The sequence below is a fragment of the Paraplanobispora takensis genome, from assembly GCF_016863195.1.
In the GTDB taxonomy this organism is placed as follows: Bacteria; Actinomycetota; Actinomycetes; order Streptosporangiales; family Streptosporangiaceae; genus Planobispora; species Planobispora takensis.
In genome coordinates this window covers 55,123-105,908 of sequence record NZ_BOOK01000046.1, presented here as the reverse complement: position 1 = coordinate 105,908, position 50,786 = coordinate 55,123, and the positions used below count along the sequence as shown (strand labels likewise).

The 50,786-nt window shown below is 71.4% G+C and carries 55 protein-coding genes and 1 pseudogene (1 of these 56 running past the window's edge); 35 read left to right on the top strand and 21 right to left on the bottom strand.

Annotation, left to right across the window (positions count from 1 at the left end):
* Positions 1-78: 78 nt before the first annotated feature.
* From Pta02_RS30300 to Pta02_RS30290, 3 genes are all read left to right on the top strand, one after another.
* The gene (locus tag Pta02_RS30300) at positions 79-375 is read left to right on the top strand and encodes a hypothetical protein (protein WP_203878386.1); all 297 of its coding nucleotides are present in this window, start codon (positions 79-81) and stop codon (positions 373-375) included.
* Between the two features lie 665 nt (positions 376-1,040).
* Complete coding sequence (locus Pta02_RS30295; protein WP_203878385.1) at positions 1,041-1,793, top strand: hypothetical protein; 753 nt, start codon at positions 1,041-1,043, stop codon at positions 1,791-1,793.
* A gap of 1 nt (position 1,794) precedes the next feature.
* Positions 1,795-1,977, top strand: a complete 183-nt coding sequence (locus Pta02_RS30290) for a hypothetical protein (RefSeq protein ID WP_203878384.1) — start codon at positions 1,795-1,797, stop codon at positions 1,975-1,977.
* Between the two features lie 183 nt (positions 1,978-2,160).
* On the opposite strand, the gene Pta02_RS30285 is transcribed toward Pta02_RS30290, so the two are convergent.
* Positions 2,161-3,171, bottom strand: coding sequence for a helix-turn-helix transcriptional regulator (locus Pta02_RS30285; protein ID WP_203878383.1), 1,011 nt, complete (start codon positions 3,169-3,171; stop codon positions 2,161-2,163).
* A 95-nt stretch (positions 3,172-3,266) separates the two neighbouring features.
* Here Pta02_RS30285 and Pta02_RS30280 point away from each other — a divergent pair, with 95 nt between their 5' ends.
* From Pta02_RS30280 to Pta02_RS42370, 3 genes are all read left to right on the top strand, one after another.
* Positions 3,267-3,692 carry a VOC family protein gene (locus Pta02_RS30280; protein WP_203878382.1) on the top strand — a complete coding sequence of 142 codons (426 nt, stop codon included), beginning with the start codon at positions 3,267-3,269 and terminating at the stop codon, positions 3,690-3,692.
* 1,025 nt (positions 3,693-4,717) lie between these two features.
* Complete coding sequence (locus Pta02_RS30275; RefSeq protein WP_203878381.1) at positions 4,718-5,044, top strand: hypothetical protein; 327 nt, start codon at positions 4,718-4,720, stop codon at positions 5,042-5,044.
* 92 nt (positions 5,045-5,136) lie between these two features.
* Positions 5,137-5,583 carry an FG-GAP repeat protein gene (locus tag Pta02_RS42370; RefSeq protein ID WP_373872423.1) on the top strand — a complete coding sequence of 149 codons (447 nt, stop codon included), beginning with the start codon at positions 5,137-5,139 and terminating at the stop codon, positions 5,581-5,583.
* Here the strand turns inward: Pta02_RS42370 and Pta02_RS30270 are convergent.
* Positions 5,464-6,387, bottom strand: a complete 924-nt coding sequence (locus tag Pta02_RS30270; RefSeq protein WP_203878380.1) for an AraC family transcriptional regulator — start codon at positions 6,385-6,387, stop codon at positions 5,464-5,466. The genes Pta02_RS42370 and Pta02_RS30270 overlap by 120 nt on opposite strands.
* Before the next feature lie 138 nt (positions 6,388-6,525).
* Here Pta02_RS30270 and Pta02_RS30265 point away from each other — a divergent pair, with 138 nt between their 5' ends.
* Positions 6,526-7,329, top strand: a complete 804-nt coding sequence (locus Pta02_RS30265) for an SDR family oxidoreductase (protein ID WP_203878379.1) — start codon at positions 6,526-6,528, stop codon at positions 7,327-7,329.
* Between the two features lie 347 nt (positions 7,330-7,676).
* Here Pta02_RS30265 and Pta02_RS42365 read toward each other — a convergent pair whose 3' ends face one another.
* Positions 7,677-8,033 (bottom strand): Crp/Fnr family transcriptional regulator, encoded by a 357-nt coding sequence (locus Pta02_RS42365; RefSeq protein ID WP_373872424.1) that lies wholly within the window; start codon positions 8,031-8,033, stop codon positions 7,677-7,679.
* Between the two features lie 691 nt (positions 8,034-8,724).
* Between Pta02_RS42365 and Pta02_RS30255 the strand changes: the two genes are divergently transcribed.
* Positions 8,725-9,846, top strand: coding sequence for a pectate lyase (locus Pta02_RS30255; protein WP_203878377.1), 1,122 nt, complete (start codon positions 8,725-8,727; stop codon positions 9,844-9,846).
* Between the two features lie 28 nt (positions 9,847-9,874).
* On the opposite strand, the gene Pta02_RS30250 is transcribed toward Pta02_RS30255, so the two are convergent.
* Both Pta02_RS30250 and Pta02_RS30245 read right to left on the bottom strand, forming a co-directional pair.
* On the bottom strand, positions 9,875-10,420 hold the full coding sequence (locus Pta02_RS30250; RefSeq protein ID WP_203878376.1) for a hypothetical protein: 546 nt from the start codon (positions 10,418-10,420) through the stop codon (positions 9,875-9,877).
* Positions 10,421-10,552: 132 nt separating this feature from the next.
* Positions 10,553-11,509, bottom strand: coding sequence for a GlxA family transcriptional regulator (locus Pta02_RS30245; RefSeq protein WP_203878375.1), 957 nt, complete (start codon positions 11,507-11,509; stop codon positions 10,553-10,555).
* 71 nt (positions 11,510-11,580) lie between these two features.
* Between Pta02_RS30245 and Pta02_RS30240 the strand changes: the two genes are divergently transcribed.
* The 3 genes from Pta02_RS30240 to Pta02_RS30230 all read left to right on the top strand — a co-directional run bounded on the left by Pta02_RS30240 (position 11,581) and on the right by Pta02_RS30230 (position 14,802).
* Positions 11,581-12,234, top strand: coding sequence for an HD domain-containing protein (locus Pta02_RS30240; protein WP_203878374.1), 654 nt, complete (start codon positions 11,581-11,583; stop codon positions 12,232-12,234).
* A 560-nt stretch (positions 12,235-12,794) separates the two neighbouring features.
* The gene (locus Pta02_RS30235; RefSeq protein ID WP_203878373.1) at positions 12,795-13,658 is read left to right on the top strand and encodes a hypothetical protein; all 864 of its coding nucleotides are present in this window, start codon (positions 12,795-12,797) and stop codon (positions 13,656-13,658) included.
* Positions 13,659-13,845: 187 nt separating this feature from the next.
* On the top strand, positions 13,846-14,802 hold the full coding sequence (locus tag Pta02_RS30230) for a cyclase family protein (RefSeq protein WP_203878372.1): 957 nt from the start codon (positions 13,846-13,848) through the stop codon (positions 14,800-14,802).
* A 54-nt stretch (positions 14,803-14,856) separates the two neighbouring features.
* Here the strand turns inward: Pta02_RS30230 and Pta02_RS30225 are convergent, their stop codons facing one another.
* The 7 genes from Pta02_RS30225 to Pta02_RS30195 form a co-directional block, all read right to left on the bottom strand.
* Positions 14,857-16,071 (bottom strand): asparagine synthase-related protein, encoded by a 1,215-nt coding sequence (locus Pta02_RS30225; RefSeq protein ID WP_203878371.1) that lies wholly within the window; start codon positions 16,069-16,071, stop codon positions 14,857-14,859.
* Between the two features lie 95 nt (positions 16,072-16,166).
* A complete protein-coding gene (locus tag Pta02_RS30220) occupies positions 16,167-16,316 on the bottom strand; it encodes a hypothetical protein (protein WP_203878370.1) in 150 nt (49 codons plus the stop codon).
* 9 nt (positions 16,317-16,325) lie between these two features.
* The gene (locus Pta02_RS30215) at positions 16,326-18,188 is read right to left on the bottom strand and encodes a DUF4910 domain-containing protein (protein ID WP_203878369.1); all 1,863 of its coding nucleotides are present in this window, start codon (positions 18,186-18,188) and stop codon (positions 16,326-16,328) included.
* A gap of 105 nt (positions 18,189-18,293) precedes the next feature.
* Positions 18,294-19,481, bottom strand: coding sequence for an MFS transporter (locus Pta02_RS30210; RefSeq protein WP_203878368.1), 1,188 nt, complete (start codon positions 19,479-19,481; stop codon positions 18,294-18,296).
* Positions 19,478-20,518, bottom strand: coding sequence for a GNAT family N-acetyltransferase (locus tag Pta02_RS30205; protein WP_203878367.1), 1,041 nt, complete (start codon positions 20,516-20,518; stop codon positions 19,478-19,480). The genes Pta02_RS30210 and Pta02_RS30205 overlap by 4 nt, the downstream gene beginning before the upstream one ends.
* A gap of 49 nt (positions 20,519-20,567) precedes the next feature.
* Positions 20,568-21,938, bottom strand: coding sequence for an aminotransferase class I/II-fold pyridoxal phosphate-dependent enzyme (locus tag Pta02_RS30200; RefSeq protein WP_203878366.1), 1,371 nt, complete (start codon positions 21,936-21,938; stop codon positions 20,568-20,570).
* A gap of 1 nt (position 21,939) precedes the next feature.
* Complete coding sequence (locus Pta02_RS30195) at positions 21,940-23,046, bottom strand: alkaline phosphatase family protein (protein WP_203878365.1); 1,107 nt, start codon at positions 23,044-23,046, stop codon at positions 21,940-21,942.
* A gap of 125 nt (positions 23,047-23,171) precedes the next feature.
* On the opposite strand from Pta02_RS30195, the gene Pta02_RS30190 reads away from it, so the two are divergent.
* From Pta02_RS30190 to Pta02_RS30180, 3 genes are all read left to right on the top strand, one after another.
* Positions 23,172-23,555 (top strand): DUF4440 domain-containing protein, encoded by a 384-nt coding sequence (locus tag Pta02_RS30190; protein ID WP_203878364.1) that lies wholly within the window; start codon positions 23,172-23,174, stop codon positions 23,553-23,555.
* A gap of 98 nt (positions 23,556-23,653) precedes the next feature.
* On the top strand, positions 23,654-24,250 hold the full coding sequence (locus Pta02_RS30185; RefSeq protein WP_203878363.1) for an SRPBCC family protein: 597 nt from the start codon (positions 23,654-23,656) through the stop codon (positions 24,248-24,250).
* A gap of 76 nt (positions 24,251-24,326) precedes the next feature.
* Positions 24,327-24,923: a SecDF P1 head subdomain-containing protein gene (locus tag Pta02_RS30180; RefSeq protein ID WP_203878362.1), complete on the top strand. Its 597-nt coding sequence runs from the start codon at positions 24,327-24,329 to the stop codon at positions 24,921-24,923.
* A 53-nt stretch (positions 24,924-24,976) separates the two neighbouring features.
* On the opposite strand, the pseudogene Pta02_RS30175 reads toward Pta02_RS30180, so the two are convergent.
* Positions 24,977-25,297, bottom strand: a pseudogene (locus Pta02_RS30175) (CAP domain-containing protein); the annotation flags it as partial.
* Between the two features lie 20 nt (positions 25,298-25,317).
* A complete protein-coding gene (locus Pta02_RS30170; RefSeq protein ID WP_239131339.1) occupies positions 25,318-26,406 on the bottom strand; it encodes a cytochrome P450 in 1,089 nt (362 codons plus the stop codon).
* A 442-nt stretch (positions 26,407-26,848) separates the two neighbouring features.
* Here Pta02_RS30170 and Pta02_RS30165 point away from each other — a divergent pair, with 442 nt between their 5' ends.
* Positions 26,849-28,276 carry a hypothetical protein gene (locus tag Pta02_RS30165; RefSeq protein ID WP_203878361.1) on the top strand — a complete coding sequence of 476 codons (1,428 nt, stop codon included), beginning with the start codon at positions 26,849-26,851 and terminating at the stop codon, positions 28,274-28,276.
* A gap of 230 nt (positions 28,277-28,506) precedes the next feature.
* Here Pta02_RS30165 and rox read toward each other — a convergent pair whose 3' ends face one another.
* Positions 28,507-29,928: a rifampin monooxygenase gene (rox, locus tag Pta02_RS30160; protein ID WP_203878396.1), complete on the bottom strand. Its 1,422-nt coding sequence runs from the start codon at positions 29,926-29,928 to the stop codon at positions 28,507-28,509.
* A 371-nt stretch (positions 29,929-30,299) separates the two neighbouring features.
* On the opposite strand from rox, the gene Pta02_RS30155 reads away from it, so the two are divergent.
* From Pta02_RS30155 to Pta02_RS30130, 6 genes are all read left to right on the top strand, one after another.
* Positions 30,300-30,491 carry a hypothetical protein gene (locus tag Pta02_RS30155; RefSeq protein WP_203878360.1) on the top strand — a complete coding sequence of 64 codons (192 nt, stop codon included), beginning with the start codon at positions 30,300-30,302 and terminating at the stop codon, positions 30,489-30,491.
* Between the two features lie 195 nt (positions 30,492-30,686).
* Entirely contained in the window at positions 30,687-31,946 is a 1,260-nt protein-coding gene (locus Pta02_RS30150; protein WP_203878359.1) for a GAF domain-containing sensor histidine kinase, read from the top strand.
* 84 nt (positions 31,947-32,030) lie between these two features.
* On the top strand, positions 32,031-32,246 hold the full coding sequence (locus Pta02_RS30145) for a hypothetical protein (protein ID WP_203878358.1): 216 nt from the start codon (positions 32,031-32,033) through the stop codon (positions 32,244-32,246).
* A 94-nt stretch (positions 32,247-32,340) separates the two neighbouring features.
* Complete coding sequence (locus tag Pta02_RS30140) at positions 32,341-33,747, top strand: FG-GAP repeat domain-containing protein (protein ID WP_203878357.1); 1,407 nt, start codon at positions 32,341-32,343, stop codon at positions 33,745-33,747.
* Positions 33,748-34,277: 530 nt separating this feature from the next.
* Positions 34,278-34,754 (top strand): GyrI-like domain-containing protein, encoded by a 477-nt coding sequence (locus Pta02_RS30135; RefSeq protein ID WP_203878356.1) that lies wholly within the window; start codon positions 34,278-34,280, stop codon positions 34,752-34,754.
* A gap of 138 nt (positions 34,755-34,892) precedes the next feature.
* Positions 34,893-36,449: a choice-of-anchor I family protein gene (locus tag Pta02_RS30130; RefSeq protein ID WP_203878355.1), complete on the top strand. Its 1,557-nt coding sequence runs from the start codon at positions 34,893-34,895 to the stop codon at positions 36,447-36,449.
* Between the two features lie 60 nt (positions 36,450-36,509).
* On the opposite strand, the gene Pta02_RS30125 is transcribed toward Pta02_RS30130, so the two are convergent.
* Complete coding sequence (locus Pta02_RS30125) at positions 36,510-36,950, bottom strand: nuclear transport factor 2 family protein (RefSeq protein WP_203878354.1); 441 nt, start codon at positions 36,948-36,950, stop codon at positions 36,510-36,512.
* A gap of 104 nt (positions 36,951-37,054) precedes the next feature.
* Positions 37,055-37,621, bottom strand: a complete 567-nt coding sequence (locus tag Pta02_RS30120; protein WP_203878353.1) for a TetR/AcrR family transcriptional regulator — start codon at positions 37,619-37,621, stop codon at positions 37,055-37,057.
* A 90-nt stretch (positions 37,622-37,711) separates the two neighbouring features.
* Here Pta02_RS30120 and Pta02_RS30115 point away from each other — a divergent pair, with 90 nt between their 5' ends.
* From Pta02_RS30115 to Pta02_RS30105, 3 genes are read left to right on the top strand one after another with little or no spacing between them, the layout of a single operon-like run.
* On the top strand, positions 37,712-39,643 hold the full coding sequence (locus Pta02_RS30115) for a fumarylacetoacetate hydrolase family protein (protein WP_203878352.1): 1,932 nt from the start codon (positions 37,712-37,714) through the stop codon (positions 39,641-39,643).
* Entirely contained in the window at positions 39,640-40,257 is a 618-nt protein-coding gene (locus tag Pta02_RS30110) for a DUF2867 domain-containing protein (RefSeq protein WP_203878351.1), read from the top strand. Before Pta02_RS30115 ends, Pta02_RS30110 begins: the two co-directional genes overlap by 4 nt.
* A complete protein-coding gene (locus Pta02_RS30105; protein WP_203878350.1) occupies positions 40,254-40,700 on the top strand; it encodes a DUF6463 family protein in 447 nt (148 codons plus the stop codon). The genes Pta02_RS30110 and Pta02_RS30105 overlap by 4 nt, the downstream gene beginning before the upstream one ends.
* 36 nt (positions 40,701-40,736) lie before the next feature.
* Here Pta02_RS30105 and Pta02_RS30100 read toward each other — a convergent pair whose 3' ends face one another.
* A complete protein-coding gene (locus Pta02_RS30100) occupies positions 40,737-41,450 on the bottom strand; it encodes a LysR family substrate-binding domain-containing protein (RefSeq protein WP_239131338.1) in 714 nt (237 codons plus the stop codon).
* Between the two features lie 54 nt (positions 41,451-41,504).
* Between Pta02_RS30100 and Pta02_RS30095 the strand changes: the two genes are divergently transcribed.
* From Pta02_RS30095 to Pta02_RS30080, 4 genes are all read left to right on the top strand, one after another.
* Positions 41,505-41,870, top strand: a complete 366-nt coding sequence (locus Pta02_RS30095) for a DUF5997 family protein (protein WP_203878349.1) — start codon at positions 41,505-41,507, stop codon at positions 41,868-41,870.
* Positions 41,871-41,948: 78 nt separating this feature from the next.
* Positions 41,949-42,116 (top strand): nuclear transport factor 2-like protein, encoded by a 168-nt coding sequence (locus Pta02_RS30090; RefSeq protein ID WP_203878348.1) that lies wholly within the window; start codon positions 41,949-41,951, stop codon positions 42,114-42,116.
* A gap of 115 nt (positions 42,117-42,231) precedes the next feature.
* Complete coding sequence (locus tag Pta02_RS30085) at positions 42,232-42,462, top strand: hypothetical protein (protein WP_203878347.1); 231 nt, start codon at positions 42,232-42,234, stop codon at positions 42,460-42,462.
* A gap of 222 nt (positions 42,463-42,684) precedes the next feature.
* Complete coding sequence (locus tag Pta02_RS30080; RefSeq protein WP_203878346.1) at positions 42,685-43,701, top strand: BtrH N-terminal domain-containing protein; 1,017 nt, start codon at positions 42,685-42,687, stop codon at positions 43,699-43,701.
* On the opposite strand, the gene Pta02_RS30075 is transcribed toward Pta02_RS30080, so the two are convergent.
* Positions 43,698-44,186, bottom strand: a complete 489-nt coding sequence (locus Pta02_RS30075) for a hypothetical protein (protein ID WP_203878345.1) — start codon at positions 44,184-44,186, stop codon at positions 43,698-43,700. The two genes, Pta02_RS30080 and Pta02_RS30075, sit on opposite strands and share 4 nt — an antisense overlap.
* A 103-nt stretch (positions 44,187-44,289) precedes the next feature.
* On the opposite strand from Pta02_RS30075, the gene Pta02_RS30070 reads away from it, so the two are divergent.
* Complete coding sequence (locus Pta02_RS30070; protein ID WP_203878344.1) at positions 44,290-45,168, top strand: MBL fold metallo-hydrolase; 879 nt, start codon at positions 44,290-44,292, stop codon at positions 45,166-45,168.
* Positions 45,169-45,282: 114 nt separating this feature from the next.
* Here the strand turns inward: Pta02_RS30070 and Pta02_RS30065 are convergent, their stop codons facing one another.
* Positions 45,283-45,678 (bottom strand): RidA family protein, encoded by a 396-nt coding sequence (locus tag Pta02_RS30065; RefSeq protein WP_203878394.1) that lies wholly within the window; start codon positions 45,676-45,678, stop codon positions 45,283-45,285.
* A gap of 136 nt (positions 45,679-45,814) precedes the next feature.
* Between Pta02_RS30065 and Pta02_RS30060 the strand changes: the two genes are divergently transcribed.
* The 6 genes from Pta02_RS30060 (at position 45,815) to Pta02_RS30035 (ending at position 50,597) form a co-directional block, all read left to right on the top strand.
* Positions 45,815-46,816: a helix-turn-helix transcriptional regulator gene (locus Pta02_RS30060; protein ID WP_203878343.1), complete on the top strand. Its 1,002-nt coding sequence runs from the start codon at positions 45,815-45,817 to the stop codon at positions 46,814-46,816.
* An 86-nt stretch (positions 46,817-46,902) separates the two neighbouring features.
* Positions 46,903-47,373, top strand: a complete 471-nt coding sequence (locus Pta02_RS30055; RefSeq protein WP_203878342.1) for a MarR family winged helix-turn-helix transcriptional regulator — start codon at positions 46,903-46,905, stop codon at positions 47,371-47,373.
* A 109-nt stretch (positions 47,374-47,482) separates the two neighbouring features.
* Positions 47,483-48,334, top strand: coding sequence for a MerR family transcriptional regulator (locus Pta02_RS30050; protein ID WP_203878341.1), 852 nt, complete (start codon positions 47,483-47,485; stop codon positions 48,332-48,334).
* 122 nt (positions 48,335-48,456) lie between these two features.
* The gene (locus tag Pta02_RS30045; RefSeq protein ID WP_275423629.1) at positions 48,457-49,554 is read left to right on the top strand and encodes a TDT family transporter; all 1,098 of its coding nucleotides are present in this window, start codon (positions 48,457-48,459) and stop codon (positions 49,552-49,554) included.
* A gap of 100 nt (positions 49,555-49,654) precedes the next feature.
* Positions 49,655-50,275, top strand: a complete 621-nt coding sequence (locus Pta02_RS30040) for a TetR/AcrR family transcriptional regulator (protein WP_203878339.1) — start codon at positions 49,655-49,657, stop codon at positions 50,273-50,275.
* Positions 50,276-50,309: 34 nt separating this feature from the next.
* Complete coding sequence (locus Pta02_RS30035) at positions 50,310-50,597, top strand: YciI family protein (RefSeq protein WP_203878338.1); 288 nt, start codon at positions 50,310-50,312, stop codon at positions 50,595-50,597.
* Positions 50,598-50,657: 60 nt separating this feature from the next.
* Here Pta02_RS30035 and Pta02_RS30030 read toward each other — a convergent pair whose 3' ends face one another.
* Positions 50,658-50,786 carry the 3' end of a translation initiation factor eIF-2B alpha/beta/delta subunit family protein gene (locus Pta02_RS30030; protein ID WP_203878337.1) on the bottom strand. The gene runs 936 nt beyond the window's last position, so the window shows 129 of its 1,065 coding nt (coding positions 937-1,065); its start codon lies off the right edge, out of view; it ends in the stop codon at positions 50,658-50,660.

Sequence of the window (50,786 nt, the reverse complement as noted above, 5' to 3'; positions counted from 1 at the left end):
TGCAGGGTTTCGGCAGGAGCCGGCTCGCAGACTTGAGGCCATGATCGTCCCGGGTGTCCGGGACCGGGAGGAGGACCCATGAAGCACCTCATGCGGGCAGCGGCCGTTGCGGCACTCATCGGAGCGACGCTCACCGTCCCGGCCAGTCCGGCCCAGGCCGAGCCGTGCGGTGCAAGCTCCTATGTGTACAACCGCGTGCAGTACGTCTCCTACCGCAACTGCGGCGGCGGGAGCTCGCCAATGGTGCGGGCGTGGATCGGTACCGGCTCGGAGCGGACCTGGGGCTGGTGCCAGAGCGTGCCGCCCTACACCACGGGAGAACTACACAAGAAGGACACCCCCGTCATGAGCCGGTGGGGCCTGGAAGGCTGCTGACCTCCCAAGTTCAACCCCGGCTGCGCGGCCCTGTCCTCCAGGACGGGGCCGCCGTCGCATCTGGCCGCCTCCACCACCGGCCGGGACCATCGTCACCGCCTGGCCTCGGCGGGACCGGGGGAGCGGCACGCGCGCCGAGTAGGAGCAGGCGACCGATGGGCCAGTGGCACTTTTTCGGTGATGACCGCGATCGACAACGCCGCTGCGGGGGCGAGACCGTGCGTCAAGAGGGTTGAACGAGACAACGGGACACCGGTAGATCAACGTGCGACCGAGCTCGTCGACCGAGGGGTGTTCCGTTGCTCTGCTGAACCCCGTAACGCTATGGGTCGATCTGCGACGGCGTCGGGGGCAGGGTCGGCCTGCACGATACGGCCGATCGCGACATGGGAGCGCCGGGCCTGCAAGTCGGCTTTCTGCAGGAGATCGACTATCCGTCTCATACACTCGCCGGCCTCGGCCAGGCGCGCCTCCGGGCCGGGGTCGTCAGTGGTGTCGCGCAGCACGGCACCGATCTCATGTAGTTCGACCAGCGATCGAGGACCATTGATCTTCGCCGCTCGAGGCGAGGCGAAGGCGTATCCGGACGCCGACGAGCATGTGCCCGCACGCTACAGTCACCCCACAAAAGATCGATCTGTACTCCCCCAGCTTGGATGTCCGGCATGCACCCCCTCGTCGTCGCCTTGACCCTTGCGACCGCCACCACCGTCGCTCCTGCCATCGCCCCGGCCCACGCCGCCGGACCCGACCCGGTAGCGGCCCTGCGGCTGCTGATGGCCCGCGGCGCCGGCGCGACCACCGAGTTCTACGGCAACGCCTCCACCGACCTCAAACGGCATGTGCAGCTGAGCAACGGCCGAAACACCATCATCGGCGTCGGCATGGGCGTACAGGGCACCGGCAAGGTCAAGCTGGGACGCGCCGGCGTGATCGCCTCAGAGCACACCCGCCGCTTGAGCATCGGCGATCACAAGGAGCTGATCGTGGATGAGGCGGCCACCGACCCCTACTTCGCCGGCGTGCTGGCCTCGGTGGGCAGGTTGCGCACCGTCAGCGTGGGCGGCTGGCAGTACCAGCTGGCGCCGCGGGCCACATCCTGGGTGCGCACCGGCCGCGCCAGCGGCGCCGCCGCTGCCTACGGCGATCAGTTCATCAACGTTCTGGAGCCGGCCACGCTGCGCGCGCTGCTGTCCACCACGGACCGCAAGATCGTCCACCCGTGGACCAAGGACAACACCACCGGACGCCGGCAGCAGATCTACGACCTGACCGGGACGATCACGCTCAAGCAGCTGTATCGCGTCTCGCCGAGCTTTCGCGAGGCCGCCGGCCGCGGCCCTGGGCGCCTCCGAGGTGAGCTGGACCTACATGTACGACGACCGCGGCTGGCCGTACCGGGTCTTGTGGAGTTTTGACGTGCCTCCGCGCGTCAACGCCGCAGGACTGGGAGAGGGCCGGATCACCCAGGCGCGCCTGGGCACCCAGTACCGCAACTGGGACAAGCCGATGACGATCACCGCGCCGAAGGCGAAGCCGGGTCGGGGGCCGGCCGTCGATGAGTTCAGCGACATACTGAGCGCACCCAAGCGCCGCAGATAACGCGCAGCGCTCGGCGGTGTAGGTGAGCGCCATGCGGTTGCGCATAAATCCCGCAGTGCTTCAACATCGGGATCAGATCGCGTTCGTAGGCTTGAACATCGATCTCCTTGCGCGTCATGCCCCAACGGTAGGCGGGAGGCGACGCACTCCGGCCGTCCCGGAAACGATGGTGGGCTCGAGGGGTCAACGCACCGTCGACCCTGATGAGATCGGTGTAGACCTCCGCCGGGCTGCGGTCTTGGTGAATCGGCGGGCCAGGCGTGCGAAGGCCTGCGTGAGTTCGTGGGGCCCGACGACTTCGATGTCGGCGTCGTAGCGGGCGACGGCGGCGGCGAGGCTGGGCCAGGACCATGACCCGACAGTGAGCTTGCAGCGGTCAGGAGTGATTTCCTCGACGATGCCGTCGCGGGTGTAGAGGGCCACAGCGGCGGCGGGCAGGTCGAGGATGACCGTGCCTTGGCAGGGCCAGCGGTCGGAGGCGTCGGCGGAGCCTTGGAACCGGCTGGTGATGAAAGCGGCCACGTCACCGCCGGGCAGCGCTCTGGGGGTGAAGCGAGGTCCGTTGGGAGTGCGCGGCACGATCCGGTCGGCGCGGAAGGTGCGCCAGTCCTGGCGGTCGAGATCCCAGGCGATGACGTACCAGCGTCCGTCCCACGTGATGACGTGGTGCGGCTCGGCGCGGCGCGGGGGCGCGTGCGCACCCTGGGTGCCGTAGTCGAATCGCAGGGTCTCATGGGCGTGGACCGCGGCGCTGATCGCAAGCAGCACGGTGGCGTCGACGGGTGCGGCCGGGCGGCTGGCGGACCGTCCGACAGCGGTGACCTCCAAGGCGTCGACACGGTTTCGCAGCCGGGCGGGCATGACCTGGCGAAGGGTGTTCAGGGCGCGCGCGGCGGGTTCGGCGAGGCCGTTGCCTTCGGTGGTGGCGGCGATCTGCAGGGCGACGGTGAGGGCGACGGCCTGTTCGTCGTCGAACAGCAGCGGGGGCAGTTCGGTGCCGGCGCTGAGCCGGTAGCCCCCGTCGGGGCCTTTGACGGCGGTGATGGGATAGCCGAGCTCGCGCAGCCGGTCGACGTCGCGGCGCACAGTGCGCAGGCTGATGCCGAGACGGTCGGCCAGCACCGTGCCGGGCCAGTCGCGGCGGGTCTGCAACAGCGACAGCAGAGCCAGCAGGCGGGCGGAGGTTTTCGGCATGAATGTGATTCTGTCTCAGGTAGGTGACACATCCTGGCACCTACCGCTGCGAATCTCGGACCTGCAACCAGAGAACCTGATTCGACGGAGTCACCATGAGCATCACCACTACCGTTCACCTGAACTTCCGGGACAGCGCCCGTCCGGCGCTGGAGTTCTACCAGTCCGTCTTCGGCGGCCACCTCGTCGCGTTCACCAACGCCGACGCCCAGCAGGTGCAGCACCCGGCCGACGCCGACCGGATCTCGTGGGGCGAGGTCCGGGCCGCCAACGGCTTCCACGTCATGGCCTACGACGTGCGTGAGGAGCAGGCCTACGACGCCGGCGACCGGGCGTTCTTCGTCTCCGTCCGCGGAGAGGACGCCGGGGAGATCACCACCTACTGGAAGGGCCTGTCCGACGGCGCCACCGTCATCGAGGACCTCGGCCCGGCCGGCTGGACCCCGCTCTACGGCATGCTCCGGGACCGTTTCGGCGTCACCTGGGTCCTCGACGTCGCCGTCGCGTACAACGCCGGCTGAGCCACCGCGCGGGTGCACGGCTCACCGTCGCGGGTGCCGTGCACCCCTCGCACCTGATCACCGGCTGCGGGCTCTTGTCGTCTCACTCGCCCTCTGGCTGATGGCCTTCCGCCCGGGCGTAGCCGTACGGCCAGGTGCCCGATGGCGCCGGACAGCCGGCGGCCCAGGTGCTCGCAGAATTGAATGAGACGGGACAACCAGATCATCGCTCCGTTCGCACCAGATCCCTTGAGCCGGCACCACTTCGACGGAGCCATGACAGGAGGCGGGCGAAAGGAGCCGGCGCTGCCTGGAGCCATCGACGGGTCCTGGGCGCGATAGTCGCGATCATCGCGGAGTTGGGGCCCCCGCCGAAGACGGCATAGTGGGGTTGCGCTCACCCTGGCGGTGGAACCATCGACACATGAGCGATGGCTGCTGTGCGACCTGTATGGCGGTGTGGGCGCTGGTGGCCAGGGCGCGGGCGGAGTCGGCGAAGGAACTGGCGCACCGGGCAAGACTGATGGCGGCAAAGGCCGCGGTGCGGCAGCTTGAGCTGAACGACCGGCGCCAGAAGCTGGCCGAGCAGAGGGCGCGTTTCGAGGCCCGCCGGCAGCGATTCCCGGGGCGGGCTGAGGGGCGGGCGACATAGGCAAGGCCGTCCGGGGACTTCTTCTCCACGCCCTCGGCGGCGATGTCATCGAGTGCATGCCGACGACAGCAGGCCGCGCAGATCGTGGTGGGTACGGTGCAGGAGCCCGCCCCTGGTCCACGGCAGCCGGCCCGGAGTCATCGTGCGCACCGTCGCCGATCAGGACAACAGCATCGCGGCTTACCGGCGGGCCCTGAAGTGTGTGGGGCTGTAGGTCCGGCCGATAGCCGCTGTGACACCGGCCGGTCCCGGGGCGCCGGCTCAGCGGTGAGGATGTCAGTTGTCGGATCAGTGGCCTATCCGGTGCGGTGTTCTCCGCTTCGGCCAGGCCGATCTCTTGGGTCGACCTTTCAGTTACAACCAAGATCCAAGTCGGCGTCGGGATGCTGGCGTCATGCGCATAGGCAAGATTCTTTCCATGGCAGCGTTGTCTGTGCTGGCTACCGCTTTGAGTGTTCCGACGGCGGTAGCCGACAGCTCGCCGACGCCGCGTCCGAGTTGTCTGGTCACGCCCCTGCCGACGCCGAACCCGACCAACCCCCCGACGTGCTCTCCCACGCCACGCCCGACCGCTTCGCCCACCGGCTCGCCCACGCCCTATCCCACGGTCTCGCCGCGCCCTGACGTCACCTTCGATCCCAAGCCCACGCAGGTGCCGGAGGACTTCGCCGCATCGCGGGCGTCCACCGTCGCGGTGCCGGCCGGTGTGCGTGCAGCCTGATCGCACAGGAGATGTCGTAGGAACCGGCCACCCGGGTCGTGGTCGGTGCGGAGGTCAGCGGGCCGGCAGGCCGAAGATCACCTTAGGCAGGTGTGCCGCCCGGGCCGCCGACTGCCGGCGTGCGGCTCACCAGCCAAGACGGCGACAGCGCCGATCCGGCTGTCGGCCCGCTGCCCGAGCAATCCGCAGCCGGCGACCGCTTCGGGGTGGCCGTCGCCGTCCTGGACGTCGCCGGGGACGGCAAGGGCGAGTTGCTGGTCGGCGCGTCGGGCGAGAACACCGGGCGCGGCATGCTGACGGTGCTGCCCGGCACGGCCCCCGGTGCCCTCCCCACCGCCTGGATCATTCACCCCCCAAACGTCGGGGCCATCGAACCCGGAGCCCGTCTTCCCATGAGGTGGCGTCCAGGGGCGTCGGGCTCAAGGCCGGGGATGGGCCTGGGCTCGGTAGCGGCCGGGGGGCTGACCATGGGCGCGGCGGAAGGTGCGGGCGAACGCGAATTCGGACTCGTAGCCGACGCGGTTGGCGATGGCCGATAGCGGTTCGGTGCTTTCCTTCAGGAGGATCGCGGCGGTGATCATGCGCCAGCGGGTCAGGTAGGTCAGGGGTGGTTCCCCCGCCAGCATGGCGAAGCGGCGTGCGAAGGCCGCTCGGGACAGCCCGACCGCGGTGGCAAGGCGCGCCACGGTCCAGCGTTGCTCAGGTGCTTGGTGCATGAGTGTCAAGGCATGCCCGACTTGGGGGTCGTGGAGTGCGCCGAACCAGCCCGTGGTCGGAGGGTCGTGCTGTTCCTGCCAGGCGCGCAGGATGTAGACCAGCAGTACGTCCACGAGCCTGGCGGCGACGCCCTGCGCGCCGGGGCCGGGGTGGTCGAGTTCGGCGGCAAGCAGGCGGGTGGCGCTGTCGACGGGACCGCCGCGGGGTGCGTGCGCTGCGGGTAGGTGCACCAGCCGGGGCAGCGCCGACAGCAGGGGGTGGGTCAGATCGGCGCCGAAGTCGTAGACGCCACAGATGATCACTGTTTCTGCGCCGGTGCCGCCCACCGAGGCGATGTTGGGGTGATCATGGGCGGCCAGGACGCCGGTGAACGGCACCGTGGCCCGGTCGGGGTGGTCGGCGGCACAGTAGGAGGCGCCGTCGGGGAGCAGCGTCACGTCACCTTCCCGCAGGAGCACGGGTTCGGCATCGCCGTCCAGCCGCAGCCAGCACTCTCCTCGGACGATGATGTGAAAGTTGGCGCCGCCGCCATCGAAGTGCAGTCCCCACGGCGCCCGGGCGATCAGGCGGCCGGAGACGCCACCGCCGATCCGTGTTGCTGTGAGCACATCGTTGAGTACGTCCACGCGGTGATGGTAGCCGTGAAAGTGAGACGATCTGCTAGGAATCCAAGCGTTTCCGTCATGGATGGTCGCATGGCCACTGCGTAGCTTCGGTACCGGACACCGCGCCGACAGGGCGCGACCGAGTGCAGGAGGAAGCGCATGAGCAGGTCGCCGGTTCCCGTCTCGACTCCGCTGCCGCACGCCCTGGCGGGACGGACGATCGTGTTGGCCGGTGGCAGTTCCGGGATCGGCCTCGCGGCCGGTCTGCTGCTGCGCGCCGTCGGTGCGCGGGTGATCGTGGTTGCTCGTGACGAGATGCGGCTGGCCGCCGCGGCCGCGGCCATCCGCGCGGCAGCGCCCGGGCCGGACGACGGCGTCCTCACCCGGGTGGCCGACGCCGGCGATGAGGAGGCGATGCGGCTTGCGCTGGCCCCGATCGATTCGATCGACCATGTGCTGGTCACCGCCGGGACGCTGGTGATGGGCCCGCTGGCGCAGATGGACCGCAAGCAGGGGGCGGTCGTGGTGGACAGCCGGCTGTGGGCCGCCTACACCGCGGCCCGCGTCACCGAGTCCCGGCTTCCCGCCGGCGGATCACTCACCTTCCTGTCGGGTGACTTCATCCAGCGCCCGCAGCCGGGTAGCGCGCTGGCCGCCGCCGGCCTGGGCGCGATCGAGGCCCTGACCCGGGGCCTGGCCGTGGAACTGGCGCCGCAGCGCATCCGCGTCAACACGGTCCGCGCGGGTGGCACCGACACGCCGCTGACCCGCTCCTTCCTCGGCCATGGGACCGATCTGGACTCCGAAGCCGCAGATTCGGCGATCGTGGCCGCCGGTACGGCAACGCCGCTGGGGCGGCTGGCCGGCTCGCAGGAGGTGGCCGCCGCGGCCCTGTTTCTGATGGCCAACCCCTACGTGACCGGCAGCGTCCTGGTCGTCGACGGCGGTCAGACCCTCGGGTGAGGGCAGACGGATCTCCTGTGCCGACCCGGGGTGAGCGTCATGCGGGGATTCACTCACGGGGAATCGAGCGGCAGGCCATTAGCGTGTTATTGAAATTCCGATCTTCGCTTTTCAGGCTTTCCGTGTAAAGCGTCCTTTAGGGTGCACCGGCGCTGCGGCGTTGTCACGGCCCTGCCGGGCAGGGATGGGCAATCATGGCCATTCCGGCGATTGCTGAGTTGCGATAATTCTATTATCGCAACTCATAAACTAGACATCTCGGGCCATTCTCAACACTACGCTGGCGCTGTGTCCGAGTGGCCGCCCATGCCCCAGCTATCACGCTAGGCGCGCCATGGCCGTCGGCACTAAGTCCTGCTCTTTCTTGCTGAGGCGAGAGAGCCGCTGCCCGCTTCCGCTCCATGCGCACTGTTTCCGGCCATGCTAAGAAGCATGGCCATTTTCGGGACGATCACCTTACGACGGTGTGTTGCCACTACACCGCGCCGCCGCCACGAACGCAGCACGCGTTCAACGGTTTTCCGCGATACCCCCGCCCAGCCGGCGAGATCTTGCTGAGTGATCGGGATGCTGATTTCAAAATGATCGTCCTGATGACGGCCATGACGACGGCCGAGCTGTAGCACGCACTGGCCAAGGCGTTGTCCCGGCGGATTGGGCCACCGCCGGATCGATCCGCGGGGAATCCGGCCACCGCCCCACATCGGCCGCGCCGTGTTCGACCACCCGGGGGTGATCGGCACGAACGGCGGTTCCTGCCGGGGCGGGCGGGGTTAGCTCTTGCGGCGCGATGGCCGTCGCGGTTCGCATCTGATGCGGGACTCGCACGCCCGGCGCCGAACCCGGGGACGCCTGCGGTGAGGATTCTCCGGCGGAGTGAACTCCGCGGTGGCCGACCGGACGGAACCTGGACTCTGTCCGGTTCTCGAGGCGGCGTCTGAACAGGTCAGCGCGGTTGGGCCGCTGCGGGAACCGATTCGGCCCCACACCGGGAACGGTTATCCACAACCGAAACCTCGGCTTCCATCTCCAGGGTCTGACCTGCGGTTATTTCCTTTCCGGCGTACTCGATCCGCCTCCCTGAATGATCTTTCTTGGCTTCTTCGTCCTATTGACTCGGACGCACGGGAGGTATTACGTTCCCGCCAGGAAAGCGTTTTCCAGGCACCTCTCCGAGGAAAAGCGTTTTCCGAGCCCCTCGCCAGGAGAGCGCACCCCCACATCAACCCCCGCCGTCGACATGCCTGGCGGCAGCATGGAGGAACAGTGGAAACATCCGTAACCGACGTGAAACGGCGTCGGCGCCGGACCCGTCTGACGGTTGCCATCGCAGCGGCCGCGACCATGGTCGGCGGTCTGGTGGTCGCCATGACGCTCCCCGTGTCGGCTGCCACAATGGAGACCAACCTGAGCCTGAGCGGCGGCGCCGACGGCTCCAGCAAGGCCAGCGGCACCAGCTACGGCAACGTCAAGGACGGCAACACGAGCACCTACTGGTCGCCCAGCAGCTCGACCGGCTCCGTCTCGGTCAAGTGGGGCGGTGCCACGAGGGTGAGCAGCGCCGTCATCAAGCAGGCCTCCGGTGGCGGCTCCATCGGCTCGTGGCGTCTGCTCAACGGCGACAACGGCTCCGTCCTGGCCAGCGGCAGCGGTAACCCGAGCACCATCTCCTTCTCCTCGACCTCGTTGAAGAAGCTCACTTTCAACATCACCGGCGCGTCCAGCGCACCGCGGATCGCCGAGTTCGAGACGTACGCGGGCGGCGGCTCGAACCCGACCGCCACTCCCACCGCGACCCCCACCTCCAGCCCGACCGTCACCCCCACCGGCAACCCCGGTACCGGTACTCCGACCGGTCAGTGGCCGTCGTCGGCGGGTTCGGTGAAGATCTCCGGCACCGTGTCCGTGTCCGGCACCTTCGACGGTGGGATGAAGACCTACTGCTGCATCGGTGACGGCGGCCAGAGCGAGTCGCAGGACCCGATGTTCAAGATCGCCAACGGTGGCACCCTGCAGAACGTCATCATCGGTTCCCCCGCCGGTGACGGCGTCCACTGCGAGGGCACCTGCACGCTGAAGAACGTGTGGTGGAACGACATCGGCGAGGACGCCGCCACCTTCAAGGGCACCGGCGGCGGCACCTCCTACGTCATCGGCGGCGGCGCCAAGTCCGGCTCCGACAAGACGTTCCAGCACAACGGCAACGGCACGGTCAGCATCTCCGGCTTCTACCTCAACGGCTCCGGCAAGCTGTACCGGGCGTGCGGCAACTGCTCCAGCTCGTACCAGCGCCACGTGAAGATCGACAACGTGCTGGTCTCCGACGTCGACATGGTCGCCGGCATCAACAGCAACTGGGGCGACACCGCCACCATCACCCGCCTCGTCGTCGACGGCGGCGCCACCGTCTGCGGCAAGTACAAGGGCGTCAGCAAGGGCAGCGAGCCCAGCTACATCGGTGAAGGCTGGAACGACTCCAACTGCAAGGTCACCAGGAGCGACGTCACCTACAAATAAGCCGTAGGCACGTCCTCAGGAGGGGCGCTCACCGCGAGGTGGGCGCCCCTTCTTTGCGTACCGCGCGGGCGCACCCCGGTGGCCGATCCGGCTGCGGCCGTCGCAGTACAGGAGAGCCCGGGGGAGAAGCGGACCGGATTTCTGGCGGTAGGGACCGGCCGAGGGGCTCGTCGACGTACGGGCCCAGCACCAGGATCGGGGAGACCGCGATCATGTTCGTCAGACAGACGTGGACGATCCACAACCCCGGCCAGGATCGCCCTGCCACCTCGGTGGCCCCGGCCCCCGCCGGTGCCGCCAGTGCGCCGGCCGTACCGAGCGCCAGGATGGAGGTGGCGTTGCGGGAGATGACCGGCGGGGAGTCGGCCGCCTGCCGGTGCCGCCTGCCCACCGGCCACGGCACCGGCCCGACCGCGGCCGGGTTGAAGAAGGCCGATCCGGTCAGGTGCAGTACGGTGAAGGCGATCGCCAGGGGAGTCGGCGCGTCACCGAACGCCGAGGCCGTCCGGCCCAGGCAACAGCGGCGGAAGTCACGCACCGCCGAGGGCGCGGCCATCGCTGCGAAAGCCCTCATCCGACGTCCCCGGAGCCTGCGGCGCAGGCGGGACCCGTGACGGTCCGCGCTCGTAGGCCGGCTGGCCGGTGAGGAACGATCAGCCGCGGACCGGCCTCGGGCACGGTGCGCCTCCTTCTCCCCGGAGGCCGATCAGGGGCGAGCGCGGAAGGTGGCGCGGTAGGTCTGAGGGGAGGTGCCGACGGCGCGGGCGAAGTGGGCGCGCAGTGTCGCAGGAGAGCCCATGCCCACCGCTTCGGCGATCCGGCCTATCGGCAGATCGGTGCTTTCCAGCAGATGCTGGGCGCGGCGGATGCGGGCGTTCAGCAGCCACTGCAGGGGAGTGGTCCCGATCTGAGCACGGAACCGGCGGGTCAGGGTCCGTACGCTGAGGCAAGCGTGACGGGCGATGTCGCCGAGGCTGAGCGGCCGGTGCAGGTTGGACTCCATCCAGGTGAGGACGGGCTGGAGCGCGGTCCCCGGGTCGCGGGGATCGGCGTGCCGGATGAACTGCGCCTGGCCTCCGTCGCGCTGGGGTGACATCACTATCCGGCGAGCGGTCTCAGCGGCCACCGCCGAGCCGTGATCGCGCCGGACCAGATGCAGGCACAGGTCGATGCCTGCCGCCACACCGGCTGAGGTGAGCAGATCGCCGTTGTCGGTGAACAGCACCGAGGCGTCGACCTCGACGGCGGGGTGGCGCCGGGCCAACTCGGCGGCGTAGGTCCAGTGCGTGGTCGCCCGCCGTCCGTCGAGCAGCCCGGTGGCAGCCAGCAGGAACGCCCCGGCACAGATCGAGGCGATCCGCGCGCCGCGCCCGGCCGCCGCCCGTACCGCCTCCAGGACGTCCCCGGGCGGCTCTTGCAGGAAGTTCCAATGACCAGGGAGCACAAGGGTGTCGGCCGCTGCGAAGTCGTCCAGATCCCAGGCGGTCTCCAGCCGCATCGCGCCGAACGGCTCCGAGGTTCGAACGGCACCGCCGACGGTGCACACCCGCGTCTCATACAGCGGCTGGTACCGATCACCGGTGGAACTGCCGAAGACCTGGGCGGGCACCGTCATGTCGAAGGCGACCACCCCGTTCATCGCCAGCACACCGACCACATGCATGGCCAGAATCTAGCGCACTACGGCATTACAGCCACTTCCCGCACGCTCCCCCGGCGGCCACGATCGAACCCATGACAGATCACTTCACCGGCTTCGCGATGCCCGACACCCCGCTGACCCGCACGGCGTACGGGTTCGTCCAGGAGATCGCCACGCAGGCCGTCTTCACCCACAGCGTGCGCAGTTACCTGTTCGGCAGGGCCATCGGGGAGCAGCACGGTCTTCGGGCCGAGCATGACTACGACGACGAGGTCTTGTTCCTGGCGTGCATGTTGCACGACGCCGGGCTGACCGAGCGGGGCGAGCGAGGCGGACGGTTCGAGGTGGACGGCGCGGACCTGGCCGCGGAGTTCCTCACCGAACACGGGCTGGCCGCGGACCGGACCCGCTTGGCCTGGGAGGCGATCGCCCTGCACACCAGTCTCGGTATCGCCGACAGGATGCGGCCCGAGATCGCGCTCACCCATGCCGGTGCGGGGGCGGATGTGGCGGCGTTCGGTGCCGACAAGCTCCCCGCCGGCTATGCCGACCGGGTGCACCTCACCTACCCGAGGCTGGGCGGTGGCGTCGAGTTGACCGATCTCATCCTCGGCCAGGCGGCGCGCAACCCGGCCAAGGCCCCGCCGTTCTCCTTCCCGGCGGAACTGCTGAGGCAGGACGCTCCCGGCACAGCCGTTCTGCCGTGGCGTGAGGTGGTGACCGCGGCCTGGCCCGGCGTCGCCTGACAGACCAGCCCCCGTCGGCTCCCGGGAAGTCCTCTTCCCGGGAGCCGGAAACCGGTCGCTGATCACGACTCCGTCCGGCCCTCCAACGCGGCCGGCCCCACGTGGTCCGCCCAATCGCGGCGGAGAGCGTTCTCGACGTCGTCCGCGGCAGCGCGTTTCGGTCGGCCATGCTGGTGGCCCTTGGCCGCCCCATTGCGGGATCGGGTGCCGGAGACGCCCGACGGAGAGCGCACCACCGTCCGCCGCGGTGGCAGCGCTGCTGGGAGGGCTGACCGGCGCCTGCGGCGACCAGCCGTGGTCGGCCCGCATCATCACGGCCTCCATCGCCGGGGACGACCGGACCGTCACCGTGACCTTCGAGGGCGGTTGTGATTCCCGCCGCGCCGGTTCCCGCAGAGACCGCAGCGCGGAAAGATCTACGCCATACCCCTGCCGAGCTGGATGTTCGCCATAAAGGATCACCTACCCTCTGTAGGCACACATTTACGGATTTCGGGAGTTTCCGGATCCGGATGATTTCCATCCCCTCAGGGACGAGGGGACCTACGGGGAGTACTTCCATGAGGCGATGGATCGCCACTGCCACCACCGCGGCCGCCGCCGCGATTATTACACCGGCTCTGATCGCACCCGCGCACGCGGCCTCGGGACCGGTGCCGGCGCTCAAGCGCCAGTTCACCGCCGGTCACGGCGTCAAGGTGCAGGAGAGCGTCACCGAGCGGCAGGTCAACGCCGGAGGAGAGACCTTCACCTCCAAGAATCGGATGACGGGCGCCTATCTGTTCAACGCCTCCGGCGTGGCCGCCTCCGACCTCACCTACACCGATCGCTACGGCAGCGGCGCCATGCGCATCATCACCCTGCCCAATGCGTCCTACACCTCCAGCAAGGACTTCCCGGGCACGTTGCCTGCGGGCAAGACCTGGCTGCGCTGGTCCGGCGACGGCAGCATGTCGCCCTCAGTGGTCAACGTGCTGGAGCCCTCCACTCTCAAGCGCCTGCTGACCACCACGAAGAAGACCCGCCGCGGCGGGAAGATCGACGGCGCGTCCACGACCTTGCGCACCGGCTCCATCACGGTCGGCCAGCTGTACGCGGCCTCGCCGTCGTTGCGGGCGCGCCTGGGTGACAGGCCGCGTGGTGCCACCGCCGACTTGCGCATCTCCTGGAAGCTGTGGCAGGACGCCAAGCAGCGCACCCGCAAGCTGGTCAGCTCCTACACCGAATCCACCCAAGGCCTGCAGGGCAGCTGGCGCACCACCATCACCAGCAGCGCCACCTTCAGCGGCTGGGGTGCCAAAATCACCATCAAGGCACCGCCCGCCGCCTCGGTGCTGGACTTCGAGGACTGGCAGCCCGGCGAAGAAGAGCCGCTGGCGATGCTGCCGGAGATGAGCTGGCCCCTGCCGGGCCGCACCCGGTAAGCACCACCCCGGGTCCGGCGTCGCGGGCCGCGGCCGCAGCCTGCCGCAACCGTGCCGCCTTCGTGGGCGCGACCGGCCCGCTGATCTCGTGTCGTGCGGGCTCAGCGGGGCTTGGCGTGTCAAGCGGAGGGCGGGATACGGTGCCTGCGGTGCCTCGAACCGCGTGACCGGAGGAGTCGATGCTGGGATGACGGCAGAACGACCGACGCCCACACAGGACGACGTGCTCGGATACTTCGACACCCTGTCGAACTGGGGACGGTGGGGTGACGACGACGAGCTCGGCACTCTCAACCACATCACCGACGACGTCCGGCTGGCGGCGGCGCGGGCCGTACGCCACGGCAGGAGCGTGTCGTGCGCATGGGAGGTCGCCGTACCGCAAGACATGGAGCGGTCGACGACGACGTGCCCGTGCGCCGCCGACATGCCCGGCGCCGAGAACATGCCGGTGCCCGCATTCCACAACGACCGGCGCTGGGGCTTCTCGTCCGAGCGGCTCGGCATCACCTTCCACGGCAACACCCTCACCCACCTCGACTCGCCGTGCCACATCTTCTGGGACGGCACGATGTACAACGGGCGGTCGCACTCGCTGGTCGACGCCGCGACGGGATCGGCGTGGGCGGCCGTCACGGCGGCGGCGGACGGGATCATCACGCGTGGTGTCCTGCTGGACATCGCCAGGGTCCGCGATGTGCCGTGGCTGGAGGCGGGGCAGGGGGTGTCTCCCGACGATCTCGAGGAGGCCGAGCGTCGCCAGGGTGTGCGGGTGCGACCGGGCGACGCGGTACTGCTGCGGACCGGCTACGGCCGCCTCCGGCACGAGAGCGGTGCGGCCGGCGGCTTCACGCAGGCCGGCTGGCACGCGTCCTGCCTGCCGTGGCTGCATGAACGGCAGGTCGCGCTGATCGGCGCCGACACCCCCCAGGACGTTCAGCCGTCGGGGTACGAAGAGGTGCTGATGCCGGTTCACGCCGTGAGCCTCGTCGCCATGGGGCTGTGGATGCTCGACAACTGCGACCTGGAGGCGTGCGCGACGACGGCTGCCGATCTCGGCCAGTGGGACTTCCACCTCGCCGTCGCGCCGGTCCGCTTCGCCGGTACGTCCGGCAGCCCGGTCAACCCGATCGCCACATTCTGACCGCGGTTCACGAGGAGGCGCGCCGCCTGCCCGCCGCGGCTGCCGGACGGCCGGTCAGACCCCCTTCACATAGTCGTAGCGGGCCAGGATGCTGCACACGTCGCAGAAGTCGCCCGGCGTCCACTCGCGGCCCTGCGGGTCGAGTGAGCCCTGGCAGTTTCCGCAGGTGACGAAGGACTTCTTGTCCTCGTCGGCGGCGATCGCGGCCCCGGTGAACATCCAGTGCTCGACGCCGGGCCAGAAGCTCTGCATGAAGTCGGCGAAGTAGTAGTGGAAGTTGCGGTCGAGCGGATTGAACTCCCAGGGGTTCGGCGGGCTCTGCGGCGGGATCGTGCCGGTGGCGTACAGGTAGTAGAGGTCCAGTTCCTTCTTCGGCACGAACGCCAGCGGGAAGACGTAGGAGAAGTCGCCCACGGCGCGCAGCGGGATGCCGCCGAGCCGGTAGCCGGTGGCCTGCGCGTTCACCAGGCCCGCCAGCAGGTCGGTGGTGTGCAGGCCGAGCGCGATGGTGCGGGCGCCGTGCTCGGCCGCGAAGACCTCCAGGGTCCGCCGGGTCGTGTGGTGGTCGACGTACATGGTCTGGTGGGAGTCCTCGGTCTCCATGAGCGCCGGGAGCACGTCGCGGAGCGGGCGGTCGAGGTGGAAGACGGAGCGGGCGAGGCCGGCGGGGATGAGCTCGTGCCGGACGCCGAAGCGCTCGGCCAGCTCGTGTGCCCGGTCGAAGGTGTCGGAGTAGGTGCTGTCGAAGTCCTCGAACGTCGCGGCCATCAGGTCGACGGGCACGCCGCGCTCGATGAGGGCGCCGAGGGCGAGCATGAGCGAGCCGCTGTCCACGCCTCCCGACAGGCCGAGGACCACGGGCTCGCCGGGCCGGACCAGCCGGAAGCGCTCGATGGTCTGGCGTACGGTGTCCTCGACGTGGTGGGCGAGGTCCGGCATGGTGAAGGGGGCCTGCTCCAGGGTGAGGTCGCCGTCGTCCCTGAAGACGAGGCGGCGTTTGAGGTAGGCGTGCCCGCCCTCGCCGGGGTACTCGGTGTAGAGACGGCGGATCGCGCCCAGGTCGTAGCCCTCGATGAGCCTGGCCCGGTAGCTCTGCCCGTCCTGGACCTGCTCGCCGTCGGCGAGCGGGACGTCGCCGCGCCCGGTGACGGTCACCGACAGCGGCGGGACGAAGTTCTCCATCAGCACCTGGGCGACGGTGGCTCCCGGGCGGGCGGCGAGGGGGGTCGTCGTGCCGACCCGGTCGATCAGCTGGAAGTCAACGGCCACGGCATCCTCCGGGCGTCGGGGATCTGTACGGGAAGGCGGGGCACGGCCGCTCGGCCGTCGCACGGCCGTACCCCTTCAACGACGAGCCGTTCAGCTCATCGGCTGGCGCGCGGGTCCGCGCAGCAGGTACGGAAGCGGATCAGATCCGTCTCCCGCTTGGCTGCCAGCTGGGCGAAGATCTGTCCCAGCGACGTCGTGACCGTGCTCTGAGTCTTGACGGTCGCCGTGGCGGGCATGGCGTTCACCTCCTCTCCTCACGAGGGCTGCGTGAGGTCGTTGCGGGGCCAGTCGGCTGCTTCGAGCACGTCCATCAGGCGTGCCGCGAAGGCCGGGTCGATGGGGAGCCAGGTCGAGTAGGCGGCCTGGACGACGGCCTGCCCGAACTCGGCGCCGGTGGCCAGCGCCAGCGCCAGCGCGACCGCCTTGGTGTAGGCGGAGGGGTCGCCGTCGTCCTGCCCGGCGAGCCAGGCCCGGTCGGCGGGCGTGGCGGCGTCGAGCAGTCCTTCGAAGTTGAACGGCCCCGGCCAGCGGTTCCCCAGCCGCCGTGACGGCTGCGGGGACGGGGGCAGGGGAGGGGACGGCACGTGCGGAGCGGCGAGCGCCTCGGCGTGCGCGCCCAGGTCCCCGGCCAGCTCGGGCAGTACGGCGGCGGCGAGCCCCGCCTGGTGGCGCAGGAAGCCGCCGAGCCGGTCCTGGCTGAAGGGATCGACCACGCCGTCGTTGCCGGGCCGGGCGGCGCGGGCGAGGCGGCGGGCGGCCACCATCCGCCCGAGCGCCCAGTCGGTGAGCACCGAGCGCAGGTACGGCCGGTCACCGGCGCCCATGCCGCGCAGGAACAGGGCCAGGGCTCCGGCCAGCGTGCCGGCCCGCCGCAGTTCCTCGCCGGACACCTTGTCGGGGGTGTCGAGGCTGGTGTGCCGGTAGGGGTCGGGCCAGTGCCCGAGGGCGAGCGACGGGCTGGCGGTCGCCGGGTCGGCGAACAGCGCGTGGTCGGAGGCTCCGGAGAACGGCACCTCCTCCCACCTCCACGCGCGCAGCGGCACAGCTCCCGCGTACGAGGAGGCGGGCGCCGGCAGCAGGTGCGCGAAGTCGGCGGCGAGCGCGGGCAGCGGGCTCGGCACGTGCCCGGGGCCGCCTTCGACGGTCAGCGGGCAGCCGCAGACGGCCTGGTCCTCGCCCACCATGTCCAGATTGAGCACGTACGCGGGCCGCGGGCCGCGCCTGCCGTGCAGGTGGGCCGCCGTGCCCGCGAACTCCGGCCCCCACACGAACCTGACCGGCCCCTCGCCGGGCCGGCGCGGCAGCGCGGCCAGCGCGGTCGCGACGCCGAGGAGCGCGGCCACGCCCGAGGCGTTGTCGTTGGCGCCGGGGGCGGGATGGCACAGGTGGGCCAGCAACAGCGTCTCGCCGGCGGCCTCGTCCCCGGGCAGGACGGCCTCGACCACCGGCATCGCGGCGTCCCCGGTGACCTCGACGGTGACGGCGGCGGCGACGCCCTCGCGGGCGGCTCGCAGCAGGACGGCCATCGTCGCGGGCGGGACGCTGAAGGCGTAGAGGCGGGAGTCGCGGGCGAGTTCGAGCCGGCCGCTCACGGGCTGGTCGTGCCAGCGCTCGGCGGGGATGTCGGTGACCACGCCGCCGGCCTCCGTACGCTGCAGCCCGGCGATGGCCGGGCCGAGCCGGATCCCGCGCCCGGAGGGGAGCAGGACCAGCGCGCCGGGCGGCGCCTCCGCTCCGGGATCGGTGCCGTCGATCAGCGGCACGCCCCGCGCGTGGGCCGCGGCCGAGTACGTGGCCAGGCAGTACGGGTGCGCCGGATGCTCGGCCACCCGCCGGACGCCGCCGGGTTCGAGCAGGTCCAGGGTCGCCTTGACCGGTGTCCACGCGGCGGGCGCGCGGAAGGTCCACCAGCGGGCCCGCCCGTCGGCCGGATACCGGCGGAGCGTGACCTCGCGCAGGCCGGCCCGTTCGGCGGCGGACGCCACGAGGTCGGCCGCCGCGCCGATGCCGTCGGAGGCCTGATAACGGTCCAATCCGCACAGGGAGGCGACGAGTTCTTCGCAGTGCTCGACCGGAAAGGCGTCGTGAACACTCAGGACCGCCTCACGTGCTCGCACTTCGCCTCCTTCGCCCCGGGAAGTGGAGATCGCGAAGTCATGGCGCGAAACAGCCTCAGCCTGAACCCGCTCGGACCAGCCGTCAACAAGAACGGCGGCCGCACTTCACTCCGCGTCCATCCGCCTGCGGGACGTGGTCACCCCCACTGCGCCGACCACGGCCGTGCACGCCCCGATGGCGACGACGGCGCCCGCGGGGCCCAGCAGGACGACGACCGGGCCCGCCGTCACCAGGGCGGCGATCTTGGCGGCGTTGTAGCCGGCGTACTGGACGGCGAAGACCCGGCCGTGCAGCCCGGCCGGGGCGCCCCGGTGGAGCAGCGTGCGCAGGGTGACGTTGAGTACGCCGTTGGCCGCGCCCGCCACCGTCCAGCCCGCCACCGCCACCGGGTAGGTGGCGACCGTCCCGGCCAGGGCGACGGCCGCGCCGGCGGCGATCCCGGCGGCCGAGAGCAGCGCCATCAGCGCGGACGGGCCCGGCGGGGCCCATCGTCCCGCGCCGAGCGCGCCCGCCACCATGCCCAGCCCCCAGACGCCGACCAGCGCGCCGTAGCCGGCTCCTCCGGCACGCAGGGTGCCGGTGGCGAAGAACAGCTCGGCCACGTTCACACCGGCGAGGAAGAAGGTCACCCCGATCTGGACGCCGACGGCCCGCCGCAGCGGGGGGCGGCGCACCAGGAAGGCGATGCCCGCCGTCAGCTCCCGTTCCGCACGCCCCGGCCCCGGCCCCGGCACCGGCGCCGGTGGGCGGGCGGGCACCAGGCGCAGGGCCAGGCAGAGCGCGGCGAACGTCGCGGCGTCGGCGAGCAGCGCGTCCCGCGGTCCCCAGGCGGCGGTGACGATCCCGCCCAGCGGCGGCCCCAGCGTGACGCCCGCCGCCCTGCCCGCCTCGAACCAGCCGTTCACACCGGCCAGCCGCTCGGGCGGAGCGAGCCCGGGGAGCAGGGCGACCAGCCCGTTCTGGGTGATCGCGCCGGCCGTCCCCAGCAGGAAGAGCAGGACGAGGAGCTGCCAGAGCTGCTGGGCGAAGGCCAGCCCGGCGGCCAGCCCCGCCTGGACGCACAAGGTCCAGGACACCAGCCGCCTGGCCTCGAACCGGTCGAGCGCCGTCCCCGCGAGCGGCGCGAAGATCACCAGCGGCACCAGCCCGGCCAGCATCAGCGCCGACACCGTGACCGGCGAGCCGCTCTGCCGCTGGACGTGCAGGGCGAGCGCGGTGACCGCGAGATAGTCGCCGAGCGCGGACAGCGCCGTGCAGGAGAGCATGGCGGCCGGCGCGAGACGGCGCGTCACAGTGTGCCCACGAACCCGGCCAGCGGCACCGGCTCCATTCCGAAGTGCTCCTTGACGCCCGCGTTGCCGCGACCGGCCTCCAGCCAGCGCGCTCCGCAGGCCAGGGCGGGGCCCAGCACGCTGGACACGAGCAGCGCGTAACGGCTGATCCCCCGGCCGGACAGGCACTCGTCGGTGCCGCCCGCCCACAGGTGGAAGCGTTCGGCGTCCAGCAGGCAGATCACCGCCGTGGCCAGCCGGCCGCCGACGCGGGTCTCGACCACGCGCACGTCCTCGCCCGCCTCACGGACGAACGCGTGCAGTTGCTCCGGGTAGTAGCCCGGCGTGCCGTGGCGGGCGGTGGTGCGCCGGCACAGCTCCACCGCCTCGGCGGCCCGGCCGTCCCCGAACGGCGGGCACAGCACGGTCGTCTCGACGTCGCCGCGCGCGCGGATCCGCCGCAGCCAGCGGCCGGCGTACGAGCGGCGGGGGTGGCGGGCGATCAGGTCGTTGAGGTCGCGGTACGGGCGCAGGTCGAGGCGGTGGCGGGTCTCCATGGGGACGGGCGTGAACCCCTCGGCGGCCAGGCGGCGGGCCAGCGTGCCCGAGGCGTCCACGTCCAGGAAGGCGAACCAGCGCGCCCCCTGCCGGGCCGCCAGTTCGGCGAGCGCCCGGCACGCGGCGGGAACGGCTCTCGCCAGGGGGGCCGCGGCGGGCAGCACCGTGTCGTAGCAGTGGGTGACGTGGGTGAGCAGGATGCGGTCCTGCGGCCGCGCGGGCAGGCCGAGGCCGGAGACGTCGCCGGCGGCGTCCTCGGTGCCCTGGAGGTAGGCGGGCAGGACGGCGTCGGGGAGGAGGAGATAGTGGAAGGCGTCGGTGGGGGCGAGGGGGGCCCGCTCGTAGGCGCGCAGGAAGGCCGGGCGGTAGAAGGCCGGGGCCGCGCGGGTGGCCGCCCGCCAGTGCTCCAGCTCGGCGTCGGTGAGGTCGTCGATGCTGCCGGCGACGCGCAACCCGCCCTCGTCGCCGGTCCTGGCTCGACCGGTCCGCTCGCCGGTCATCGGGTGGCGGTCCGTTCGCCGGTCATCGCCCGACCGGTCCGCTCGCCGGTCATCGGGTGGCCGTCCGTCCGCCGCTCAGCGCCTCGGTCAAGGCGGCGGCGCGTTCGTCCGAGAGCGGCACCGCGATCTTGGCCAGGTCGGGCCAGGGCCGGCCCCCCGCCCGCAGCCGTTTCGCCAGCACGCCGTGCGCGGCCAGCCGTTCGACGGCGTCGGAGGGGGCGGTGACCCAGGGCAGCGACGGATGCCCGGGATCCGGGGCGAGGCCGAAGGCGGTGAGGGCCCGCACGGCGCGGGGCCGCATCAGGGCGATCCTGGCTCGCAGCCCGCCCAGCGGATCGGGCAGCGCCAGCATCCGCAGGCCCGCCCGGAACGCCAGCTCGCCGGTCTGCAGCGCGGGCACGCTCGCCCGCACCCGCCGGGTCAGCGCGGCCGGCGCGACGGCGTACCCCACCCGCAGCCCGCCCTGGCAGTAGCCCTTGGACAGCCCGCGGACCACCACCAGGTTGTCGTGCCGCCCGGTCAGCCGCACCGCGCTCAGCCCGGGTTCGAGATAGTTGGCGTTGGCCTCGTCGAGGACGACGATCGCGCCGAGCCGCGAGGCCTCCTCCAGCACGGTCGCCAGCTCGCCGAGCGGGTGGACGACGCCGCGCTGCGTCGGCCGATCGGCGATCACCAGGGACGGCCGCGTCCGCCGCAGCTCCTCGCACCAGGACGGGCCGGGCCCGCCGTCGTCGAAGAAGCGCACCGGGGAGCGCGCCTGCGTCACCCAGCCGGGCACGTCGGCGAACCCGTACCGTCCCACCAGTACGGTTCCGCCGTCGGCCAGCGGCACGAGGTCGCGCAGCAGCGAGGCCACCCCCGCCCCGAACGTCACGCGATCGGGCTCGACCGGCCATCGCAGGCACCGCGACAGGACGTCCCCCGCCCGGCCGCCGTAGGGGTCGTGCAGCGCGTAAGCCCGGGCCGTCTCGGCGACGGCCGTCATCTCGCGCCACACCTCGCGCGGGTCGGGATCCGGCCAGTCGACCTCGTCCGGCGACCACCGCAGGTCCAGCAGGCCCGCACCGTCCTGCTCGTACGCCCGGCCGGCCGCGTCCGGCACCGCCACCGCCACGCCCCGGGCCAGCACGCACCCGCCGGCCGCGGCGATCACCTCGTAGCCGCACTCCCTCACGTCCTGGCCCCCCACCGCGCAGAGCAGGCCCTCCGGCGGCAGGGACAGGACCAGCCGCCGGAAGGCCGGCCCGCTCAGGTCCGAACCGTCCACGAGCGTCACCCCGGCCGGCGGGCCCGCCACGGCGCGGAACCCCGCGGCGGCCAGCCCCGCCGACCAGGCGGCGAGGTCCCCGGCCGCGATCCACACCTGCGGCCCCGCTCCCGCCGCCCGCAGCAGCCGCCCCACGACCGCGTACCCCGTCATGTCAGGACGTCTCCCACACCGCCAGCGGCACGATCATCTCTCCCGCGCTCACCGACCCGTGCTCCCGGGCCACACCCGGATCCGGTACGGGGAAGCGCGGTCCCACCGCGAGGCAGACGACCTCCCCGAGCGCGTGCGGCACCGAACCCTCCATGGCCAGCAGCCCCAGCCGGGCCAGCCCGTCCGGCGTCGTCACCAGGCCGTCGTCACCGAGCAACTCGGTCAGCCTGCCGGCGACCTCGCCGGCCCTGCCGGGCTTCGGATAGGCCCACCGCACCCGTCCGGCCCCGCCGGGCGGCAGCGCGCACGTGCCGGGCCCGGTGGCCGCCGCGAACCCCTCGGCCAGCGCGGGCGGGCACCGGCTCGGCACGGCTCCGTGGTCGGACAGGGCCAGCACCGTGTGCCCCTGGTCGGCGAGACGCCGGGCGAGCGTCCCGATCTCGCGCAACGCCGCGTCCAGCCCGGCCGAGGGACCGGTCCGGTGCACGCAGTCGTCCACGTTGATCCACGACCACACCAGCGACCGTCCCGGCCCGCGCCGCGCCAGCCCGGCCGCGACCTCGGCGGCGGCCGCCTCCGCGATGGCTGCGGGCTCGTACCGGATCTTCTCCCAGTCCGCGCACGGCGGCAGCGCGATCGCGCCCCTGGTGACCGCCGAGTGCCACCAGGCGGGCCAGGTCGCCATCTCGCCGGGGTTGACCAGGCACCGCACGCCGCGCGCGGACAGCCGCTCGAACACGGTCTCTCCCACCGTCCCGGGCGCGGGCCCCTCGGCGAAGCAGTCGGCCAGCCCGCCGCCCGCGCGGAACCGCACGCCGACCAGGCCGTGCTCCTCGGCCCCCGCGCCGGTCAGCACGGTGGGCCAGGCGGTCACGGACGTGCTGGGGAACGTCGTCGTCAGCGCCGTCAGCCGGTCGGGCGCGAGGGTCGCGGCGGCGTGGTCGTAACCCAGCCCGTCGAAGGCGAGCACCACGGCGCTGTCCCATTCGCCCTCGGCGAGCAGGCCGGGGACGCGGGCCAGGGACTGTTCCCGGGAGGGTGCGACGCCGAGGCCGCCCGGCAACCGGCAGCGGCGTTCGAGCTCCGTCCGGTCGACGAACTGCCACATCCGACAAATATCGCAGCGCCCCCGTCAAGAGTCCATCGGCGCTCTTTCCCCCACCCGCTCGTGGAGCCGTGGGGACCGCCAGGCTTGACCTTGACGCCGGTGACAACCCTTACGCTGGCCCGCCTATGAACCGAGACACCTTGCTGCGGCACGACCAGTACTTCTTCCAGGCCCTGATGGACGGCGACGCCGCCCTGCTGGACGCGCTCCTCGCCGAGGACTTCGTCCTGGTGGGCGTCGAGGACGGAGCGATCGCCGACAAGGCCACCCTGCTCAACCTGATCACCGGCGGCGCCCTGCGTTTCCCGGCGATCGGCTCCTTCCCCGAAGAGGCCCTCGTCCGCCGGATCGGTGACGTCGGCCTGGTCGTCGGCCGAACGAGTATGACCTTCCAGAACCCGGACGGCACGACGTTCAGCGCGGGCAGCCGCTACACCCACGTCTTCGCCGCCGACGCCTCCGGCACCTGGCGCCTGGTCTCCGCCCAGGGCACGGCCATCAAGCCCTGACGGCCATCGGACCCGATGCCCGACCTCGCACCCCGCGTTCTCGGCGATCCAGTCGACGCCGTACGGTTCCACTGGAGATCGGCGGACGGGGGAGAGGCATGAGGAACGTCCAGCAGCGGTCGATCAACGCATCGGCGGACAGGCTCGGCGCGTTGCTGGACCGGGTGTCGACCGCCGACGACCGCCTCTGGCCCACTCCGTCCTGGCCACCGCTCGTCCTGGACGCGGGGCTGACTCCCGGATCGCGCGGCGGTCACGGCCCCATCCGCTACAGCGTCGCCGAATACGAGCCCGGCCGCCGTCTGCGGTTCTCCTTCGACCCGGAATTGGGCCTCGACGGCCACCACGAGCTCGTCATCACCGCGGAGGGGTCGGATCGTTCCCGGCTCACGCACACGATCATCGGCACCACCCGGGGGCGCATGAAGATCCTGTGGCCGCTCCTGATCCGCTGGTTGCACGAGGCGCTGATGCAAGACCTCTTCGACAACGCCGAGCGCGCCGCGACCGGCCGGCTCAGCCGCCGCCCCGCGCGCTGGTCGGTGTGGGTGCGCCTGCTGCGGCGGGTCCGCAGCGCCAGGCGTCGAGCTCCGGAAGCGGCGTTCAACGGTGCCGCGCTCCGTGCTCAGCCCGCCTCGGGATCGGCTGAGCCTGATGACGTCAGCTCACGGGCGGAGCCGCGGTCCCTCTGCTGAGGGACGCCGTACGGCACCGTGCAGGGCTATCTTTCATGCTCCTTGTCGATCACCGGTTCTTACCGTTCGTGGAGCGATGATGCACAAACCCCTTCCTGCGCCCCGGCGCACCGCAAGATGGATCGTCGCCCTCGCGGTCGTCGTGGTCGTCGCGGGCGCGGCTGCGGCGCTCGTCATGGTGAACCGTTCCGCAGCAGAGCCTGCCGCGGCGGACAAGCCTCCGTTCACCCTCGCCACCCCGGTCGGCTTCCGGCCGGTGCTGGAGATCAAGGAGATCGCCGACGACTCTCCCTGCACAGGTGAGGACCTACCGGATCGGGACGGATCCTTGTGCTACCGGTTGGCCGAGGGGATGACGATCAGGCAGGCCAGGGACGTGCGGGCTGAGGAACTGCCGGATATCGACGAATGGGCATTGGTGATAACTTTCGCCCCCGCTGACAGCGCCGCTTTCGGTGAACTGAGCGGTCGTGCGGCCGGGCAGCCCGACCCCGGTAACAAGGTCGCCATAGTCGTGGACGGGGTGGTCCTGTCCGCCGGGACGGTCACGAGCGCGATCACCGATGGAGCGGTGCAGCTATCGGGTGCGTGGCTCACCCAGGAGTCCTCCACCGCTTTGGTCCGGCGGCTCACGCGGGCACCGGTGCCCGGCTCGGAGCCGCTCTCGCGCTAGGCGCGCTGCCGATGCCGGGCGGTCCGCCTCGTCCCGGCTCACCGCGAAGCGGGTCATCTGGCGGCGAAGTCCTGGGTCCAGTAGATCGCGCCGTCGGAGTCCTCGGCCGCGCCGACCCCGATGTAGGTGAACTTGCAGTTCATGATGTTGACCTTGGTTCCGGAGTGGTTCATCCAGGACTGCACGACCGCGGCCGGAGTGCGAAGGCCCGTCGCGACGTTCTCCCCCCAGCTGGTGCCGCCGGTGAAACCGGCCTTCCTGATGCGGTCGGAGAGGGATCGGCGGTCACGGGAGGTGTTGGACAAGTAGCCGTGCTCCGCCATGTCGGCCGAGTGCCCGCGGGCGGCCCGGTGGAGTTGCGGGTGGTGCTTGAGCGCCCGGCTCCGGTCATCGGTTACCGGGGTTCGACGACGGTGGGCAGGGCGGCGAAGCCGCGGATGTTGGGGGAGTGCATGCGCACCGGGGTGCCGATCTCGTAGTCCTCCCGTACGGCGGCGACCAGTTCCTCCAGCACGACGCGCGACTCCAGCCGGGCCAGGGCCGCGCCCAGGCAGAAGTGCGGGCCGGTGCCGAACGACAGCAGATCCCCGGTGTCGCGGGTGAGGTCGAAGCGTTCGGGATCGGGGAAGACGCGCGGGTCGCGGTTGGCGGCCGCGCCCAGCAGCAGCATGCGTGAGCCGGCCGGCACCCTCTGGCCGTACCAGGTGACATCGGCGGTGACCAGCCGGGCGACCATCTGCCCGCTGCTGTCATAGCGCAGCGTCTCCTCGATCCAGGCCTCGATCGCACCGGCGAAGGCCAGGGCGCGCTGGCCGGGGTGGCGGGCGGCCTGGTACCAGGCGTTGCCCAGCAGTTTGGTGGTCGACTCGTTGCCGGCCGCGCCCAGCAGCAGCAACACCGCGCAGATGTCGGCCTCCGACAGGCGCGCCCCGTCGATCTCGGCGGCCAGTAGTGCCGAGACCAGGTCTTCGCCCGGGCGGCGGCGCCGTTCGGCGATCAGGTCGGTGTAGTAGCCGACCAGGTGCAGGGTCGCCTCGATCGCGCTGTGCGGCATGGTGAAGTCCTCATCCCGCTGGACCAGCAGGTTCGACCAGGCCAGCACCTGGTCGCGATCGGCCTCGGGCACGCCGATGAGTTCGGAGATGACATCGACCGGGATGCGCTGCACCAGATCGGTGATGAAGTCGAAGCCGCCCATCTCGACGGCCGTGCTCAGGCGGGCCCGCGTGAGTTCGCGGATGCGCGGCTCCAGCTCGGCCACCCGCCGCGGGGAGAAGCCGCGGGAGATCAGTGCCCGGAAGGCGGTGTGCTCGGGCGGATCCATGGAGATGAACGAGCTGCGCCGGCGGGCCTGGGGCGACCACAGTTCCAGGGAGACGCCGTGGCTGTTGGAGTAGCGGGCCGGATCGCGCCAGGCGGTCCAGACGTCGGCGTGCCGGCTCAGAGCGTAGAACGGCACCTCCGGCAGGGTGCTGACATACACGGGACCTCCTCGCGCATGCGCGCGTAGGTCGGGTAGGGATCGTCGTGCAGGGCGTAGTCGTAGGGGTTGTAGACCAACGGCTGATCAGGCAACGCGACCCCCGCCTCGGATGCGGCCCCGGCCGGGCAGGGGGCCGGAGATCTCATCATGGGCAGCGCGCGACCGACCTAGCAAGCTCTTGCTCCCTCCGCATGATCAGGATCGGGGAATATGGGCCATATTGTGATCTACATAGTAAAGGAGGTCGGTCGGGAAAACACGGGAACCCAGTGGGACCGCACGTCGTGCACGCACCAGCGGTGCCGGCCGGGGTCGGGGGCCTCCCTCACGGGCACCCTTCACCCGGCTCTGCGGGCCGAGGCCGACACCGGGACGACCTGCTCTTCCCGGCGGTGGGCAAGGGTCTTCCTCGCTTTCCGCCGCTCCTCTAGTCTTCCCTCTCGTGTTCCGACGATCATGGATGCTCTGGGCCGCGGCCCTGCTGACCGCGCTCGCTCCCAGCCTTTACTCCTGGGTCTCCTCGCTGCTGTCCGGAGACGACGGCTCCCGGTACTACACCTACATGGCCTGGGGGCAGTGCGCGGGCGCTCGGATCCACTTCATGATCCCGGAGCATCTGATCTCGCGACTCCCGCTCTTCGACTACGGCGGCGCACCGCTGCTCCTCCTGGCGCTGGCAGGCTGGTACGCGGGCATCCGGACCGGGCGGGAGCGGCTCGGCGGGGTCATCGCCCGCTGCGCGGCCGCGCTCCTGCTTCTCCGGCGCCTGCCCGATCTGCTGCTGCTCGCACTCGACGGGGCGTTCGGCCCGCACTGCCTGGAGGCCTGGGGGCCGCCGGAGGTGGTGAACGCGCAAGCGGGCTGGGACCTCTACCACTTGCTGCCCCCGATTCTGGTCCTGCTCGCGGTACGGCTCCCGCGGCGGGCGTTCGTCCGGCGCGGCCGCCTCGCGCGCACGACCGCCATGATCCTGACCGTGACGGCGACCCTGCTCCTCACGGCTCAGGCTGCCCCCTCCGGCAAGGTGAGCACCGAGGGCGAGCTGGACTGCGCCGGCTTCGGCGACGGCACAGCCGAGGGGCTGAGCCAGGCGGAGAAGACGTTCCTGTGCGAGGTCCGCGGCTATCACGGTTTCCACGGCGACGATGGCATCGAAGGCTGGCAGGACGCTCCCGATCGGGTGGTCGTGGCGCAGGGACACCACCTGTGCGGCGTGGCCACCCGGTATGGCGGCGATACCGGCGCGCCGGCCGTACAGGAGGCGCCGCACGGGCCGCTGGCGTCCGCGCTCGGCCCGCTGTGCCCCGCAGTGGCCCGCTGGCGGGAGCAGGAGGGCGCGCGCAGGCAGGCCGAAGAGGCGGCGTACCACGCGGCCAGGGACAAGGCCTGCGGGCGGCATCGCCCGCACCGCCCGAAGATCAAGCCGGTACGGCAGGCCCGCGCCACCATGTGGACGGAGTTCTGGACCATCACCGGATGGGAGGAGGGGTATGAGGGCGCTGTCCCGGATCTGGTCGAGGAACTGGTCGGCAGCGAGCGCGGCGGGCTGGCGATCTGGGCGGCCGACGAGATCGGCCACGCGTGCGTCACCGTCGAGGCCTACCGTCGGCAACCGCCGCTGGAGGTCAAGGGATGGGACGAGGTGGTGCAGGTCGGCTACGACAGCCCCAGCGGGGCCCTGACCTTGTCCGACGGCAACGGCGAGAGCCTGACCGGCCTGACGGCCGCGGGGCCCGGGGCCTACCGGGTGCGGGTGCACCTGCGCGGGCGAAAGCTCGTCTACCAGGTGCCGGACCCGCCTGACGGCGCAGTGGAGCTGCTGATCATGGTGTTCCCCGGTGAGCAGGACAAGCCGGTGGTCTACCGGTAGAGGGCGATCCGGGGGCCTTGCGGCGAGCGTCATGACTTTTGTCATCCCCCACTGGCGATTTCGACGTCTACACCGGGCCCATCCTCCTTCGCGAAGATCGAACCATGACGGACACCGCGAAGGACGCCCAGGGCCGGCAGCAGCCCCGCGCCCGGGCGGGGCCACTGCCGGAAGCGGGCGACCGCTGACCCGCACGCCGTACCGGACTGCGGGCGGTCGTTCAGGCGGAATCAGCCGGCGGGCTTGCCGAACCAGCGGGAGAGGTGGTCGTCCAGGTCCTGCTGATCGTCGCCGATCCAGGCGACGTGGCCGTCGGGGCGTAGCAGGACGCACGGGACGTCCAGTGCCGCGGTGGGATCGGCGAGGTGGTCGACCCGGTCCGACCAGCCGCCGGCGGTCAGGCCTCCGGTGCGGTCCAGCACCAGGCCGCGGCCGCGGTGCAGCAGAGCGTAGAGGTGCCCCTGTTCCACGTCGACGTCGCGCATCCGGCGGCCGAGCAGGTCGGGGCCCTCGCCGAAGTCGTAGCGGATGCCGATCGCGGTGATCTTCTCGATCAGATGGCGGTTCACCTCGTCGAAGTCCATCAGCTCGGTGAGCAGCCTGCGTACGGCCTGCGGGCCCGGTTCGGCGGACAGCAGTTCCATCTGGGCGCGGGTGTTGTCCAGCACGTCCGCGGCGACCGGATGACGTTCGGCCTGGTAGGTGTCCAGCAGTGCCTCCGGCGCCCAGCCGCGGATCTGCGCGGCCAGTTTCCAGCCGAGGTTGAAGGCGTCCTGAACGCCCAGGTTGAGACCCTGCCCGCCGATGGGCGGATGGATGTGCGCCGCATCGCCGGCCAGCAGCACCCGCCCGACCCGATAACGTTCGGCCAGCCGGGTGGCATCCCCGAAGCGGGACAGCCAGCGCGGGGAGTGCACGCCGAAATCGGTTCCGGCGACGGTGCGCAGCTGTTGTTTGAAATCGTCGAGAGTGGGCGGTTCCGCGCGGTCGCCGACTCCCGCGGCGGGGACCACGACGCTGTAGACCCCGCCGAAGGGCCGCAGCCAGAACGGCCGATGGGTCTGGCCGACTTCGGCCACCTTGGCGGCGACCTCCTCCTGCGGCACGCCCACTTCCATCTCGCCCATCAGCGTCTCGGTCCGCGCGGGCTCGCCGGGGAAGCCGACGCCGAGCAGTTTGCGGACCGTACTGCGCGCGCCGTCACAGCCGACGAGATAGCGCGAACGCAGCCGTTGCCCGTCGGCCAGCTCGACGGTCACACCCTCGTCGTCCTGCTCGAGACCGGCCACCGCGCAACCGCGCCGGACCTGCGCACCCAGTCCGATCGCGTGTTCTTCGAGGAGATGCTCGATGACCGGCTGCGGGATGCCCAGCAGATAGGCGTACGCGGAATCCAGGCCCTCGGGTGCGGGCTTGGGGATGGCGGCGAAGAAACCGCCGGCCGGACGCCGTCTTCCATGCGGGAGGACGCGGTCCAGCAGGCCGCGCATCGCCATCAGTTCGAGACTGCGGACATGCAGGCCGACTATGCGGACGAACGACGCGGGCTCGGTCTCCTTCTCCAGAACGAGTACGCGGACGTCGTGCAGCCGCAGTTCGGCGGCCAGCATCGCACCGGTCGGCCCGCACCCGGCAATGATCACATCGAACACGAGGGGCGCGCGCTCGGCCCCGTCGTTCGACGGCGGCTCGGGGGTGACCTGCGAAGAGTGCATAGGTGTTGCCTTTCGGGAGTGCCCGTCATCGAGGCGCTCCCGGCGACACCTACGTCAATCGCCCGGCCGTGACGGGAAGGGGGAGCACCCACATCGATACAGCGTTCATGGGTCTCACCTCCTGGGGCGGTGTCACGGTCGCCCGCAAGCTACAAGCCCGGACGTCATCCCGTCCAACCCTTTTCCGGGTCTCGCTGGGACCGGCCGCACATTTGTGGGTATTCATGCCCTTGTGTGCGTTTTGGTAGCGGGGGAGAGCGGTCATGACCCGATCCTGATTCCTGTCCAGTGACGACCCACAGGCGGCCGTGGCGGCGCTGGCCGGCGCGTTCGTGTTCGTCCCCACCATGGTGCTCACCGGCGTGCTGCTGGCCCGCCAGGCCGAACAGCGCCGCCGGGACCTGGCCGCCCTTCACCGCGCGCACGAGGAGGTCCGGCAGGCCGAACGCCGGCGAGCCGCGCTGACGGCCACCTTGGCCATGATGTGCGCTCCCCGCTGACCGCGGTGCAGGGGGCGAGGTGGGCACGACCGGTGCAGAGGCGGACCCGGCGCTTCCACCTGCGGATACATCGGTTACACCCGTTGCGCGGGTGGGTAGGGATTCCTCTGGCCCGCAGTCCGGCCAGCGCGGCTGTAGCGGGACATCACCCACCACGACCGTTCCATACAATCATGAACGCCAGTGGAGGGCCTGATGGCTTCCATCCCGATACCCGCCGACGAGGCCGAGCGCCTGGCGGAGCTGACCGTCCTGCAGTCCCCGACCACCGTGCCCGAACCCGACTTCACCGCCCTGGCCCACCTGGCCGCGACCGTCTGCCAGGCACCGCTCGCGCTGGTCACCCTCATCGACGGCGAGGGCCAGAACTACAAGGGCCGCATCGGCATCACCGCGACCCGCGGCGGCCGGGAGGCGACGGCGTGCTCGTACGTCATCTGCAGCCGCGAGGTGCTGGAGATCCCCGACGCGCTGGCCGATGAGCGCTTCGTCACCAACCCGTGGGTGACCGGTGAGCCGTATGTTCGCTTCTACTGCGGCGCGCCGATCGTCACCAGCCACGACCACGCTCTGGGCGCGGTGTGCGTGATGGACCACGTGCCGCGCCGCCTGGGCGAGCCCCAGCACCAGGCGCTGACCATGCTGGCCGCCGCCGTCGCCGGCCTGATGGAGGCCCGCTACTACACCCAGCGCGCAGATGAGATCATCATCCGGCTGCGGGAGACGGAGGAGCTGAAGAACCAGTTCCTGCGCACCGTCAACCACGAACTGCGCACCCCGCTGACCTCGATCGCCAGCTACCTGCAACTGATCAAGGACGGCGGGCTGGACGAGGTGACCGAGCAGAAGTTCCTGCGGGTGATCGAGCGCAACAGCCATCGCATCCTGGCACTGATCGACGACCTGCTGCTGATGGCCAGCCTCAACGCCCGCACCCTCGCCCACCGCCCGGGCGAGGTGGACCTGGCCGAGCTGGCCCGGCGCGCGGTGGAGAAGGTCATGCCCGCGGCCCGCGACTGCCACCTCGCCGTGGGCGTGCGCGCCCCCGCCTCGGTGACGGCCTGGGCCGACGCCGCCCGGCTGGAGCACGCGCTGGCCCAGGTGCTGGACAACGCCATCAAGTTCACCCCGCCCGGCGGGAGCGTCATCGTCATCGTCACCGCCGGACCGGTCCCGGCGATCGAGGTGCGCGACACCGGGATCGGCATCGCCCCGGCGGATCTGGAGCACGTGCTGGAGGACTTCTACCGCGGCGGCGAGGCCGAGGAGCGGGCCATCGGCGGCACCGGCGTGGGGCTGTCCATCACCAACAAGATCGTCCAGCTGCACAGCGGGCAGGTGCACATCGACAGCCGGCCCGGCCGCGGCACCCGGGTACGCATCAGCCTGCCCGGCACACCCGGCGACACGCCGCCGGACCCCACCCGGCCGAACGGCCGGGCCGTACGCCGCTAGACCTGCGGAGGCCTGTCCGGGGGGACGTCCCCGTCGCCCGGCCCGTCCGGCGGGCGGCGATGCGGTGACACCGCCCGGGCCGTCGTGCACGGCCTGGGCCGCAGCGGCCGGTTGCTGACCTCCACCGCGCTCGTGCTGGCCGTGGTCATGGTGGCTCTGGCGACTTCCGGCATCGTGCTGCTCAAGTTGATCGGGTGCGGTCCGGCCCTGGCGGTCATCGTGGACGCGACCGCGACCACGCGCGGGAGCCGATGGCCGCCCTCCGGCCGGATCGGTGCCGGAGCCGGTCGACGCGGATGAGTGATACGTCGGAGGAAGATCGGAACGACGGGGTGCATTCAGGCGTCTGACGAACATGATATCTCCCCGTCTACCCGTCCGGTATGCCGGGATCATGCTGGCCGGTCTGCTCGCTCTGACCGCCTGCGGCACGGGCGGGGAGCGCGCACCCTCCCCTCAGGCGGGGCGGCCGAGCGGTCCCGGCCCGTCGTCGCCGGGACAGGATTCGCCGGGCCCGGCCGCGGTCGTCCGGCCGTCGAGCACCTCCCCGGCCGCCGAGCCGGCGGTGTCGGTGACGGCGAAGGGGGTGCCGCGGGGGCGGGGGAGCACGCTGAGTGACGACGTCAACGGGGACGGCTACCCGGACGCGGTGATCACCGCCAAGCGGACCGAGGGGGGCGTCCCCGGACAGCCGAAGTCGAGATCCCTCGTCGTCCTGTACGGCTCCGGCGGCGGCCTGGACCCGCAGCGGCGCTCCGTCGTGCGGCCGGGGGATCATACGCTCTGGTCGCTCGGTTCCGAATGGCGCGCCCGGCGGCCGGAGAGCGCCGATCTCGACGGCGACGGGTATGCCGACATCCCGATCCGGCTCGGACTGCCCAGCGGCCCCGACCCCGCACTGCACATCGTGTGGGGCGGTCCGGCCGGGCCGGTGACGAGCGGTCTGTCGCCGGTGGTACCGGTGCCCCGCCTCGGGATCGGACCCTCGCAATGGCCGGCCGTAGGGGACTTCGACGGGGACGGAGAGGCCGATCTGGCCATGGCCCTGCCCGCATCGGGCGGGCCGCCGGATGAGCGTGGCGGTTACACCGTGCTTTACGGGCCGTTCGGCCGGGACGGCAGGCCGAGCCGTACGTTCGTCCTTGAGCCCGATAGACCGGACGTGCCCTGGTGGGACGCGACCTGGGTGGTCGCCGACCGGATCGGACCGGGACGGCGCAGCGGGCTCATCCTGCACGACAGCAGCGACGGCGAGCAGAGCGAGGGGGTCGTCATGCCGGAGGTCCCCTCCCTGCGGGTCCATCGGCTCGGACCGGGCAACGCGATCGCCACCGGCGACTTCGACGGGGACGGCCGCAGGGATGTCGCGGTCGGCGACGACGGCAGCCGCAACGACGAGCCCGGCGCCGAGACCGTCGGTGTCACCCAGGCGATCACGGTCTACTACGGACGCGCGCCGCGGGCGCCGGAGGTGATCCGGATACCCGGCCTGCGCGACAAGCTGACCGTCGCAGACGTCGACGGCGACGGCCGCGACGATCTGGTCTTCCGCGTCGGCCGCCGGATCGAGTTGCTCGCGGGAGGTCTGTCCGAGCGGCGCAAGACCGACTGGTTCGGCTGCTTCGGGGACGACTACGCGGCGACGCCGATACGGGCCGGCGATTACGACCGGGACGGACGCGCCGAGGTGCTGATCGACTGCTGGACGTACTACGAGCGCGAGCCGGACCCGAATCACTGGCTGGTATGGGACTCCAACGCTCCGCTGACCGGTTTCGACGTCTCCGGGTTCGCCCCCTGAGTGGGTGTTTCGTCCTATCTGTACCGGCTTCAAGTGTCGCCGGCCGGCCTCGGCCATGTGTCATGCGCGCCGTCGGCCATCGTCCATCACGGTGAGTCCATGGTGGGCCCATATCGCGGCCGCTGTATCCGATATACGTCGAACTCAAGGGCGGCTCCCGGGTATGTCACGCCTGGACGTCGAACAGAGACCCCTTCAATACGAATACGGACGTCAAGGGTTACTTCGAGGCCGCTTGCGGTCAGGGGTGCAGCGGCTGGCTGGAGCGCAAGCGATACAACAGCGACGGCAGCGTCCAGTACAACTGGACGAAGGCGTCCGACTACTACGTCGTCAGCGGAACGAGAAGGGAGACCGCGTGGCACTGGAATGGTGAGAACGCGGGATCCCGGGTCTGCATAACCCACACCGAGAGCGGCGAGAAGGGCTGCTCGACCGGCGTCTGGTAGCCCGGCGGACCGGGGACTCTGAACCCGTTTCATCCTATGGGGCGGCCACATCGGCTCCGCCGGGTAGGGCAAAATGCAGCGATGGAGATCGTTGAGGCCCCGGAGGTCGTCGCCCTGCCCGAACGGCACTATGCGGGCATCCGGGCGGTCACTCCGTTCAAGGGCATGTTCTCGGTCCGGGATCAGCTCATGCAGGACCTTCATGCCCGGTTCGACCGGGGGGATACGTTCTTCAGGCTGTACGTCGTCGACATGGCCGGGGAGATGCACGTCGAGGTCGGGGTCGTCACCGACGCCGCCGTGGAGCCGGACGGGCGGGTCCTGCCCGGGGTCCTGCCGGCTGGGGATTACGCCACGATGACCTATGCCGGGCACGGGCGGCGGGCCAACCGGACCCTCCTGGAATGGATCCGCGGCAACGACCTGGCGATGGACTGCGTGCAGGACCCTGCCGGCGACCGGTTCGGCTGCCGCTACGAGCTTTACCGCACGGACCCGCGGACGGAGCGGATGAGGACTCGCTGGCGGACTCAGCTGGCGATCCGGCTCGACCGCTGACGGGGATGATCCGGCGGTTCGAGCGCCGGGTGCCTGTCTTCCGGCCGCGGACAGCGCGCGCCCTGCTTCCGTCCGCCTTCATCCTCCGGTCATCTCCGGGTAGGTGACCGGTCATGGAATTGCGTGATGATGCGCCTCATGCGTAACACGACCCTCGCCCGAGCGGCCGCGGCCGCGGTCGGCGGGCTGATCCTCCTGCCCGCCGCCGTCACCGGCACCGCCACGGCCGAATCCGGCAACCGGGACATCGAGCTGACCTTCCTCGGCCGCCACGCCACCGGGATCGTCGCCTCCGGCGCCTCGGAGATCACCGCCTACGACGCGCGCACCCGGCGGGTCTTCGTCGTGAACGCGCAGGCGGGCACCGTCGACGTGCTCGACATCCGTGACCCCCGCGCCCCCCGGAAGGCCGCCACCCTGGTCACCCCGGGAGCCAACGGCGTCGCGGTCCGCGACGGTCTGGTCGCCGTGGCCCAGCAGGCCGCCGTCAAGACCGAGCCGGGCACCGTGGCCTTCTTCAGCGCCAGGACCGGCAAGAAGCTCAAGGAGGTGGCCGTCGGAGCGCTGCCCGACATGGTGACCTTCACTCCGGACGGCCGCCGGGTGGTCGTCGCCAACGAGGGCGAGGCGGAGTCCTACTGCGAGGGGAGGACGGCCGACCCCGAGGGCTCGGTCAGCGTCATCGACGTGCGCCGCTGGACGGTGCGGACCGCGGGCTTCACCGCCTTCGACGCCGACCGGCTGCGCGCCGAGGGCGTGCGGATCTCCGGGCCCGGCGCGACGGCCGCCCGGGACCTGGAGCCGGAGTACATCACGGTGGACGGGGACACCGCCTACGTCACCCTCCAGGAGAACAACGCGCTCGCGATCGTGGACCTGGACCGGGCCAAGGTGCGCGACATCGTCCCGCTCGGCTTCAAGGACTGGTCGAAGAGCGGCATGGACGCCTCCGACAAGGACGGCAGGACGGACATCCGGCCCCGGCCGGTCAAGGGCATGTACCAGCCCGACGCCGTGGCGCACTTCCGCGACCGGGGACGGACCTACCTCGTCACCGCCAACGAGGGGGACGGCCGGGAGTGGGACTGCCACGCCGACGAGGTCCGGGTGAAGTCGCTGAATCTGTCGGCCACGGCCTTCCCCGACGCCGCCGCGCTGAAGAACGACGCCGAGCTCGGCCGCCTGAACGTCGCCGCGGACTCGCCCAGGGACGCGAGCGGCGCCTACACCGAGCTGCACGCTTTCGGCGCCCGCTCGATCTCGATCCGTACGGCCTCCGGTGAGCTGGTGTGGGACTCGGGCGACGGGCTGGAGCAGCTGATCGCCCAGCGGCTGCCCGAGCAGTTCAACGCCGACAACGAGGAGAACGGCTCCGCCGACAGCCGCAGCGACAACAAGGGCCCCGAGCCCGAGGGCGTCACCGTCGGCGAGGTGCGCGGCCGTACCTACGCCTTCGCGGGGCTGGAGCGCGTCGGCGGGATCGTCGCCTACGACGTGAGCGATCCGCGCGCGCCGCGCCTGGCCGGCTACGTCAACACCCGCGACTTCACCGGTTCGGTCGAGGACGGGACCGCCGGGGACGTCGGCCCCGAGGGCGTGCTGTTCATCCCCGCCGGGCAGAGCCCGACCCGTCGCCCGCTGCTGGTGGTCGGCAACGAGGTCAGCGGCACCACCGCGATCTACGAGGTCCGCTGACCCCGGCCGCCCTGTGGTCATCCCACCCGCCGGGGCCGGCCGCCCCGGCGGGACGCGCCTTCAGCGCTCGCCGTCGCCGCGGGGCCCGAAGACAGAGCGCTCGGCCTCGCCGATGGGGAGGTCGTTGATGCCGGCCTCGCGACGGCGCATCAGGCCGTCGGCGGCGAACTCCCACAGCTCGTTGCCGTGGCTGCGCCACCACTGGCCGCTCTCGTCGTGCCACTCGTACTGGAAGCGGACCGCGATGCGGTCGTCGGTGAAGGCCCACAGCTGCTTGCGCAGCGCGTAGTCATGCTCCTTGGCCCACTTGCGGGTCAGGAACGCGCGGATCTCCTCGCGGCCGGACAGGAACTCCTCACGGTTGCGCCAGATCGAGTCGGGCGTGTAGGCCGACGCGACCCGCTCGGGGTCCCGGGTGTTCCAGGCGTCCTCGGCGGCCTGGACCTTCTGCGCGGCGGTCTCGGCGGTGAAGGGCGGAAGCGGGGGACGGACGGTGGACATGCCGGTGTGCTCCTCTGGTCCCGGTACGGCCGGCACGCGACCGGCCATCATTTTCTAACGGTTATATCGCCTCGCATCCGTTAGATCAACAACGGCGATCCCCGTCACCCCGGCCCGGCCGGCAGCAGGGCGCGGATCGCGGTGTGGACGGCGTCGAGGTCCACCGCCTCGGGGGCGACCCGCCACTGGGCGTGAACGCCGATGACGGCCCCCACCAGCAGGACCGTGAACGCCTCCGGGGTGGTTCCCGGGGGCAGCGCCCCTGCCGGGATCCGGGCCAGCACCTCCTGCCGGAGCGCCGCGTGCAGGCGCGCGTAGTGCTCGCGGATCGGCGAGTCCGCCTCCACGGCCTCGGCGAGCAGGGTGATGAACAGGCGTGTGCCGGGCAGGCGGATGAAGTCCATGGCCTGGTCGAGCGGATCGCCGGGGCGTTCCCCGTCGGGCGGGGCGAAACCGGTCAGCACGGCGTGGAGCCGGTCGTCGAGCACGGCTTGGAGCAGGCCCAGCTTGTTGCCGAAGTGCCAGGGGATGGAGCCGCGGCTGATGCCGGCCCGCTCGGCGATGTCGATGAAGCTCGTCTGCCGGTACCCCTTCTCGGCGAAGAGCTCGGCGGCGGCCGCCACCAGCAGCCGGCGGCTCTCCTGAGTCCTCTCGATGCGTCGCGTGGCCATGCGGTCAATCTAACCAGGTATGCCGAATGACAGAGCAAGTGTTGATCGATATAGCCTGTGTCAGTCAACATAGAAACGAGGAGGTTCTCCATGCGTTGGGTGACCTATGCCGAAGACACCGGAGACCGCGTCGGCGTGGTCGAAGGGGACCGGATCCATCCCGTCGAGCCCGGCGTCGATCTGGTCGAGCTCATCGGCCGGGGCGCCGCGGAACTGCGGGCGACCGGCGAGAGGGCCCTGGCCTCGGCGGCGCAGACGGTGCCGCTGGCCGAGGCCAGGCTGCGCGCGCCGATCCCGCGCCCGCCCTCGGTCCGTGACTGCCTGTGCTTCCTGGACCACATGCGCAACTGCCTGCAGGCCTCCGGTCGGTCACGCACGCTCAAGGACGCCTGGTACGAGGTCCCGGCCTTCTACTTCGCCTGCCCCTCCACGATCGTCGGCCCGTACGACGAGGTGACGATCTCGCCCGGCAGCGCCTGGTTCGACTTCGAGCTGGAGATCGCCGCGGTCATCGGGCCCGGCGGCCGGGACCTCACCCCGGAGCAGGCCGAGGAGCACATCATCGGCTACACCATCTACAACGACTGGTCGGCGCGGGACCTGCAGATGCGCGAGGCGCCGCTGGCGATCGGCCAGGCCAAGGGCAAGGACGGCGCGACCACGCTCGGCCCCTACCTGGTCACCCCGGACGAGCTGGAGCCCTACCGCCGCGACGGCAAGCCGGCCCTGCGGGTCGAGGCCGCCGTCAACGGCCGGACCATCGGCTCGGGCCGTACCGACGCCATGGACTGGAGCTTCGGCGAGGTCGTCTCCTACGCCTCGCGCGGCGTGGAGCTGGTGCCCGGTGAGGTGTTCGGCTCGGGTACGGTGCCCGGCTGCTGTCTCATCGAGCACCTGTCCCTCGCCGACCCGGCCGCCTTCCCCGGCTGGCTGCGGGACGGCGACGTCGTGGAGCTGACGGTCGAAGGGCTGGGCCGTACCCGCCAGACCGTCCGCGCGTCCGCCGCGCCGTACCCGCTGGCGCCCCGGCACAACCCCGACCTGCGGCCGCCGCGCCCGCGCGTCAACCGCGCCCCGTCGAGGCTGCCCTACACGCGCGGCCTGCACGAGGTCGGCGCGGGCGTGTGGGCCTGGCTGCTGCCCGACGGCGGGTACGGCTGGAGCAACGCGGGCCTGATCGCGGGCGAGGGCGCCTGCCTGCTGGTCGACACCCTGTTCGACCTGCCGCTGACCGCCGAGATGCTCGACGCCATGCGTCCGATCACCGATCGGCACCCGCTCACCCGCGCCGTCGTCACCCACTCCGACGGCGACCACACCCACGGCAACCAGCTGCTGGACGGGCACGTCCAGATCATCGCCGCGGAGGCCACCCGCACCGAGATGCGGCACGAGATGCCTGCGGAGATGCTGACCGCCGCCCAGGTGCTGGACATCGGCCCGGCGACGCCGTACTTCCGTGAGCGCTTCGGCGCCTTCGACTTCAGCGGCATCCGCCTGCGGCTGCCCGATCTGACCTATGACCGGGAGCTGATCCTGGAGGTCGGCGGCCGCGAGGTGCGCGTGGTGAACCTGGGCCCCGCCCACACCGATGCCGACTCGGTCGTGCACGTGCCGGACGCCGGCGTGCTCTTCGCGGGCGACCTGCTGTTCGTCGGCTGCACCCCGATCGTGTGGAGCGGCCCGATCGCCAACTGGATCACCGCCTGCGACCGGATGATCGCCACCGGGGCCGAGACGATCGTCCCCGGCCACGGCCCGGTCACCGACCCCGACGGGATCCGCGCGGTGCGCGGCTATCTCACCCACGTGGTCGAGCAGGCGGACGCCGCCCACGCCCGCGGGCTGTCCTTCGCCGAGGCGATCGAGACGGTGGACCTGGGGGAGTACGCCGCCTGGCTGGACGCCGAGCGGATCGTGGTCAACCTCCACCGCCGCTATCGCGAACTCGACCCCGCCGCCACGCCCGCGTTGGACCAGATGACGCTGATGGCCATGATGGCCGCAAAGGAGTCCCGGTGAGACTGCCGAAGAGCGCGCACACTTCCCGTCCGTGGCGCATCCACGAGCTCACCCCCGACTTCTCCGTCGAGGACGTGTGGTCCTTCCGCACCCCCGGAGCCGGGCCCGGCGACTTCCCGGCGATGCTCGCGGCGATGCGGACCGCCGGGGGACTCGCCGGGCAGTCCGGGCCGTCGCGGTTCCTGTTCGCCCTCCGGTGGAGGCTCGGCGCCCTCCTCCGCTGGGACGCGCCGTCGGCGGGCGTCGGCGCGCGCGTGGCCTCACTCCGCGACCGCCTGCCCGGTGATCTCCGCGACGCCCCCCGCGGCGCGGACAACGAGAGCATGCCCCTCGAAGCGGTCTACGAGCTCGACACGGAGTCCGCACGCGAGCTGGCGAACAAGACCGTGCACACCGTGATGCATCTCGGCTGGGCCCCGGGGGCGGACGGCGACCACGAGCTGCGGATGGCCGTCCTCGTCAAGCCCAACGGATGGTTCGGGCGGCTCTACATGGCCGCCATCGCGCCTTTCCGGTATCTCGTCGTCTATCCGGCACTGACCAGGCAATGGGAGCGGGCCTGGCGCGACCACGGCCACGCGGAGACCGGCCGCGAGGAGGGGAGCTCACGATGAACTCCGGAAAACGACTGCTCCGCTGGGCGAGCGGGATCATGTTCGTGCTGGGGGCGGGGCACCTGTCCCTGCTGACGCTGATCGCCCGGCAGGACGTCGCCGGCTGGGTGGACCGGGGGATGTGGGCGGCGGTCCCGCTCGTGCTCTCGCGCGGGGACGCCGTACCGACGGTGGAGTCCCTCCGGAACCAGGCCGTCTTCTGGGGCGGCCCGGCAAGCTTCTCGGTACCCCTGGTCCTCCTGGGCTGCCTGGTCTGGCACCTCGCCGGACGCGGGGTGGCCGTGCCCGCCGCGATCGGCTGGGGCCTGGCGGTCTGGTGCCTGCTGGGCGGTGTCCTTCTCGTGCCCTCCCCGTTCTTCGCCGGGACCGTCTCCGGGGTGCTCATCATCCTGGCGGCGCGGAAGGCAGGGGATCGGCCGGAAGCGGTCGGGGACCGGGCGTGACCCGCGCCCGCCGGCCCCGTCGCCGGGAATGACGGTTCAGCGGGGCCGGTGGCCCTTCCTGCCCCGGCCGGTCTGCGCGCCCCGGCGGCCCGACCCGCCCGGAGCGGGATTGCGCGGCTGCTTGCGCGCCTTCTCCGGGGCGGGCGCGGGAGTACGGCCCCGCGAGCTGTTGGCCGTACGCCCGCGGACGATGCCGATGAAGTCCTCCACCAGCTCGGTCGTCGCCTCCGTGGGCCAGGCCAGCGCGACCTGCGACTGCGGCGTCTCCACGACCGGCCGGTAGATCAGATCCCTGCGGTGGTACAGGCGCGCCAGCGACTGCGGGACCAGCAGCAGCCCGGCCCCCGACGCCACCAGCTCGATCGCCTCCGCCGTCGTGTCCGGGCGCGTGAAGGCCGGCAGCCCCGGCGGGGCCGTCCATCCGAGGGTGTCGTCCATCGGGTGGAACACCTCGTCGTCGGCGAGATCGGCGACGGTCACCTCGTCGGCGGCGGCCACCATGTGATCCTTCGGCGCCACGACCATGGTGGTCTCGACATAGAGAGGAATCACGCTGAGCCCTTCGCGCTCCACCGGCAGCCGCACGAACCCGGCGTCGGCGCCGCCCTCGTGCAGGAGCCCCACCACCTCGGCGGCGGCGACGGAGATCAGGGTCAGCGGCACCTCGGGCACGCGCTCGGCCCAGATGCCGGCCCATTTGGCGGGCGTCACCCCGGGCACGTAGGCCAGCCGGAACTCCCTGTCAGTCACCTCCCCAGAGTACCGATGTCAGGGGAAGCGGCTCGGAGCCATACCCTTGGCACCATGACCAAGCTCAAGACCACCCAGACGATGAAGCCCGCGACCGCGGCCAAGAAGCTGGGTGTCCTCCTCTCGGCCACTCCCGCCGAGTTCCAGGAGGGAGTGGTCTCCAGGGACGAGCTGAACGCGCTGCAGGCCGCCCCGCCGGCCTGGCTTGCCGATCTGCGGCGCAACGGGCCGCACCCCAGGCAGGTCGTCGCAGCGAAGCTGGGCGTCTCCAACTCGGGCCTGGCCAGGGGCGGCGTCACCGGGCCGCTCACCACCGCCGAGATCGACGCCATCAAGGCGGAGAACCCCGAGTGGCTGCAGCGCGAGCGGTCGGTCCAGGCCGAGGTGCGCAAGGAGGCGCAGCGCCTCAAGGAGCGCTAGCCGGCCGGCGCCGACTGACCGGTGGACACCGAAGGGCCGGATCCGGTCGGCGTCCCCCCGAAGGTGGAGATCACACGGATGGTCGAGGAGAACGACGTCGTCATGGCGGAGATGACCCTCGAAGCACTCCAGAAGGACGGCACCGTGATGCGCGCCGCGATGGGCGAGGTGTTCGTGGTGCGCGACGGCCTGATCTGCGAGCGCCGGGCCTACGTCGTGCCGCTGACCGAGAACGACCACAGGTGACGGACGCCGCGTCCGGCTGTGTCGAGGTGAGGCCGCCCGGCGATGATGCAATCCGGCCGGGCGGCCGCTACGAACCCCTGTGACCGACAATCCATCGGCAATAAGGGAGTCAGCCATGCAGCAGGACACCACCACCGGGCAGGGCCGCAGGCGGGTCAGAAGGCTCGCGGTCGCCGTCATCGCCGCCGGCGTCCTCGTGGGCGGCGGGGTCGCCGCGGCGGGTCCGGCCGCCGCCGCCACCTTCTGCGGAGAGACGGGGGACGGCGGCTTCGGGTGCGTGATCGACCAGGGAGACGGAACCTTCAAGATGGCCAACAGCAACGGCGACATCGTCTACAACTGGTGACGCGCACATCCGGTGCCTGACCTGACGACGGGCGGATCGCAGCCGGCTCCCGCCGGTGTGCGTCCGCCCGTCGTCAGGCGCCCGCGCCGACGGCCGGCCGCCCCGCGGCTGGACTCTCCCACCGGGGGAGGCCTCATGCTCCTTCCAGCGGCCCCCGGTAAAGGTGCCGGGCACGGGCGGGCGGTGCGGCCGTCCGCCGCCTCAGCATGAGGAGAACGACGCATGAGCATCGTGAAGGACGTCGAGGCCCGCGGCATGCACCACTGCGAGACGACGGCGCTGGGAGTGCTGTTGCGGCATGAGGGGCTCGACCTGTCGGAGCCCATGCTGTTCGGACTGGGCTCGGGCCTGTCCTTCGTCTATTGGGACGGCAGGGGCATGGAGTTCCCCTTTCTCGGAGGCCGCGTCAAGCCTTTCGAGCTCACCAGGAACCTGGCCGCCAGACTGGGGCTGGCGCTGACGGTCGAGGAGACCACCTCGCCGCGCAAGGCGTGGCAGAACGCGGCCGCCCCCGTCGACGCAGGCCGGCCGGTCGGCCTCCAGCTCGACTGCTACCACCTGGACTACTTCCGCTCCAAGGTGCACTTCGGCGGTCATATCGTCGCCATGTACGGCTACGACGAGCACGAGGCCTACCTGGTGGACACCGGCCAGCAGGGGGGAGCGGTGCGCACCAGCCGGGCCGGCCTCGCCATGGCGCGGGCCGAACGCGGTCCGATGACCGCCAGGAACCGATCCTTCACCATCACGCTGCCCGCTCACCCGCTTTCCTGGCAGGACCGGATCGTCCCCGCCATCAAGGACTGCGCCGAGGCCTTCCTCGCCGCGCCCATCGCGAACCTGGGCCACCGCGGCATCGAGAAGGCCGGCAAGCAGGTGCCCCGATGGCTGCTGCGCGCCGGTGAGCCGCGACACGACCTGCCGCAGGCCGCCCTCCTCATGGAGAGGGGCGGCACCGGCGGCGCCCTGTTCCGCGCCCTCTACCGCGACTTCCTCGATGAGTGCACCCGGCTGATCGACGATGACGACCTCCGCGCCGGTCACCGGCTGTACGCCGAGGCCGCCGTGCTGTGGACGGAGGTGTCCACCTTGATCACGAAGGCTGGAGAGAGCGGCGAGGCGGGGTATCTGGAGCAGGCCGGCGCCATCCTCCACGATCTTTCGCGCATCGAGAGGGACGCCATGCGGACGCTGCGTCGGTTGCAGCTCCCGCCGGCGGCCCCGGGCCCTCTGGGCTAGATCACCTGCGACGGGTCCGCGAACAGCGGCACCTCCGCCTCCAGGTACCTCTCGTTCATCGCGGAGGACTCCAGAAATGTCATGAACAGACGCTCCACTGTCAGCCGCTGCCGCGACAGCGCCCCGGCAGCGGTCTCCGGCGCGTCGAAATGGGCCTCGGCCACCTGACCGGAGAACGTCGCGGACACCGGGGAGACGGGCCTCGACTCCAGCGGACCCCGCAACGCCATCCCCCGGTAGACGACGACCGCGCCGGTGCAGAGCTCCCACAGCGCCTGTGTGAAAGCGCTGCGCACGACGATGTGCTCGGCCCTGCGCTCCTTGCCCCACCCCGCCGCGAAGGTCTTCGGATCGCGTATCGCCCTACCGGCGAAGGCGCACGGCCCGGGATCGAACCGGTCGAACCGCTGCACCGCCTCGCGAAGCGCCCGCAGCGCGGCTTCTCCCGCGACGGCGCCGCGCAGAGCGAACTGGTATCCGCCCACCTCCTCTGAGCCGGGGATATCCGGGGGAGTTACTCACTCCATTACGATTTGCCGTGGGACCGCAGAGCCTTGCGACGACGAGGCCGCTCACGGAGGTAGCCCCATGGGAACCCTGGAAACGATCGTTTTCGCCTCCGAGCCGCCCCGGCCCCGGACCTTCGACGTGGCGTGGATCCACGGCTCCCCGTCGGCCAAGCACAACACCGACCCCGACATCCAGGTGTACGCCTACGACGAGCACACGTTCGTACTGCGGCAGAACAAGGCGATCAACTACGAGGCGCCCTTCCTGTTCCTGCTGTTCGGCGCCGGCCAGGCCGTCCTGCTGGACACGGGCGCGACCGAGTCGGCCCGGTTCTTCCCCCTGCGGGACGTGGTCGACGACCTCATCGGCAGCTGGCTCGCCCGCCATCCCCGTGACGGCTACCGCCTGCTCGTCCTGCACACTCACGCCCACGGCGACCACATCGCCGGCGATTCCCAGTTCGCGGACCGTCCGGACACCCTGGTCGTGGGGGCTCACAAGGACTCCGCGTGGCCGTACTTCGGCTTCGACGCCGATCCCGGCCGCGTCGCCCGGGTCGATCTGGGCGGTGGCCGGGTGCTGGAGTGCCTGGCCACCCCCGGCCACCACGAGGCGGCCGTGACGTTCTACGACCCGCACACCGGTTTCCTGCTGACCGGGGACACCGTCTATCCCGGCAGGCTCTACATCCAGGACTGGCACGCCTTCACGCGCACCGTCGACCGGCTGATCGACTTCGCCGCCGCCCGGCCCGTCACCCACGTCCTCGGCTGCCACATCGAGATGACGACACGCCCCGGCGTCGACTATCCGATCCGCACCACCTACCAGCCGGACGAACCGCCCCTGGAGATGACCGTCGCCGACCTGATGGAGATCCGCAAAGCCGTCGACGAGGTCGGCGACCGGCTCGGCTCGCATCCTTTCCCACGCTTCGTCATCTGCCGCGGGAACTGATCCCTGCGCGGGTCGCAGCCGCGGACGCCGATTGTCACCGTTGCGGGCACCGGAGAGCACCCGCCTGCTGCCCGTGCCGCCTCCGGCGGTCCTGCCGGAGGCGGTGAGGCCGCATCAGGCGACGGCGGTCCCCTCAAGCTCGACCATCAGGTCGGGGATCGCCAGCCGTGTCACCCCGAGCATCGTGGTGGACGGCGCCGCCCCGGCCGCGCCCAGCCGCGCCGCCAGCACGCCGTAGTGCTCGAAGAGCCGGTCGACGTCGGTGGTGTAGACGTTGAGCCGGACGAGGTTCGCCAGGGACATGCCGGCCTCGCCGAGCACGGCCTCCAGGTTGTCGAGGCTCAGCGCCAGCTGCGCCGCCATGTCATCGGCGTGCTGGGGCTTGCCGTCGCCGCTCATCGCGGTCTGCCCGGCGCAGTACAGGGTCCGGGTGTGCCCGGAGACGACCTCGCCCTGGTTGTAGCCCAGATCCACCGACCACGCCCACGGGTTGACCGCCGTTCGCTCCATCGCCATATCAGCTCCATTCGGTTCATCGGCATCACGTACGTCCGTCGGCTCGGCAGCCGCGATCTCCGACGTCGTGCTGCCAAGCCTCCCGGCAAATCACGACATCCTGTGTCGTGTATTCCTGTAGCGTTTTCGGATGCGCGCCGACCGGTTGGTCTCGCTGGTGCTGCTGCTGCGGCAGCACGGCCGGCTGTCCGCGGCCGCGCTGGCCCGCGAGCTTGAGGTCTCCACCCGCACCGTGCTGCGCGACATCGAGGCGTTGTCCGCAGCCGGCGCCCCGGTCTACGCCGAACGCGGCCGGCACGGCGGGTTCGCGTTGCTGCCCGGTTTCCGGACCGAGCTCACCGGGCTGAACCCCGACGAGGCCCTGGCCCTGCTGGTCGCCGGATCCCGGCGCGGCGCGCAGGCGTTCGGCCTCGGCTCGGCGCTCGCTTCGGCGATGCTCAAGGTGGTCGACGCGCTGCCGGAAAGCTATCGGGGCACCGCGGCCGGCGCGGCCGAGCGACTGCTCATCGACCCGGAGACCGACCTGCTGTCGCGTCGGCTGGTCGATGAGGAGGTGCCCGACGCCATAGTGGCCGAGGTCCTGCGCGCGGTGGTCGCCGGACACAGGCTGCGCATCCACTACGCGGCCGCCGACCGGAGCCCGGAGTGGCGCACGGTGGACCCGATCGGCCTGGTCACCGTACGCGACCGGGGCTACCTGCTGGCCACGAGGTCCGGCGCGGACCGCACCTACCGGCTGTCGCGGGTCCTGGCCGCCGAGGAGCTCGCCGAGCCCGCGCAGCGGCCGGACCGGGTCGATCTGGACCGGGCCTGGCAGGAGCGCAGCACGCGGTTCCGGACCGGCGGCGACCAGGTCGCCGTGCTGGTACGGGTGGACCCGGCGCGGCGGGAGGACCTGGTGGGCACCGCGCTGGCCGTCCGCGCCGAAGAGGCCGACCCGGACGGCTGGCTGCGCCTGGAGGTGACCTTCCAGGATCCCCGGCACGCCGAATGGGCGCTGTGGCAGCTCAGCACGGACGCGGAGGCCCTGACCCCGCAGTGGTTGCGCGACTCCCTGCGCGACCGCGCCGCCGCGATCGCCGGCCGCTACGGGGCGTCATCCCGGCAGTCGCCGCCTTCCACGCGGGCATAGGGGCCGGCGGCGCGGAGGATGCGCATCGCCGCGACCTCCTAAGATGGTCAACGCCATTGTCCGTACAGTTGAGCAGGTTGTCCATCGTGCCAAGCGACCCTCCCGGCTTCGAGCTGCCGCTCCGGCTGCTCCTCGGCTTCCGCGTCCTCATCGACGAGCTCCACGCCGAGCTCGCCCGGCAGGGCCACCCCGACCTGCGCCCGATGCACGGGTTCGTGCTCCAGGCGATCATGCGCGGCGGCGACACCGCCGTGGAGCTGGGCCGTACGCTCGGGGTCTCCAAGCAGGCGGCGGGCAAGACGATCGAGACGCTCGAACGCCTCGGCTACGTCGAGCGCGCCTCCGACCCCCGCGACACCCGGCGCAAGATCGTCCGTCTCACCGCGCACGGCACCGACTCCCTGGTCCGGTCGGAGCGCGTCTTCGACGAACTGCGCGCCCGGTGGGCCGAGGTGATCGGGCCGGAACGGCTGCGCGAGCTGGAGGCCGACCTGCGCAAGGTGACGCCGCCGGACATTTTCCGCCTCGACGTGCCGGGCTGGTTCGGCGCTCAGTGACGCCCCGGTGCCCGGCCGCCGTTCCGAGAATCCGGCCGGGCGGCTCCGTCCGCATCGGTCCCTGCCGCGGGCTTGAGGTTCCCGCGCGGCAAGGTTCTAGATTCATCGCATGGCGGACGGACCTGAACTGATCACGGTGGGCCGGCTGGCACATCGTGTCGGCCTGACGGCCAAGGCGCTGCGTCACTACGACCGCATCGGCCTGCTGGTGCCCGCCCTGGTCGAGCCCGGCAGCGGATACCGCTACTACGGGCCCCGGCAGGTCGCCCACGCGCGGCTGATCCAGCTGCTGCGCTCGGTCGACGTGCCGCTGGAGCAGGTGCGGACCTGTCTGGCGACGCCTGATGACGAGGACCTGGTCAAGCGGGTGCTGGCCGGGCACCGCCGCCGCCTGCAGGCACGTCTGGACCGGACACGCGGGGACCTGCACCGCATCGATCACCTTCTCGAGGATGGAGTCACGACGCTCATGGCGGAGCACGCCGGCCCTCACGGTCTCGCCGGCTCGGCGGGCGACCAGCGGCAGCTGGCCGTCGACCTGTTCAACGGAGTATGGCGGTTGCTGGAGAAGGAGGACCGCACGACCGACGACGACGATCGGATGGTGCACATGGCGCACGCCTCGCGTTACCACTGGGGTCAGGTCGGTGCTCCGATCAACCGCAGCCGGGGCGAATGGCAGTGCTCACGGGTGTACGCGGTCCTGGGGCGCGCCGAACCGGCGTTGCACCACGCCCGCCGCAGCCTGGAGATCTGCCACGCCCACGGCATCGGGGACTGGGATCTGGCCTTCGGCTACGAGGCCCTGGCCCGTGCCAGCGCGGTGGCCGGCGAGGCGGAACAGGCCCGCGCCTGGACCGAGCAGGCGCTGGCCGCCGCCGAGGACATCGCGCAGGACGAGGACCGCGAGCTGCTGCTCACCGACCTGGAGACCATCCCCGCCCAGCCGCGCTTCTGGTGATGGGGCCGGGTGGCCGAAGACGGGGCCCGGGAACGGCCGGAGGGTCGCTGACGTGCGGAGGCTCCCTTGGCGATCAAGGGAACTGCTAGTGGGCGTCAAGCGACCCTCGCCATCGTTGCCGCATGCCTCCGAAGTGGTACGTAACCGTCATGGGGACCGGTATCCTCGCAACCGCTCTACCCCCGGACCTCGACGCCCTGCGTCCTCTCGCGGCGGCCGTATGGCTGCTGGCCGGTCTCATGCTCGTCGCTCTGGCGTTCACCTGGAGACACCGCCGCTTCGATCCGGAGATCGCCCCCTTCCTGGGAGCGCCGCCGATGGCACTGCTCACCGTCGGCACGGGCACCCTGCTCTACGGCCAGGACCTGATCGGCCTGCGCGCCGCGGTCGCCGTCGACGCCGCACTGTGGCTGGCCGGCACACTCCTGGGGCTGGCCTCCTTGATCGGGGTCCCGTGGTTCATGCTCACCCGGCACCGGCCCGGCCTGCATGAGGCCTCCGGGCTGTGGCTGATGCCGGTGGTGCCGCCCATGGTCGCGGCGACCAGCGGCGCGTACCTGGTGCCGCACGCGGGCTCGCTGGGCCGGGCGCTGCTGGTGGCCTGCTACGCCCTGTTCGGTCTCAGTCTGCTCGCGGTCGTCCCGATCGTGGTGGTGCTGGTCCGCCGCATCCGGGTGCACGGGCCCGGCGCCGCCTCGACGGTGCCCACGCTGGTCATCGTGCTCGGCCCGCTGGGCCAGTCGGTGACGGCCGTCAACCAGCTGGCCCGCTCCGCGCCGGAGCTGGCCGGCTTCGGGCTCTGGTACGGGGTGCCGGTGTGGACCGCGGCGATGGCCTGGCTGCTGGTGGCCGCGTTCTTCCTGCTGCGCACCGTACGGCGCGGCGGCCTGCCGTACGCGCTGACCTGGTGGAGTTTCACCTTCCCCGTCGGCACCTGTGTGACCGGCGCCTCCGCGCTGGCGGTCCAGCTCGGCTCGGAGCTGTTCGGCTGGGCGGCGCTGGGGCTGTACGGGCTGCTGGCCGGCGCCTGGGTGACGGTCGCGCTGCGCACCGTCCCGCTCGTCGCCCCGCAGGTACGCGAACTCGCGATCCGTCCCGGACGGTCGCCGGACCACGCCGGGTCCCCTGGAGCCGCCGGTCCGTCCCGGGACCGGGTGCCGGCGCGGGAGGTCCTGGTCCTCGCGGTCGCCTGGGATCGGCGGGAGCGGCAGGCCGCCTGAGCCGGTTGACACCGCATAGGACGCCTGTCCTAATATCTCCTCTAGGACGGATGTCCTAGAGCGGTTCCACGAGGCGGCGGCCATCCGGGAGGTGACGGCGGTGGGGGCGGAAACGACCCGGGACCATATCGTCGAGGCGGCCGACCGGCTGTTCTACCACCAGGGATACGAACACACCTCCTTCGCGGCGATCGCCGAGGCCGTGCGCATCTCCCGGGGGAACTTCTACTACCACTTCAAATCCAAGGACGACATCCTGCGCGCGGTCATCGCCGCGCGGCTGGAGAGCCGGCGGCGGATGCTCCGGGAGTGGGAGGCCGAGGAGGCCGATCCCGCCGGCCGGATCCGCCGGTTCGTGGAGATCGTGGTGACCAACCGCGCCGACATCCAGGACTACGGCTGCCCGGTGGGCACCCTGACCACGGAGCTGGCCAAACTCGGCCACCCCGCCCTGGGCGAGGCCGGCGAGGTCTTCACGCTTTTCCGCACCTGGCTGCGTGAGCAGTTCACGCGGCTGGGGCACCGGGAGCGGGCCGACGAGCTGGCGATGCACGTGCTGGCCTTCAGCCAGGGCGTCGCCACGCTGGCGCACGCCTTCCGGGAGGAGGACTTCATCCGCCGCGAGGTCCGGCGGATGCACGACTGGCTGGGCGCGTACTCCGCCGGCACCGGAGCCGTCGCCGCCGCCGCGCACGAAGACGGCGGGCGGGCCGATGCCTGACGCCCCCGGATCCGACGACTCTGAGAGGTTCCACATGTTCGTGGTGTTGCTGCGGTTCTCCGCCAACAAGGATGCCGCCGGACAACACATGCCCGGCCACCGGGAATGGATCGAGCGCGGCGTCGAGGACGGCGTGTTCCTGCTGGCCGGCAGCATCCAGCCGGGACCGGGCGGGGCGATCGTGGCACACGGCATCTCACGCGAGGACCTGGAGGGCCGCGTGGCGGCCGACCCGTTCGTCGCCGAGGACGTCGTCACGGCGGAGATCGTGGAGATCGCGCCGTGGATGGCCGACGACCGCCTGAAATTCCTCCTCGCCTGAGCCTCGCCCCGGCCGGCGTCCGGTTCTGTGCGCCGGAGGGTGCCGAATCCGTATATGTGACTATTTGAAGGTGCCGGGCCGGTGGACCCCGCTCTCGGTCACGATGCCGGTGACCAGGTGGGGCGGGGTCACGTCGAAGGCCGGGTAGTAGCCGGTCACGCCCTCGGCGGCGGTGCGCCGGCCGAGGGC

Bases quoted from the DNA above. Each gene is read 5' to 3' on its own strand.
- Pta02_RS30300 (WP_203878386.1), top strand. From the start codon at position 79: ATGAAGCACCTCATGCGGGCAGCGGCCGTTGCGGCACTCATCGGAGCG.
- Pta02_RS30295 (WP_203878385.1), top strand. From the start codon at position 1,041: ATGCACCCCCTCGTCGTCGCCTTGACCCTTGCGACCGCCACCACCGTC.
- Pta02_RS30285 (WP_203878383.1), bottom strand. From the start codon at position 3,171: ATGCCGAAAACCTCCGCCCGCCTGCTGGCTCTGCTGTCGCTGTTGCAG.
- Pta02_RS30280 (WP_203878382.1), top strand. From the start codon at position 3,267: ATGAGCATCACCACTACCGTTCACCTGAACTTCCGGGACAGCGCCCGT.
- Pta02_RS30275 (WP_203878381.1), top strand. From the start codon at position 4,718: ATGCGCATAGGCAAGATTCTTTCCATGGCAGCGTTGTCTGTGCTGGCT.
- Pta02_RS30265 (WP_203878379.1), top strand. From the start codon at position 6,526: ATGAGCAGGTCGCCGGTTCCCGTCTCGACTCCGCTGCCGCACGCCCTG.
- Pta02_RS42365 (WP_373872424.1), bottom strand. From the start codon at position 8,033: ATGTGGGGCGGTGGCCGGATTCCCCGCGGATCGATCCGGCGGTGGCCC.
- Pta02_RS30255 (WP_203878377.1), top strand. From the start codon at position 8,725: ATGGAGACCAACCTGAGCCTGAGCGGCGGCGCCGACGGCTCCAGCAAG.
- Pta02_RS30250 (WP_203878376.1), bottom strand. From the start codon at position 10,420: ATGAGGGCTTTCGCAGCGATGGCCGCGCCCTCGGCGGTGCGTGACTTC.
- Pta02_RS30245 (WP_203878375.1), bottom strand. From the start codon at position 11,509: ATGCATGTGGTCGGTGTGCTGGCGATGAACGGGGTGGTCGCCTTCGAC.
- Pta02_RS30240 (WP_203878374.1), top strand. From the start codon at position 11,581: ATGACAGATCACTTCACCGGCTTCGCGATGCCCGACACCCCGCTGACC.
- Pta02_RS30235 (WP_203878373.1), top strand. From the start codon at position 12,795: ATGAGGCGATGGATCGCCACTGCCACCACCGCGGCCGCCGCCGCGATT.
- Pta02_RS30230 (WP_203878372.1), top strand. From the start codon at position 13,846: ATGACGGCAGAACGACCGACGCCCACACAGGACGACGTGCTCGGATAC.
- Pta02_RS30205 (WP_203878367.1), bottom strand. From the start codon at position 20,518: ATGACCGGCGAGCGGACCGGTCGAGCCAGGACCGGCGACGAGGGCGGG.
- Pta02_RS30200 (WP_203878366.1), bottom strand. From the start codon at position 21,938: ATGACGGGGTACGCGGTCGTGGGGCGGCTGCTGCGGGCGGCGGGAGCG.
- Pta02_RS30195 (WP_203878365.1), bottom strand. From the start codon at position 23,046: ATGTGGCAGTTCGTCGACCGGACGGAGCTCGAACGCCGCTGCCGGTTG.
- Pta02_RS30190 (WP_203878364.1), top strand. From the start codon at position 23,172: ATGAACCGAGACACCTTGCTGCGGCACGACCAGTACTTCTTCCAGGCC.
- Pta02_RS30185 (WP_203878363.1), top strand. From the start codon at position 23,654: ATGAGGAACGTCCAGCAGCGGTCGATCAACGCATCGGCGGACAGGCTC.
- Pta02_RS30180 (WP_203878362.1), top strand. From the start codon at position 24,327: ATGATGCACAAACCCCTTCCTGCGCCCCGGCGCACCGCAAGATGGATC.
- Pta02_RS30150 (WP_203878359.1), top strand. From the start codon at position 30,687: ATGGCTTCCATCCCGATACCCGCCGACGAGGCCGAGCGCCTGGCGGAG.
- Pta02_RS30140 (WP_203878357.1), top strand. From the start codon at position 32,341: ATGCTGGCCGGTCTGCTCGCTCTGACCGCCTGCGGCACGGGCGGGGAG.
- Pta02_RS30135 (WP_203878356.1), top strand. From the start codon at position 34,278: ATGGAGATCGTTGAGGCCCCGGAGGTCGTCGCCCTGCCCGAACGGCAC.
- Pta02_RS30130 (WP_203878355.1), top strand. From the start codon at position 34,893: ATGCGTAACACGACCCTCGCCCGAGCGGCCGCGGCCGCGGTCGGCGGG.
- Pta02_RS30125 (WP_203878354.1), bottom strand. From the start codon at position 36,950: ATGTCCACCGTCCGTCCCCCGCTTCCGCCCTTCACCGCCGAGACCGCC.
- Pta02_RS30120 (WP_203878353.1), bottom strand. From the start codon at position 37,621: ATGGCCACGCGACGCATCGAGAGGACTCAGGAGAGCCGCCGGCTGCTG.
- Pta02_RS30115 (WP_203878352.1), top strand. From the start codon at position 37,712: ATGCGTTGGGTGACCTATGCCGAAGACACCGGAGACCGCGTCGGCGTG.
- Pta02_RS30105 (WP_203878350.1), top strand. From the start codon at position 40,254: ATGAACTCCGGAAAACGACTGCTCCGCTGGGCGAGCGGGATCATGTTC.
- Pta02_RS30095 (WP_203878349.1), top strand. From the start codon at position 41,505: ATGACCAAGCTCAAGACCACCCAGACGATGAAGCCCGCGACCGCGGCC.
- Pta02_RS30090 (WP_203878348.1), top strand. From the start codon at position 41,949: ATGGTCGAGGAGAACGACGTCGTCATGGCGGAGATGACCCTCGAAGCA.
- Pta02_RS30085 (WP_203878347.1), top strand. From the start codon at position 42,232: ATGCAGCAGGACACCACCACCGGGCAGGGCCGCAGGCGGGTCAGAAGG.
- Pta02_RS30080 (WP_203878346.1), top strand. From the start codon at position 42,685: ATGAGCATCGTGAAGGACGTCGAGGCCCGCGGCATGCACCACTGCGAG.
- Pta02_RS30070 (WP_203878344.1), top strand. From the start codon at position 44,290: ATGGGAACCCTGGAAACGATCGTTTTCGCCTCCGAGCCGCCCCGGCCC.
- Pta02_RS30065 (WP_203878394.1), bottom strand. From the start codon at position 45,678: ATGGAGCGAACGGCGGTCAACCCGTGGGCGTGGTCGGTGGATCTGGGC.
- Pta02_RS30060 (WP_203878343.1), top strand. From the start codon at position 45,815: ATGCGCGCCGACCGGTTGGTCTCGCTGGTGCTGCTGCTGCGGCAGCAC.
- Pta02_RS30050 (WP_203878341.1), top strand. From the start codon at position 47,483: ATGGCGGACGGACCTGAACTGATCACGGTGGGCCGGCTGGCACATCGT.
- Pta02_RS30045 (WP_275423629.1), top strand. From the start codon at position 48,457: ATGCCTCCGAAGTGGTACGTAACCGTCATGGGGACCGGTATCCTCGCA.
- Pta02_RS30035 (WP_203878338.1), top strand. From the start codon at position 50,310: ATGTTCGTGGTGTTGCTGCGGTTCTCCGCCAACAAGGATGCCGCCGGA.